The organism is uncultured Photobacterium sp. (genome assembly GCF_947502415.1).
Taxonomy (GTDB): domain Bacteria; phylum Pseudomonadota; class Gammaproteobacteria; order Enterobacterales; family Vibrionaceae; genus Photobacterium.
The window spans coordinates 1-57,671 of sequence record NZ_CANMZV010000018.1 but is presented as its reverse complement, the minus strand read 5'-3'; the positions used below and the strand labels follow the sequence as shown (position 1 = coordinate 57,671).

The window sequence follows — 57,671 nt, the reverse complement described above, 5'->3', positions numbered from 1 at the left end:
CGATACATGTTCTTCCTTTATCTTCTTATCAACGACGGAATACATTATGAAAAAGCGCTGGATAGCAGCGTCATTGACTGCTGTTTGCTTGGCCGGTGTAAGGTACTACTCGTACCCGGTAGCTGAGACTGATAACGTTTTGCCTGTAATCATGGCAACGACCGGTACGATCGAAAAGCAGGCGGTGGCAGTGGGGCAGATAGTCCCTGCACACTCGGTACAGATCAAATCGCAGATTGAAGGTATTGTCGGCGAGGTTTATCACAAGGTGGGTGATAACATAGAAGTTGGTATGCCGTTATTTAAAATCCGCCCGAACCCAACACCTGCTCGTCTTACACAGGCAATGACAGAACTGATGTCAAGTGAAGCCGAACTTGAATCCAGTCAAAGACAACTAGAGAATCTGAAGCGTCTTGTCGATCAGGAAATTGTGCCGGAAAACTATGGCCAATATATTGAAGCTAAAGCCAAAGTGAAGCGCGCGATGGCTGATCTACAGCAAAAGCAGCAAAACTTAGATTTGATCCGAAGTGGGGAATCATCAGTCGGTGAATCCAGGCTGACATCTACTATTTTTGCTCCGATCCGCGGCACCATTTTAAATCTGAAAGTGGAAGTCGGTGAGCCGATTATTTCCACAGAATCCAGCCAGTCCGCAACGGAGATGATGTCGCTGGCAGATATGAACGACATGATTTTCAAAGGTAGCGTCAGTGAACATGATGCCGCGCAATTGCATGTCGGTATGTCTGTAACTATCACCCTCGCACCATACCCTGAACAGGAATTAACAGGCACCTTAAGTAAGGTGGCTGTTCAGTCTGAAAAGCTTAATGCCACGTCAAGTAACAGCAACCAAAGCTTTGATAATGGTTTCGAAGTGGAAGTCGGTGATATTCAGTTCCCTGAAGGTATTACAGTCCGCTCCGGTTTTTCGGCAACAGCAAAAATCACCCTGAAAAAAGCAGAATCAGTGACCACCATTCCAGAGCGTGTATTGCAATTTGAAGGCGAAGAGCCAGGGGTACTGGTATCAGATGAATCTGAACAGGGTTTTCATACCAAGCCTGTTGTGCTCGGCCTTTCAGACGGCATTAATGTTGAAGTGTTATCTGGCCTGAAGGATGGGGATGAAGTAGTAGATTCAAGCATGATGGGGGCGCCGAATGCCTAGTCGATATTTTAATTACAAACGTCCAGCCTTTCCGAAAACGGTGTGCACTGGTTTGTCTCTGATATTGCTTAGTGCGAGTATGCAGAGCTACGCACTCACTATCGAGCAGGCTTGGGATGCGGCGAAAGCTTATGATCCTAACTATCAGAAGGCACAGATTAGCGAAAAAATCGGTGAGGCAAATGTGCGTAGCAGCCGCAGTGAATTGCTTCCCGAGTTGTCGCTTGGCGCTAGCAGCGATTGGGATTGGCACGAGCATGGACAATACAGTAATGGTTACAATGTCACTTTGAATCAGGTTCTGTGGGATAGCAGTAAATGGTCTAAATTGGATGCTGCTGAGGCGTCAGCGCTGGAGTCGCAATTAAGGGGCCAGCAAGCACATAATGACTTGGCTGAAAAACTGATTACGGCTTATCTTGATTTGGCTAAAACTCAGGGCGATTTGCGCCTGGCCGAGCAAAAGCGGAAAGAAAGTGCAAAGATGCTCAATGTCATTGAGCAGAACTATAAAGCCGGTAAGGTGATGTCCACTGAGTTCGAAGATACCCGGGCAAATCAGCTTGATATTGAAGCGACGCTACTGGCCCGGCATTCTGATCTTGAACAAAAGAAAGCAGATCTGGCAGCCTTAATTAGTCATTTTCCGCAGCAGGTCGATGAAATCAGTACAAAGAATCTGACACAGCCACAGATGGTAGTTGAGGACCAAGGTGAATGGCTAACACTGGCGAAGAATAATAGTCCCGAATTGCTTGCGGCGAAACAAAAGCTAAGATCAGTTGAATTTAAGCAGGAGCAGGCTCAATCCGGTTACTATCCGACGGTCACCGGACGGGTCATGTACAGTGATAACGACAAAGCACGTAATGATGACTTGAGCGCCAATATCTCTTTAAATTTGCCTCTTGATCTTAATGGCGCGACGCGTGCCAATGTTGATCTGGCGAAGCTGGATGTCATGCAAGCCAAACAGGATGTCCGTTTGGTTGAAATCAATATCAAACAATTGATTCAGAGCCGGTTTAATCAGATTGACCTTGACTGGCAGCGTGTTGAAATGGCTCAGCGACAAATTAGTTCGCGAGAAAAGGCACTTGAGAGCAAGCAAATGGTCTATAAAGCAGGTCTTGCTGAGGCCAGTGATGTGATCACTGCGCACAATAATCTGTTTGATAGTAGAAACCTTTTGCAATCATTGCTTTACCAATACTGGTTACATCGGGTTGAACTGCTTAAATCCGTTGGTCAGCTCAATGACGATGCCGTTAAGCAAATATCTCGGGCATTACAATCATGAGCGCAATGCTTCAACAGACGCTTCAGACTTTAATGGCACACCGGCTGCGTAGCTTGCTGGCGGTGATTGCTATTGTATGGGGGATTGTCTCTGTACTGGTGCTGGTGGCTCTTGGTGAAGGTTTTTATCAGGTGAACACTAAGTCATTTGCTGTTTTGATGAGCGATACCCAGTCTGTTTACCCGGAAATGACCAGTAAGCCCTGGCAGGGACTGCCTGCCAGGCGGATGGTGACTATTACTGAAGCTGAAATGCGACAATTGGAACACCAGCCTGCAATAAAAGGGCTTGCGGTGGTTTACGAAAACTGGGAAGCCACAGTCACTGATACGCAAGGTCGTAGTTTGCCCGGTTATGTCCGTGGTGTTGATGGCCGTTTTGTTACCTGGCGAAAGTTCAAGTTAACGAAGGGCTCTCGTAATATCACCCCGAGTGATATTAAAAACCATAATCGAGTGGTAGTTGTGGGCTGGCAACTAGCCAATATCGCTGGTTTGTCTTTGGGAGGGCAAGTCAAAGTGAATGCTGTTCCTTTTACTGTTATCGGTATAACCGAGCAAAGTGAAGGGGGATTCCGAATGGATAATGACGAGCAGCAGGTCATGATGCCAAGCCCGACATTTACTGACCTGTGGCAGAAGAACCCATCAATGTTGCTGGTTGATCCAGCAGAAGGCATCTCCGGTGTTGTGTTGAGAAAAAGCCTGATTTCTTTCTTTGCAAAACAGCAGCATTTTGACCCGACAGATAGTCGTGCGATGTATCTTCCTGATTTCAGCCAAAGTGCTAAATTTTTTACGGCTCTGTTTCGCGGTATTCAATTGTTTCTAGGTATCAGTGGTGCTATGACCTTGGCCGTGGGAGCGTTAGGGGTTGCCAATATTATGTTTTTATCGGTAACAGAACGCACCCGAGAAATTGGTATTCGCTTAGCTATTGGTGCGACGCCAACGTCAATATTACTTCAGTTTATTACCGAAGGTGGCTTGTTGGTGATAGCCGGTACCGGGATCGGATTAATGCTTTCCTGCGCCATTGTGACATTGATGGCGGTAATCGGTATGCCAGATTGGCTTGGTATCCCGCAAATTACTTTTGATGCGGTGATGATGGCCCTTAGTGTTACCGGTGTGCTGGCGCTGATGGCCGCCTATTTCCCGGCAAAAAGGGCATCAAGGTTAACGCCAGTGATTGCCTTGAACGCGAGGGCATAAGATGTTTGTAATACGTCAGATTTTTCAAGAGATGGCTGCTGAGAAGCTGCGTCTTGGCCTGACTATATTGGCTGTGGTATGGGCGACAGTTTGTATCACCGTGATGCTGGCGGCTGGCGAAGGGCTTCGCCAGGGGCTGATCAGAAGTTCAGAAAGCGGTAATGGTAAGCTGATTTATTTGACCGGTGGTTACGCAACTAAGGATTTCGGTCGTTTCTCTCAGGGGGAGCAGTTGAAGCTCAAGCCCGAGGACATCAAGCTTATTCGTGCGCTGCCGTCGGTGAAGAGAGCGGAGCCGAGTGCCCTTTGGAATGCGAATGTAACCCATGGAGATAAAGGAACCTGGCAGTCACCTTTGGCTGTTTATCCAAGCTACCGTGAACTGATGGGGTTTGATATGGCGCCCGGCGGACGTTGGTTTAATCCGATGGATATTAAAGATCAGCGGAAAGTGATAGTGCTTGGCCAGAGTGCGGCTTACCTGCTATTCAGTGACAATGATGATTTTAATTGGATTGATTCACCGAAACTGACGTCAAATCCGGTTGGTAAAACCGTTAAGGTCGGTAATGAAGAGTTCACTCTGATTGGTTTATTAAAGAGTGGTAGTTCTTATATTGAAAATGGTATCCCGCTGGATTATGCCGTATTTATCCCTTTTTCTACTTGGCAGCGTTTCAATCCCAATGCGGCAATGAATGCTATCAATATAGAACCGGGAAAAAATGTAGACCGCATTGTGGTTGCGCAGAAGGCAAAGCAGTTGGTCGCCAGAAAATATGGAGCCAGCATGGAAGACGATCAGCTTATTCAGACACAAGATCTGTTGTTGCGCCAGAAGACGATGGGTCGTTTCCTTATTGGCCTACAGAGTTTTCTTGGCATTATTGGGCTGGTGACGTTGGGGGTTGCAGGGATTGGGATCGCCAATGTTATGTATGCAACGGTGAAGCGGGCGACCCGTGACATCGGGATCCGAATGGCGATTGGTGCAACTCCGGGTGATATAAAACGCCATTATTTATTGCAAGCATTGCTGACCATGACAATTGGTGGTGTGTTCGGGCTCTTGCTGACCTTCGGTTTGGTAGAGCTGCTGCAAAGTTTGCCCTTCGATGGCAACGTGATTTATGACGAACTAGGAAAGCCGAAACCTGAGCTTTCTACCTCCATCGTATTAGTCGTCATTTTGGCTCTGGGTCTTGTGGGTATTGCTGCGGCATGGTTTCCGGCCAATCGCGCAGCGAGTATTATGCCACTAGAGGCATTGCAGAATGAGTGAACACAGGAATAAAACAAGTAGGACAAGCATGTCGACATCGACCTCATTAGTACAACTTCGAAATATTAGTAAGCATTACCAGAGTGGTGAGGAAACGGTTCGCGCGTTGGATCAAGTGTCGTTAGATATAAATCGTGGTGAATATCTTTCAATACTTGGGCCGTCAGGCTCAGGTAAATCTACCCTGATGAATGTTTTAGGCTGTCTCGATAAGCCCACATCCGGTGATTACAAACTGGATAGTGAAGATGTGTCAGTGTTGAGCAGTAAGCAACTGGCTATGATTCGTAACCGAAACATCGGCTTCGTTTTTCAGGGGTTTAATCTGCTGGAATATGCCAGTGCGCTGGACAACGTGGCATTGCCTTTGGTCTACCGGGGCATAAAAGCCAAAGAGAGGCGAGAGAAAGCAGCGGATTTGCTGGAACGTGTCGGGCTGGGGGATCGTATGGGCCATAAACCGAATCAGTTATCCGGCGGGCAAAAGCAACGAGTGGCCATTGCCCGGGCACTGGTCAACGATCCTCAGATTATTTTGGCAGATGAACCAACTGGTGCACTGGATTCACGATCCGGCGCTGAAATTGAAGCTTTGTTTAAACAACTACACCAGGAGGGCCGGACGTTGATTGTTGTTACTCATGATGTCGCATTGGCAAAACGTACACATCGGATAATCAATATTAAAGATGGTCAGGTGGTTAGTGATGAGCAGCTGGTGCAGTAGGGCAGGTTGGATTAATAAGCTGAAGGGTTAAATAAAGAAGTTTCAGATAAAGGCCCCGGAATGGTATTCCCATTGCCGGGGCTTTTCTTATCTTTTTTTAACATCTTGCGTCAGTACGCTGATTTAATGCAAGTGCATTAGTGTTGAGCAACGTGGCCTTCTGCAACACCGTCATCAGCTGTCATCATACGGTTTAGCATAGGTGCTGCAATTGCCATAACGATAGCAACGCCTAAAGTAACCAAGCCGATGTTCTGGAATACTTCAGTGTAAAGAGGCAGTGTTTTTAGTGGATCCGTTACGTTTTCCGGAACGGCACTGAACGATGCAACATAACCACCGATAATGAAAGATGCCGCTTGAGTCAGGAACCATGCTCCCATGGTAAAGCCCATCAGACGTTGAGGAACCAGGCTGGCAATCATCGCCAGGCCAAGGCCGCTGATAAGTAATTCACCTAAGCTTTGGAATAGATAAACCAGTACCATCCACCACACAGAAACCATACCGGTACTATCGGCAAACATCATGCCTGCGGCAGCAATTGACAAGAATCCAAAGGCACACATGAACATACCTACGGTGAACTTACCAGGCATAGATAAATCGCGGCCACGGCTTCCGTAATATGTGTACATGTAAGCCAGGATAGGGCTACATAGCACGACCCAGAATGGATTCAGCGCCTGCAGGCTTACCGGGTTGATATTGAAGCCAAACAGTTCGGTGCGAACGTTATAGATAGCAAAGAAGTTAAGAGACGTTGGCATTTGCGCATAAAGCACGTAGAACACAATTGCTTGAATCATCAGCACGAATGCAACAATCATTTTTTTACGTGCAGCACCCGTTGCCTTAAAGGTTTCTTTCATGAAAATAGTGACAACACCAATACCAATTAGTCCTAGCACCAGGTTTGCCATGAAGACGTTTTGAAGTAGCCATGCGCAGATTAGGGTAGAAATCAGAGTACCGCCCATGACCATGCCAAGATGAGACATTTTCATTGGTTTGGCATCGGGTTCAGAACCAATACCCTGAACAGTTTTGCGGAACATGACATAGCTCAACAGGCTGGCAATAAGGCCAAGGCCACAAATAACGAAAGCTGTTGCGTAACCGAAGCTTTCTGCAATCACAGGGCTTAGTGATAGTGAAACCAGTGAACCGATGTTGATTGACATGTAGTAAAGGGTGAAAGCACCATCCAGGCGATTGTCGCCTTCTTCATAACATTTTGCCAACAGGCTTGATGGGTTGGCTTTGAATAGACCATTACCAACAGCGATAGCACCCAGGGCGAAGAAGATGAAATTCGGATGAAGGATCGAAAAGCCCATCATGAAGTAGCCGATAGCCAATACGATGGCACCGAAGATCATAGTTCGCTTAGTACCCAGGATATGGTCACCGACATAACCACCAACAGATACGAGTCCGTATACCAGTGCAGCAAACGCACCAAAGGTTACAAATGAATCTTGTTGGCTGAATCCAAGTTGTTGTACGAAGAATACTGCGAGGATACCTTGCAGTCCGTAATAACCAAAACGCTCCCATAGTTCGATGAAGAAGATCATCTTAAATGGTTTTGGTTGATCGAAAATGCTTACCTTGTTATTCATGCTGGTGTTATTCTCTGCGAATATTGGGTTTGTGTGGTGATTAAAACTCTATTTAACACTAAATAAAGTGATATCATCGATCATTTCAAGATGTTACATGTGATATATGTCTCATAGCCTGAGAGGTTCAGGTAGAAATAGATCTCTGAGTAAGGAATCGCGTTCAGACTACTTATTTTGAGTGAATGAAATAGCGCAATGAATACGCATTATTTCATCAGCAGAAATGTTGGAAACTCGATCTTTTTGATGACGACATAAAGCCTCATGATGACAATTAGCGCCATACATAACGGTGAGGCGATGTTAGTAACAACGCCAACCTTAATCATCAAAATATATAAACAGCTGCCAAGGATCACCGGGGTTGCGTAGAGCTCTGTGTTGTTAAACATGGTTGGCCGGTTAACGATAATATCTCTGATCACTCCGCCAAATACTGCCGTGATCACGCCCATAAAAATGGCGACATAAGCGGCATAGCCAGCAGAATATAGATTCGACGTTACCAGAATCGAGAACAGGGAGACGCCAATTGTGTCGAACAGGATCACCAGTTTTTCGACTTTGGTTTTTCGAATTTGTAAAATCAGGAAAAAGCCACCGCAGGCGCTTCCCAAGGCAACCCAGAAATAGGTTTGATCGCGGATCCAGAAGACTTGATCAGTATTAATGATGATGTCACGAAGTGTACCGCCACCTAAAGCGGTTACCCAGCCAAGCAACATAATACTGATTATGTCTTTACCCCGGTTCGATTCTGCTATTACTCCACTCAGCGCAAATGCCACAATGCATAACATTTCAAGGATATAAACGAACATATCCACCCTCATTAAGATTTATAACAACTATTTTTGATGCCTTCATCATTACATTGTTATAAGTCCGCTTCATTCTTGCGTGTCACACAATTAATTATCTGTCTGGTGTTCCTGATATTTGCTTAGCTTTGTAATTCATAAGCTGTAGCTGATCGCCTGTCAGTTGATAATCGCTAACATACGTTATGAGTAACCATTATGTATAATGATAAAAATTACTTTAGTATGAGCTGTGTTTATAATGAAACTACCACCTTTGCGCGCGCTGCAATGCTTTGAAGCTGTAGCACGTTTGGGAAGCTTTTCCAAAGCGGCTGAACATTTACATGTTACTCAGAGTGCTGTTAGCCATCAGGTGAAATTGTTGGAAGAGTATCTGGGGGAAATTTTGTTTAACCGCCAGGGACGCTTATTGTCGCTGACTGATGTCGGGGCGCAGTATTTTGAAGATGTTAGTCAGTCGCTGACTAATTTGTCGAAAGCCAGTGAGCAGATCCGGGAGGGGAAATCAGGGCAAATTCGGTTAGCTTTATATAGCTCATTGGCTGTTAAATGGTTGATCCCGAGGCTTGATGATCTGCACCAAACATATCCGGAAATTGATTTAACATTGAATATGGTTGCCGATGAACCTGAGTGTACGGATGCGGTTGCCGACTGTTTTATTACAGTGAAACCGCCGGAAAAAAATTATGTCAGTGAATTTCTATATTCTGAGCGGTTGTATCCTGTTTGTGGCAACAAATTGTGGCGTGAGCTTAAAGATAAGCCATTTCCTGAGGCCTTGTGGCAGCATCCGCTGCTATCGGTACAGTATTCTTCGGAAGAAGGCCATGCACAGGATTGGAAGAGTTGGTGCCAGCAGGGTGGATTTGAATTGCCAGGCCACATTAGGGCCAGTCATTTTAGCCATGTGTTACTTGCGGCTGAAGCGGCACGCTATGATCAAGGGATCTGCCTGATTAATGACTATTTGATGACAACTCAGGAGCGTCAGAATAACTTTGTACGTATCCCTATGCATGAACTGCAAACAGGAGATAGTTTTTACTTTACCTATAAAGCCACGAGGGTAAAACAAGAAGATATAATCAAACTGGGTCGTTGGCTAAAACAGCAGTGCCATGAGTAAATTGTTTAAAGACAAATCTGATATATTCTTGCTGCTGAAGTGGGCAAGAATATATAAAGGGAAAATAGCATCAGGTTTGCCAGCGAGCAGAAATGATATATTATGCTGCCTGACAGACTTTTAGTCGATGGCAAGTAGGCCAGATGCTGTTTGTCCTTATTATTTTAAGCAGGAGGCCTTTATGGCTAAGAAACGAAAGCAGACTAAGCTTGAGCTAGTTGTAGATCAAACTAACCAGCTTATAGAAACAGAGCATGGTCGCGGAACAATTCGAGATAATGCATTAAAAGCGGTAGTGACCAGTAAGATGTTTTCTACTCGGGTAGTTAAAGCGAAGAAGGGGAAGGGAAGTTTTCAACGTAAGGGGAAACATGCAGGACGAGAGTCCTATTCAATGGCAGCTTAATATTAAGTGTTATTGAATAGGGCTTTAAATTTCGGCATAGAATTACGTTACAGGCCTTCCTTATCAGCACTATTATCAATAAAAACCTTTATTTTCAATGTCTTACTGTGTTATCAACCTGTGATGGCTATCACCGACTTAATATCTTATTGAATCTAAACTGATCTTTTTGCAGAAAGTGTCTGCTATTTTTCAGAATGGTCGAGTGAATTGTGAATATTAAACCTAAAATCATCGTTTCGGAAAGAGATGAGATGCGATTAGAAGCTTTGCTGGAAACCGTTCCTGATTCAGTGGTAACTAAGCAAAGGTTGGAAGATGAATTAGATCGAGCCGATGTGGTCGGTAGCGAAGAGATTCCACCGAATGTAGTGACAATGAACGCAACGGTACGCTTTGCTCTGTCGTCTTCTAAAGAGGAATGCTGTTTAACGCTTGTTTACCCGAAAGACATGGATGAATCAGGTGATAAAATATCAGTACTTGCGCCGGTAGGAAGTGCATTGCTTGGTTTATCCATTGGCGATGAAATTGAGTGGCCGAGTCCGAATGGTAATTCGTTGAAAGTAAAAATTCTTGACGTGATATACCAGCCTGAGCGGGCTGGCGATTATCATCTATAGCATCAATATTTCTTTATTAAAAACAGCATCGATACTCTCGATGCTGTTTTTTTATCTGAAGATGTATTTGTGTTTAGCTGCTGGAATGCGATGAAATGAATGTCGTGGTTAAGAAAGTCTTAACTCATCGCCTTATAGAGTCAAATTTCAGGGCTAGTCACAGCATTTAAATGCTTTAGATTGCACTATTTGTTTATAGAATCAGGATATGCAATTAGTTATTTTGACGGATGGAATCGTCTATGATTTGGGAACAGCTAAAATACAAGTTTCTTTTTGCCGCAGGAATCTTGAGCTTGCTTTGTCAGGTAGGGTGTTCTATTTCGCCACTACAAATACCAAATGAATCAGAAAATATCTATTCGCAGCTTCCGCCTTCTGATATTGAATTAAATATTGAAGGGCTGGGGCCGTGTAATGACGGAGCAGATAGAAAAATAAAGATTAACTCGCAATATCCGGTGACCGTATTAGTACATGGTTGTTTCAGTTCTGCAGGACGCTTTCGATCCCTTGCCGATGTACTTGCTTTTCATGGACAGCAGAGTGTTTGTTTCAGTTACGATGATCGGGACAGTTTGATGACAAGTTCGCATAAGCTGGCTCGAGCGTTAGAGCAATTGAGCAAGGAATCAGCGTCATCGCAAATTACGGTTATGGGGCATAGTCAGGGAGGTCTGATTGCCCGCAAGGCGCTGGTGTCTGAGCGGGAAGCGTCAATCGAAACCAGTGCTCAACTGGATCTTGTAACTGTTTCAGCACCACTGGCTGGTGTTGATGCGGCACGATACTGTGCCAACCCGGTGATTCGCTTTGCAACGCTTGGATTACATGATTTAGCTTGTTGGCTGGTTAGTGGCGACAAGTGGCATGAAATTACCTACGCATCAGATTTCATCCGGCAACCGGGGGCGCTGGACTCTTCGGTAGGCCGTTATTTGCAAATTGTGACTGATGAAAGAGATAGCTGCCGGAAATTCAATGAACAAGGTCAGTGCCTTGAAGATGACTATGTGTTTTCGCTAGAGGAACAAAGATTGTCGCCGATAGCAAGCGGTGCGACAGCAAAGACTGTTGAAATTCATGCCGGGCATGTAGAAATTGTGGGTGAGGCCGGTGTAATACCGGTTAAATTGATCCAGACCTTACAGCAAGAAGGCTATATAAGATCCACAGATAGCAGGCGGATAGAACACTTTAATTTATTGCTTGCGCGGTTATATCACAATCAGTGTCTTGTTGAATGTAAAGGTACTGAGACAACACTATAATACCGAGATAATTGAGATGAATAAAAGATGGCTTGTCCTGAGTTATGGTCAAGCCATTTTTTTGTTTCGGGTATACCAAACTGAATAATATATATGTAAATCAAGTAATTATTTATTTCGTTAGTGCGGCGTGTTTAACATCTGGTTCTCAAAACAGCAAAAAACTTAACTCTTCATATGCTATTGGTGTGATAATTCAACATCGGTCATAAAATAAAATTTTACATCGTGATAGCTTTTGTGCTGCATAATTTTGAAGGAGTGTGGTATGCAAGACGCAAACGCTAGATTTCCGTTAACGGCCAGGGTGTTAATCCTAAGGCAGTTCCTGTGGGGAGCCGCTTTTTACGGAACCTATGTATTATTAACTAAGTTCTTTTTATTCGAGCTAAATTATAGTGAAGCCGATACCATCATGATGATGGGTGCATTCGGTGCTGTGGGCCCTGTATTTTCGGCTGTCGGGGGCTTTGTTGCGGACCGGTATATCGGTTCATTTCGTGCGGTATATATTGGTTATACCACCTATACTATCGGCTTCTTTTTGTTGGGTTTTGGTGCAAGTACCCTGAATGTTTCGCTCAGTATTTTTTCTATTGCCTTGATTGGTTATGCCCGAGGTTTGTCTGCGACAAGCCCGACAGTTCTTTTGGGTAACTCTTACTCAGAAACGAACCGGGATTCTTTCCAGCAAGGTTTGACGGTTAACTACTCAATTAACAACCTTGGTTCATTTTCATCCCAGTACCTATTCCCATTCATGGTGGCTTTTCTTGCCTATCAAGGGAATTTCTATATTGCTTCTGGCTTGATGTCTATTACCCTTGTTCTGTTTGTCCTTTTCCGTAAACGCTTTGTTGAAGTCGGTAATGACATTGACCGTCAGGAAGTAAGCCTGAAGACATGGGCATGCTTTGTTGCAGGTTCGGCTGTCATGCTGGGGCTAGTTTATTGGGTATTTTCGAATTTGGATGCAGGTAAATACCTGTTATACGCCCTAGGTGTTGGTGCGATTTTGTACTTCATTTTCGAAACAACCCGCGCGACTGCAGCATATAAATATAAGATGTGCAGTGTATTGATCATGATTTTCATTATGATCTCTTTCTATTTCTATTATGGTCAGATGATGACCTCAATGAACATTTATGCGATTAATCTGATGGGGGATCAGATCTTCGGCTTTATTCCTATCCGTCCTGAATCCAATGCCGCATTTAACCCGCTATGGTGTTTCATTCTGGGTGCTCCGGTAATCTTTGTTTATGGCTGGCTTGAGCGTAATGGTTACTCCTCTTCAATTCCGACTAAATTTGCTGCGGCATTTGTGTTCAGTGCGGTAGCATTCGGACTACTTGGCCTGTCTACCAGTTTTGTCGGAGAAGACGGTAAGATTGCCGGAGATTGGATTTTATGGGTGAACTTCTTCCAGTCACTGGCTGAGCTGATTGTGGGGGCTCTTGGTGCTGGTTTTATTTTTGAAATGGTGCCGCGTTACTTGTCAGCATTCGCAATTGGCTTACGTTCCGTAGCGCTTTCTCTCAGTGGTATTCTTGCAGCGGTGATTTCCACCAGAATTGCCTTGCCAAAAGATCAGGTAATGACACCTGAAATTATCGAAGGGGTGTACGCAAACTACTTCTATGGTCTGGCGGCATTGGCGGTAGTGATGGCAGTTGCTACGCTGATGTTATCTAAGGTTATTGCTAAGTTGATCCGTAAGGGCGAAGAACTCGAAAAAGAGGCGGTTACGCAGAATACTGTTGCTGAACAGTAATATTATAATTTTACTTTTTAAGCGGTTTAGCCATATTTTTGGCTAAACCGTTTTTTGTTATTAAATGCATGATTCCTATTGAGAATATGGCATTAATTTGTTGTTGGAATGGTTTAGGTGAGATCGGTTTAATATCAAGATCTCATCTTTGTAAAAAAGTTTTCTCTCAATATGCTATTTGTTCAATAACTTATCATTGATCATAAAATGGTAATTTTCCGTATGCTAGTTTTTGCCATGCATTATATTGAAGGAGCATGATATGCAAGACGCAAACGCTAGATTTCCGTTTATAGCTAGGATTTTAATCCTAAGGCAGTTCCTGTGGGGAGCGGCCTTTTATGGGACATATGTCCTGCTTACCAAGTTCTTCCTGTTTGAGTTAAATTACAGCGAAGCTGATACCATCATGATGATGGGGGCATTCGGGGCTGTTGGTCCTGTTTTTTCTGCTGTCGGTGGTTTTGTTGCTGACCGTTATATCGGCTCTTTCAGGGCGGTATACATTGGCTACACCATCTATACCATAGGCTTCTTCTTGCTTGGTCTTGGTGCAAGCAGCCTGAACGTCCCATTAAGTATTTTTGCGATTGCGTTGATCGGCTATGCCCGCGGCTTGTCGGCCACGAGTCCGACAGTGTTACTTGGTAACTCTTATTCTGAAACCAACAGGGATTCATTCCAGCAGGGTTTGACCGTTAACTATTCGATCAATAATCTGGGTTCGTTTTCGTCTAAATACCTGTTCCCGTTTATGGTTGCTTATCTGGCTTACCAGGGTAACTTCTATATTGCATCAGGATTGATGTCGATTACCTTGGTTCTGTTTGTCGTCTTTCATAAGTACTTTGTTGCTGTCGGTAATGAGATTGACCGCCGAGCTGTCAGCATGAAAACCTGGGCATGTTTTGTCGCCGGTTCTGTCGTGATGCTTGGAATGGTTTACTGGGTATTCTCTAACCTGGATGCCGGTAAGTACCTGCTGTATGCACTGGGCGCTTGCGCAATTATGTATTTCATCTTTGAAATAACACGCGCTACCGCAGCATACAAATATAAGATGTGCGGCGTTCTTATTACCATTTTCATTTTGATCACTTTCTATTTCTACTATGGCCAGATGCTCACTTCTATGAACATCTACGCCATTAATCTGATGGGTGATCAGATCATGGGATTCATTCCTATTCGACCAGAATCGAATGCGGCATTTAACCCATTATGGTGTTTCATCCTTGGTGCTCCAGTGATTTATGTCTACGGATGGCTTGAGAGAAAAGGTTTCTCTCCATCTATTCCGACTAAATTTGCTGCGGCTTTTGTTTTCAGTGCTGTTGCATTTGGTTTGCTTGGCCTTTCAACCAGCTTTGTAGGCGAAGACGGTAAAATTGCAGCAGATTGGATTTTGTGGGTTCACTTCTTCCAGTCACTGGCTGAATTGATTGTCGGTGCATTGGGTGCAGGTTTCATTTTCGAAATGGTGCCACGTTATCTGTCAGCGTTTGCTATTGGCTTGCGTTCTGTGGCGTTATCACTCAGTGGCATTTTGGCTGCGGTAATTTCAACTAAAATTGCTTTGCCGAAAGATCAGGTGCTAACACCGGAAATCATCGAAGGTGTCTATGCCAGTTACTTCTACAATCTAGCCATGCTAGCTGTTGTAATGGCTGTTGTTACGCTCATGCTGTCTAAGGTTATCGCCAAGCTTATCCGCAAAGGCGAGGAGCTGGAGGAGCTGGAATCTGGTCAGGATGTAGCTGCCACCCACTAAATAACAAGCGCCAGCCAGGCTGGCGCTTTCCATTTTTTGTACATAAGTGAACATTTTTTGCTACTGATTTTGTTGCAATCTCTTCATGGCTAATGCCTTGTCCGCTTTTTCTTCCGAAACTGGTAGTTTGACTTTGGTTGAAGTCATGTTGACTATATCGACAGTCATTTTTCCTGCTCCAAGAAGTTCATCAACCAGTTTTTGCGAGAACGGCCAATAGTTCAAGGTTGCATCCAGAGTTACATTTCCAGAGATATCTTCAGGCACCAAGAAGGTGTAAACAACGATTGAATAGCCGTTTGGCAGGATCCGGGTATCCGAAAGTATTCTGTCGACCTCCCATACATTGAGATCAACCACATTACCGTTGGCATCTCCCAGCGTGACTTTAAAACTCTGGGTTCCTTTTTCGGTATGGCCGTCAACAATTGCGCCGGAACGGTAGATTGGCGTTTGTTCAGTTGAGTTAACCTTAAAGTCAATCCAGATCTCCCTTCCTTCGGGGAAGCCCGTAGGTAATTTGTGTCCGGCTCCAACGTTCGCAACCTTGATTTTGATTGTTGCTAATTCTCCGGCTACAAGGGTTTCGGGGAGCTCAATAAACTCCATTGTGGCAGCAGAGCGAAGCATTTCTCGCGCAAGTTCAGCACTGTCCGGATCATCGAAGTATTGATGAAGGGTGGAATTACCGCCGGTAAATTCATGGGAGTAAATGTGCTTACGTTCTTTACCCATAACAGCCGATTTACCCGGATTTATATTTCGACCAGGGCCGGGAGTCATGTGGCAATCCTGGCAATGGATCCCTTTCTCGTTGTAAGCACTTTCTTGCCATTCATCATAAGTGCGCTCAATTGGTGTACTGTTGAAGGGATGCGAGACATTATGGCAGACCGAACAGAACTCAGATTTGGTATGCAGATCAGAATATTCGGTTTTGTGGTAAGGGGAGTTGGCATCGGTTCGCGGGCCGAGCTTAACGTGTTTGTCTTTGTTCGGAGACAGGATATAGGCACCGTTATCACTGCCGGCAATACCGACAATGTTATGGCACACTTCGCAATTAACGCCGGGGATATGCTTATCTGTGTCGAATGAACTGGCGTTGGCATTCATGCTGGTCATGCCTATAGGGCTATGGCAGGCGGCACAGAAATTGTCGACTTTACCATCTGTTGCGGCACTTGCTCGTTTGTATAACGCTCTGTAGATCGGGTCTTCCCATGAATTTGCCATAACGGAGCGTTCCCACTGTTGGTAGATTTCGTTATGGCAACCTTGACAGATTTTGGAATCTTCGAACATATCGGGGGTTAGTTTGTGCCCATTAGTGGATGCTCTGGATGGATAGAAAGGTAGTTGTTTTTCAATTTGCTCCTTGTTTAAGAGTTTATGCGGTTTGAGCCATTTCTCATTGTTTGCGTTTGCATGAACATCAGGTGTCATGATTGTTGCCAGACTGATAATCGCTATTGTGAAAGTAATAGTGAATGTTCTGTAGAGTAATGATGACTTAAAGTGACGGCTAAGTTCCGATGGGATGGTAAATCTAGCCGTTGAGATATTATTGTTCATAGACTTATCCGTTGAACTAGTTAGTGTTACGTCAATGTCTAATTTATAAGTCAAAAGATTGTAGATGGGATTGGTCGCGGTAATTGTCGCGTTTATGAAATATACGAGCGAAATTTTTGGTAAAACCAGTTAATAGAATTCTACTTTTAGCAAGAGTTAACAGAAAAAACCTTCTAAAAACAAGATGCTTGCTATGGTTCCTTGGTTAAGCCAAAAGAAGGGGATTCTGTTTAGAAGTTAGCGCATAGAGGGCTTGAGCTCGGAATTGTCTGCTATTTGCTGTATTGAACTCGCTGTATTAAAAAGGAGACTGCTTGTGTTGCGAATACTGAGCAATAAGATATTGCTGGTCGGTGCTGTTCTGATGTTACTACCAGGTTGCGGTGAGGAGTTTCAACTGACAGCAACCCCGGTGAAAAACGTTGAAAAGATTGTTGTGAGTGAACCAGGCCAAGTGGATGTGTATTGTCCGACAGGTATTTGCCAGTTTGAACTTGCCGCAAACAAAGAAGCGAGTGTTACGGTAAATATGCATTACGACATATCCCGGCGTTTTAGCAAAATCGAAGGAGTGAGCGTTGCTGGTGAGCTATCTTCATCGGTAACAATGAAAGGTGAGAATAGCTTTAGCTTGGATGTGCCGGGCAACGTGGAACCATCAAAAGTGCAAGTTGTGGATTATTACCGTAATTGAATCGGTTATTAGCTCGTTAGCTTTTAGAAGCAAGTGCTTTTCGTTTGTGGCGGTTAGATGCACCTGCGGCAGGTTTTTCCGGGATCGGACGTCTTTCTGCAAGCAAGTGGCGAACGGCTAGAATGGGATGCTTGAACAACATCTTTGGTCCTGAATAGCGCATAATTTGCCGGGACCGTTCTTTGCAATCTGCTTTGTAACAGTGGATAGGGCAAACTCGACAAGTCGGTTTTGCCTCGCCATAGGGACAGCGGTCTAACCGGGTAAACGCATACTCGAGGAAATCAGAACACTGCTTACAGAGAGTCGGGGTTTTATGATGATCTTTGCAATAGATTTCTATCATCGCCTCGATAGTCCGAAATTCGGTGTTGAGGCTGCCGAATAGAATAATTGTCTTATCTGAATGGGTCATAATGGTTTCTCTACAGCACAATTCATACTGAAACTGCTCAAACGTACATTTAAAATATAGCTATAAAAAAGACGTCAAAACATGATCTAAATCGTGATTTATATGACAAAATTGCAGAAAGTTGTTATGAATATGAAAAAATAACCACTTTTATCTCAATAAATCCCCCATCATGGGTTGATTTCATTGGGTATGAGCAGTAGTATCCGCACCTCTTTTTTTGTGGTGGTGTATATGAGCAGATTTGAGTGCCTAGAAAGAATTGTCGACGAATACCGTAAAAAAGTTCGTGACGCGGAGTTTAATAAACAGAATGACAGTGAAGTCGCCAAAGTCCTAGTTCTGCTTGTTGGAAACTCTATGTTCAGCTTGGCAGATGAATTTGCAGATTGGGTAAATCGTGGTGGTGATCGTAGCTACGGCGGTAAGTTTTTTGTTTCTAAGCAGCTAATGACGTTGCTGGAACCTGTTACTTTCCGCGGTGTAACTGTACGCCGTGATTCGATTAAACTGTTCCGCATTTCATAAGGACTGTTTATATCGTTTGTTCAATTACTCTCATAAAGAAAAATTGAAGAACATATTTTTAACCTAGCTTTATTTTGATAAAGCGGGGTTGTTAGACTAAGGATGCTTCGGCATCCTTTTTTGCGTTTATAGATTAGATCTGGATCAGCGCTCTAAACTATGGTCAGATATCCGGACTATAAAAACAGACCTTTCTGGATAGGTTGATCAAACATTTATTCAGTTTGGTAGGAATAAAGTCAGAAAAGAGATTTAAGATAATGGATGCAGAATTTTGGCATAGCCGTTGGGCCGAAAACCGTATTGGTTTTCATCTCAATGATATTAATCCTATGCTGACCAAGCACTGGCCAGCTGTGCATGCTGCGCGCGAAGATACCGTATTGGTTCCTATGTGTGGCAAGTCACTTGATATGACTTGGCTTGCCGAGAAACATAACAAAATCATCGGCATCGAGCTGAGTGATATTGCGGTCAGGGCATTTTTCTCCGAGATGTTCTATATTCCGACAGTAATATCATTGGGGAATGGTCAGGCGATTTATGAACTGGATGAAATTACAATTCATTGTGGTGACTTTTTTGCCGTGCAAATTGAACCTGTTGATGTTGTGTATGATCGCGCTGCACTGATTGCGATGCCAGAATCCATGCGTCAGATGTATGCTGATCGCTTATTGTCTTTGGTTAAGGCTGGTGGCCGTATTTTGCTGATCACCCTGGATTATCCGCAGGCTGAAATGGATGGTCCTCCGTTTAGTGTATCCAAAGAAGAAGTTGAGCAACTGTTTGAAGGCTGTAAGATCACCGCCCTGGAGCGTGATGATGCAGATGAATCACACCCTCGTCGTCAGCGTGGGTTATCTCGATTTGCTGAAGAAGCCTGGTTGATTGAGCTTGCTAGCTCATAGTATTTGCTTAACGAGTGGTAAATAAACGTCATAAAGAAAAGGAGCCAGCGTAGGCTCCTTTTTGTTTGATGTCGTATTGTTTTACTTTAAGTTGGGTGACACTGTCACGTTTGAGTGTGACGGGTGCAATGTGTTGGCAGGTGTAATGTGTCAAAGCATCACTTTTACATCTGATGCGGTATCAATGGCATCACTGATTGCTTCAACGATATTATCGCGGCGGGCAAGGGCAACACCAAGGCGACGGCGACCGTTGATTTCTGGCTTGGCAAAGAGACGAAGTTGAGTTTGCGGACGCGCCAGCGCAACAGCAAGGTGATCGAAACGCACATTATCTGAAATACCGTCCGGCAGGATAACCGCCGATGCCGAAGGGCCATACTGGGTAATAGAGTGAATGGGTAAGCCAAGGAATGCACGTACATGGAGTGCAAACTCAGACTGGTCCTGTGATATCAGAGTGACCATCCCGGTATCATGAGGACGTGGTGAAACCTCACTGAATAATACCTCGTCGCCTTTAACAAACAGCTCGACCCCAAACAGACCGTAGCCGCCGAGGGCATTCACAACTTTCTCTGCAACGCTCTGAGCTTCTTTTAGTGCGGCTTCTGACATTGCCTGAGGTTGCCATGATTCACGATAGTCGCCGTCTTGCTGGCGATGACCAATTGGTGCGCAGAAGTGAACACCGTCAATAGCCCTGACAGTCAAAAGCGTGATTTCATAATCGAACTCTACAAATCCTTCAATAATAACCCGGCCAGCGCCGGCGCGACCACCTTCTTGCGCATACTGCCATGCAGATTCAATATCTGCTGGTGATTTGATAACACTCTGACCTTTACCCGAGGAGCTCATAATAGGTTTAACGACACACGGTGTACCGATTCTCTCTACAGAGGCCGCGAAATCATCATATTGGTCTGAAAATTCGTAAGGGGAGGTTGGTATTCTCAAAGTTTCGGCTGCCAGCCGGCGGATACCCTCGCGATTCATCGTCAGTTTGGCGGCATTGGCTGTAGGTATAACATTCACCCCTTCAGCTTCAAGCTCGACGAGTGTATCAGTGGCAATGGCTTCAATCTCCGGGACTACATAGTGTGGCTGTTCTTGCTTGATAACTTGTTTCAAGGCTTCAGGATCAAGCATGTTAATAACATGACTACGGTGTGCTACCTGCATGGCAGGTGCATTTGCGTAGCGATCAACAGCGATTACTTCAAGACCTAAGCGTTGGCACTCTATCGCGACTTCTTTTCCTAGCTCTCCGGAGCCGAGTAATAGAATACGGGTTGCATCTGGGCGAGTAGCTGAACCTATCATCGAGTTTCCTTACGGTGAGTGTTGATTACTGATGCGGATCATACAGGATTCAGATGCTCGAGCAAACGTTTGCCTTTTGTTGTTCAAAGACTATTGTAAGACTTAGGACAGAGGTATCGGAAAACGTTATATCGAAGTGTTGTTAGTTTGCAGCTTAGGATTTGTCAAAGTTATGTCATGATTGACTTACGACTATCGAGCCTGGCGTTTTTTCCAGTTAAATTATGGCTATTACTTGTTATCAGCAGTATCACTATGATGAAAAAAACACTATTTGGATTAGCTCTAACTCTGACAGTTTCAATGGTGGCACAAGCCTCGCAGAGCGCAGGTGTCTTTTTTGGTAGTCCAATGAGCGGAATTCAATATAAGCAAAATGATTTGCGTTTCTCTCTGGGTATTGATGAATTCGGCGTCGCTGTCGATAAGACATTCAATTTGGGAACACTGGTTAGCAAACCTGAGCTTGATAGCATGTACACTTTTGTAGGTGCGCAGTATGTCGATGATAAAGACGATAAATTGGGTGTGCGCTCAGGTGTTGGTTTTCAGGTACCATTAGACAAGGTAGAACTATATGGTGAAGTTGGGCCGACACTTTATGTCGTTGAAGATGTCGATTTAGAGCTTGAAGGTGCGGTGGGTGTCCGTTACCGATTCTAACGATTAGTTTATAGATATAGAAAAGGCGAGGAGTGAGTGTTATACACATCGTTCCTCGCCTTTTTCATCCCCGAGACACTGTTTACAGCGGTGGAAATCGTAAAGTTGTCAGATTCTTTCTAACTTCTAGCTTTTATTTAAGCAGTTGCCTTTTTTCGGTTTTCCCATTGGGTAATGAAAGCAACTGAGGTGATGATAATTGCCGCTCCAAGCCAAAGGCGACCTGGTGGAACCCAACCAAACACCAACCAGCCAGCCAATACGTTCAAAGGCAGTTTTGCATGGTCGAAAGGCTGGACGAATGAGGCATCTGCAACAGCATAGGCCTTGGCAATAGCCCATTGTGCCAGTGCTGTCAGTAAACCAGCACCAAGCAGTAGCAACCAGGTTAGTCCCTGATTAGGAATCGTCAATTCAGGTGCAGCCAGGAAGATGTTGAACGGCGTGATCAGCAGCAACAGGTATACCACCATCGTTGTTGGTGAATCGTGAACCGACATCTTCTTCACCATCAGTGAATAACATGCCCAGAAGAAAGCGGCACCCACCGGTAGCAATGTTGCCCAGGTAAATCCGTCAGCCCACGGCTCCAGAATGATCATCGCCCCGATAAAGCCTGCGAGTGTAGCAATCCAGCGGGCCGCACCTACTTTTTCTTTCAAAAACAGACCAGAACCAATGGTTGCAAATAAAGGAGAGGTCATCAGTAGCGCGATACCCTGCCAGATTGGCACAGGATAGGCGAGAGCCCATAGCCAGAGCTGAATACCAATAACAGACAAAAATACCCGCAGGCAGTGCATACCAAAATGCTTTGTTTGTAATGCATGGCGCAGCCCAAGCGTTTTAAGCCACGGGAATATAGCAATCAGGGCGATAAAGTATTGGAACAGAGCAACTGTCGTCGATGGCAAATGAAGCATTACGCTTAGGTATTGGGCAAGGCTGTTCACAATGGCAAATGCAAGGCCTGCGGTGAGCATCCAGCTGGCACCCTGGATTGGATTATGTTGATGGGACATGAATAATTGACAAACTAAATACTGAGACAAACTTACAGCATCATACTCTTGCCGGAATAAGGATGAAACTGATTTAAAAAGAAAAACCGCCCTCAGGCGGTTTTCAATTCAATATTGTTGAAGTAGAGCCGTTATGCAGCTACATACGTTAGCGGTACATCCGGGTTAAGGGCTTCAAGCGTATTTTGCGTATCAGCAAGATGGCTGATTGTGCTGTTTGAACATTCAACCAGTGCAGCTTCTTCAATTTCAGATAGCGCGTAACCAGACATGTTCATGTTGATTAGTGCAACCTGAAGCGGTGGAAGGCTAGGGTTGAATGCAGCATTTTCTGCATACATACCAACGAAGGTTTTACCGTCTTTAGCTTTCAGTGCAACACCGCTGAAGTTCTTGGTATAAGGAGCGTGAGCTGTATTAGCTGCTTGGCAGGCAACCTGAACCAGTTTTTCAGCTGCCTCTGTTTTAAGGCCGTGGTTAACCTTGGTAAGAAGAGCATCAGTGATATTCAGATCGGCCGGGCCGAATGATTCAGGAAGGTATTCTTGAAGCTTTTTGGCTGCACGTTCCGGTAACTGGACGACTAGCTCTTTTGCCGTTGTCAGTTCATTCATAAACTGACGACAGTGGCCGCAAGGGCTGTAGTTGATGGTGATGTCTTTAATACCGGTTTCGCCTTTCACCCAAGCATGGCTGATGGCCGATTGTTCTGCGTGAACGGTTTGAGATAGCGAAGCGCCGACAAATTCCATGTTAGCACCAAAATATAGACGACCCGTTTCACCCCGGACAATTGCACCAACATAGAAATTAGAAATCGGAGCAACGGAATAAGCTGCGGCAACTGGGAGAAGAGCAACACGTAACTCACTGTCTGTCATATGCGTTTTAGCGAGTAATTGGTTGAAAACTTCAGGGCTCAATGTTGCATCAAAGTTCGCATCTTCCAGAACAGGCTTAAGTGCAGTTGCCAGATCAGATGGTAAAGCGCCTAAAGCATCCATTACTTTAGTATGCATGAGTTGTCACTCCGTATTGTGTATGGAGAAACATTGTAGGCTTAGAGATGAATTTCATGTGTGATATTGATCACACTTACGTAATAGCTGTTGCAGCTATTACATAAATGAGAGTGGTGTCACACAGATTTTGAAATTCACCTCTTTATTTATCAATAAGTTAACATTGTATTCGATTACCGGCACAGACGGTGTTTTCGAGCACTTAGCTAAATACCATTAAAATTACTGGAAACAGCACCGGAGCCAGAATCGAAGTCATTACGCCGCAGATCACAAGTGCCAATGAGCTGAATGCTCCTTCCTGTAAATCTTCTTCCGCGGCTTTAGCCGTTCCAAGGGCGTGAGAGACGGTACCTATCGTTAATCCTTTAGCAATAGAAGCTTCAATGCCCAAGGCGCGAAACAGCGGATAGCCTAATACGGCACCGAATAACCCGGCAATGATTACCATAATGGCCGCAATAGCCGGTACCCCGCCAATTTGCTCAGATACAGCCATCGCAATCGGTGTCGTTACTGATTTTGGCAAGATACTGGCGGTTAGTTGTGGATCAGCACCCAGCATTAACGCAATAGATGAGCCTGTGATCATCGACAGCACACTTCCGGTGAGACAAGTAGTGAAGATGATTTTCCATTTCTGACGGATTTGGGTCAGCTGTTCATAAAGTGGGAAGGCAAGTGCAACTACCGCAGGTTCAAGCAGGCTGTTCAGCCATTTATTTTGTTCAAAATAGGTCTCATATGGAACATGCAGCCACATCAGCAAAGGGATAATAACCAGCAGGCAGATTAATAATGGATTGATAATTGGGTGCTGTAAGCGTTTTGAAACTAATCGGGATACATAGAAGACGACTAGGGTGGTAACCAGCCAGATCATTGTTTTTCCTTGTAATGTGTAGCTAAACCGATAACGATGAATACGACCAGACTGCTGCCGATAGTGCTGAATAAAATTGGTAAGGTGTTGGCAGAGATTAAATCGAGATAATTGATAAGGCCGACGCCGACAGGTACAAAGAGCAAAGCCATGTGACGGATAAGCAGGTTGCAGCCTTCTTTAGCCCAGCGAGGAGGTACAGCTCCGATAGCGAGAGTGAAAAACAGAAGTAGCATACCGATGATACTGCCGGGTATTGCTATGCCGGTAAGATGTTGGAAAGCCTTACCTGCAAGCAGGCAAAGAAAGATGATAGAAAAGGAACGTAGATACGCCATGAGCCTGTATTCCTAGTGAAGAGACTCATTCATCATACAAAATAGTTTCTGTGTGATCCAGTCCACAAAATTTGTTTTCAAATTTGCAGTGTTAGAGGTTTGATACGATCAGTATTCCAATGCCGGCTGCGGCCAGTAACAGTACAGAAAATTTGTGCATCAGGCTGTGTTTAACAATGTGTTCGGCAACAGAACGTTTATAGGGTTTGCGTGTGGTTTGGTTGCTGAGCTTGGGTTGCTTGTCAGAGTCATGTACTAATCGGCATGTTTTTTCAGGTAACGGTACCCGAAAACCGTACCGACTGATCACTTCAATGGGAATCGCCATATCGCCGTTGCCACATTCGAGCTTGCGACTGAGAGATCTGAGTAGGATATTGAGATCACAATTATTGCCACTCTCTTCGCATGATTCCAATTGGATGAAAGTCTTGTCATAGAGTGACTGGGGGCTAATAACCTCTCCGGCAGAGTAGCAGAGGATTTCTAATAAGCGAGATTCATGGACTGTCAGTGTCGTTTCGGTATTGTCCCGCCATACCAGCAAGTGTAGATCGGGCTCGAAGTCCACATTTTCAAAGCGATAGCAACGTGTTAATGCTTTAGTCGTCATATCAACCACTTAAATTCTAACAGGCATACAACATGATTTCTTTTGCTTATGGAGTCTGTTTGCCAAGCTGAATTGAATAAAATCTGATACTTGATTTATCACCACAGTTATAAGTGTTGTTGGCAATAACGCTAAGTTCAAACCGTTACGGGAGGATAATGTCTCAAAAGAAAGCCCCCTGGTAGTGAGTGCCAGAGGGCTTGAAAAATACATCAATATTTACTGATGCTTATCAGACACTGAAACAGGAATGATAAGCCGGCTAAATTTCCAGTTTTCTATACAAGGTTGTTGACGTAATCGAACACTGCCTTAAGGATTTTCATCTTGTTTTCATCAGATTGATGAAGCAGCGCAGTAGATTCTAAGTTTTCCATATAAGCTGGCAGGTTAGATTCGAAGTAATCCTGGCAGTGGTATTTCCATTGCTGCTGCTCTTTGAAATCCAGCGTCATCGGGAAATTGCGCGCGCGATAGCGGAACAATAGTGGCTTGATACGCTTATCATCAACGTTCAGTTCCAGCTTTGGTAGCTCGTCTGCTGAGGTTTCACGAATGATATCAATCGTTGAACGATCGGCATTAGAGAAGAAGCCATCGTATAGCATGGCATCGACATTGTTATGCGGCTCAAATTCACGATCGACGTTGTACAGCGCAAGCAGTTTCTCTCTGACCTCCGGATGGGATTTCAGGATTTGCAGGTGCTTGAGGCATTGTTCGCGGTCGATTCCAATACGTTCGGCATCTTCTGCCTTCAGTGTTTTCGCCGGAGCCAGTACCGGACACTTGTTTAGGTGCACCAGTTTAACCGGAACAGGCAGTTCGTCCGGAGCCAGATCAGCACGTTTGGTGTAAAGCCTTTCGCGTAGTTCGTCGGCATCAAGCTCAAGAAGCGGTGTCGGGTCCATCGCCAGGTTTACGGTGATAACGGCGTTCTTGTTGCTCGGGTGCCACGCCATCGGCACAATCCAGCTGGTGTTACCACATTCAACACCAAACATCCCTGATACGTGTACAAGCGGTGTTAGCTCGACAATATCAATCAGCTCCTGCAACTTGCGTTTGTGACGCAGGCTGAACAGGTAGTTGAACAGCTTAGGTTGATTTTGTTTAAGCAGTTTTGCCAACTCGATAGTTGCGTAAACATCAGCCATCGCATCGTGCGCATTGGCGTGTTCAATACCGTTGGCAACAGAGAGGTGCTCAAGTTTGAAGCTTGGCAGCCCCTCTTCGTTATTTGGCCAGTTGATTCCCTCTGGGCGCAATGCATAGCAGGTACGCATAATATCCAGCAAGTCCCAACGCGAGTTACTGTTCTGCCAGCTCCATGCATACGGGTCATAGAAGTTACGGTATAGGGTGTTACGGGTAACTTCATCATCGAAGCGAACATTGTTATAGCCAATCACGCAAGTATTCGGCTTAGACAGCTCTTCGTGAATGCGGGCAATAAACTCCGGTTCAGATAAACCTTTCTCGTGGGCTTCCTGCGGGGTAATCCCCGTAATTAAACAGGCTTCCGGTGAAGGCAGGTAGTCAATCGGCGGCTTACAGTAGATGACCAGAGGCTCACCGATGATGTTTAAATCCATATCAGTACGCACGCCCGCAAACTGACAAGGGCGGTCAGTCGCCGGATTGGCACCAAAGGTTTCGTAGTCTAACCAGAAAAGTGTTGGCTGGTTTTGGTTGTTACTCATTTTTATATTCACACAGGGGAAAACTGTTATCTGACATCATGATAACAAAGAATGGGGAGGACGGGGGATCAGAATCTTAACTGTTGATACTCAGCAGCCGCTTGGTAAATCTGGGGGGGCTGTCTTTTAAGTATGGTGCTCGCCAGTGTGAGAAAGATGGCCGACAATTTACCGATCTAAATGAAGAACGCTATGAAGAGCTACTTCAAAACGTACAGAGAAATGTCTGAATGCCATTTTGGAAAAATTAGTTATGGATTTACAATCAGTGACCATTGCCTGATGGTTGCGGATTATTTTTTTCCAGCAACCTAAATCCGCACTGTACCCTAGGAACTAAGCAGACCTCCGCCGATCAAAGTTCGGGCTATTTTAGAAGGTGTAATGGAAACCTATGACGGTGTCTTATTTCCTTGGCAAGACCTCATTAAACCAATCAGCATTGCAGCAGCCAACCGTTATATCCAGCTTTCCTCTAGAACACTGGCGTACTCACGATTTCAGGCGCTCATTCTCAACGAGAGCTTCAGAACTTGGGTAATGCCACACGTAGTAGAGAAAATTAGGCCACGAGTGATGGGGTACTGACTGTGTACAACAAGCACGATTGATTGGAAGAGAAGAGGGAAGGGTATGAGTTGCATGCAAAAAAATGACAGGATATTTAGGCACAGATCACGGTTTAGCTGTTTACAGAGTGAATATCATATGTTTTCATATCGGCGCTGAAGATGCGCAATAAGTCAGTCGATGACAATAACAATGGACATGGTGCGTTAATCTTCTTTGTATTTTCGGTTATAAAGGAAATATGCTAACTTTCTTAGCTGAATAGAATGTTGTTGGATTGAAGAGTGATTTAATTGTGAGAAAAGTGTTACTAGTTATTCTAAGCGTTATTAGCTTTCAAGTCTTAGCGTATGATGGTTGGAGTGCAGGAAAAGTTGAGAAAATTAGAATTCAGTCAAATAGAATATTAATAACACAGCAAGATGCTAGCAATCCTGGTAATTGCCCTAACACGGATTATATATACTTGTCACAAGGTGAAACTGCATATCATAAAAACATGATATCAGCTTTGTTAACTGCTTATGCTACAGGTAATAAAGTTCGATTGGCTCTTTTGGGTTGTAGTGGAGGGTATCCGAATATTTCTGAAGTTTGGGTGGAGTAATAAATAATTAATCATGGGTCAACCCCCGACTATGCCGGGGAGACTCGCATAGGTTTACCTTTACTGCGGTAAAGGTACTTTCTGAACTCGACCAAGAGTAAGAAGGAATAACCTATGCGAGATTATAAAAGTTTGTCTCATACGCGATGGGTTTGTAAATACCATATTGTATTTATTCCCAAGAAAAGACAGAAAGTAATATTTTGTGCGATTAGAAAGCATCTTGGTGATGTCTTTCATGAGCTAGCACTACGGCAAGGGATAGTTATCGAAGAGGGGCATTTGTGTACATATGTGCCTCAGTATTCCTCCCAAGTTGTCATTTTCACATGTAGTTGGTTACATGAAAGGAAAAAATGCTATATCGATAGCCAGAAACTTCACAGGTGAGGCGTTTGGGGCAAGAGGTTACTTTGTTTCTACCGTTGGTCTTGATGAGGAAATGATACGAGCTTATATCCGAGATCAAGAAGAGCAGGATTGCCACCGTGACCAGTTGAAGTTTGGAGTTTAATGCGCCTTGGGCGCTTACTTAAGCCCTTTGAGAGCGTCATCTAATAAGCCTCCGGCTTTGCCGGAGGTAATTTAACTAAACTATAGTTCAAATCACCAAGTTGGCATCACGACCTGAGATTGGCGGGCTTTAACTGCATACACGATTTTCTCGAGTTATGTACCTATTGGAAATGTCGAATTATTAGTCACATGAAATGTTAAAATCACTTAATTTAGTCGGTGGTTATGATGTTGAGTTCGTGAGTTTTGTTGATTCAGTAAGTCTCATTTTATTTTAAGTGCTATATTTAACGGAGTAAAAAATGAAGTATTTCATGTTCTTTTTGCTTTTATCAGTATCAAGTGTTGCAAACGCAACAAATTTATACTGCGCAGGAAAGATAAAAAATGTATATATTGACCAAGAGGGTTCTGTGAATATTAAAGGGGAATGGCATAATAGTTGGACTAGAATATGTAACACAAAAGGTGAAGACACCGTTACTTGCTCACTTTGGGCATCGTATGCGGCAACAGCTGTCAAAAACAATCTTAATGTGACTGTGCACTACCAAGTTGAGGATGGAAGTACTTGCGCTTCCTTGCCTACATACTATAAAGCACCAAAACCTCATTACTTTATGATTCATAATCCAGGTTTGTAACTTAACTAAGTCATCCAACCCACTCTGCAGCCTCGAGCTATATTTGAAAAGTGACTTGCAAATATAGGCTTCATTGCTTGCGGCAAAAATGTCAGAAAAAAGTATATTTTGATATTATGGACTGTATGGACCATATATAAAATTAATTAATCATGGGTAAACCCCCGGCTATGCCGGGGAGACTCGCATAGGTTTTACCTTTACCGCGGTAAAGGTACTTTCTGAACTCGACCAAGAGTAAGAAGGAATAACCTATGCGAGATTATAAAAGTTTGTCTCATACGCGATGGGATTGTAAATACCATATTGTCTTTATTCCCAAGAAAAGACAGAAAGTGGTATTTGGTGCGGTTAGAAAGCACCTTGGTGATGTTTTCCATTAGTTAGCACGACGGCAAGGGGTAGTTATTGAAGAGGGGCATTTGATGAAAGATCATGTACATATGTGCCTCAGTATCCCACCCAAGTTGTCAGTGTCACATGTGGTAGGCTACATGAAAGGGAAAAGTGCTATTTCGATAGCTAGAAATTTCAAAGGGAAACAGAGGAATTTCACGGGTGAAGCGTTTTGGGCGAGAGGCTATTTTGTCTCAACCGTTGGTCTTGATGAGGAAATGGTACGAGCGTACATCCGAAATCAAGAAGAGCAGGACTGCCACCGTGATCAGTTGAAGTTTGGAGTTTGATGCGCCTTGGGCGCTTACTTTAGCCCTTTGAGTGCGTCATCTAATAAGCCTCCGGCTTTGCCGGAGGTCATTTAACTAGAGTTGGTATTAAATAACATAAATAATGTCTATCAGGGTGTTAGTTCTGATGGTGGCGATATGTCTTAAATGTAGGTAATGTGGCGCTTGTTTTCCGTTTCATTGTTCAAGTTTAACTTTTTAGAATACTTTTGATGTATAAGGAACTGTGAAATTGCTACTTGCCTTAGAAGAATCTTATTTTATATAATAACTTGTTATATTGCAAAATTAGGAGGAAAAATATTTTGAAAATAGTGAAGGTTATATCAGTGTTATTTTTAATAATGACATCTTCAAGTATAAGTGCGGCCATATGGAGTGGCGGTACTGAGGTGTTGGAGATCTATCCACACACCAATAATAATGTTGACGGAACAATCTATTTCCGCTTTGGAAAGATGGTGAATCCAAGCAATTGCCAACGCTCTGATATGATAGCCTTAAAAAAGTCAAACAAGGTTTCTTCTGAACTATATTCGCTTATCCTTACAGCATTCACCACTGGAAAAAGAGTGAACTACTACGTTGAAACATGTGATCAGCATGGTTATCCAGAATTAATCCATGCAAAGGTTTCAAAGTTGCCTGTAATCTAAATAAACTATTGGATATGTAGGTCTACTTATCTAATGGTTTTTCACCGAGCTGCTTCGGGAAGGTGAGTTGGATTATTTAAATATAAATTTAATTACCCCTAATACTTAGCTCTTTAAAATATACTTAATGTAAGTGATTTCATGAGGCTGAGAGCATGGCTAAAAATCAAGACTAATTTCAAAAAGGTATTTCTATTCATCAATTTATGATAATGTATGGAATTGAGGTTTAATGCCAAAAAAGATTGTTCGAGATGCGTTGGCCGACGGGGTATCGTTGCCCAAATATTTGGAGTCTTTAATGGTAAAAAAAATAAGTCATTGCTTAAGTATAATGTTGTTCTTTATATCTGGGTATTGTCAATCTGAAGTCTATACAGTTAATGACATGATTCAACATTTCAATCTGGTTGAATCAGAAGTACAACAATTTAACGTAGAAGATTGTAGTAAAATACCATGGCTACAAAAAGGCCTTTGTTATGAAATAAAGAAAAAGGTGATATCGAAGCTAGCAGAGGTATCTCCATATATTGGTGATAATGCCTTAATTAAACGGGATTATTGGTCAGGTAAAAAACAATTTGGCAGTAAAACATTTGTTACTAAAACTGATGTTCTTTTACGTGTAAATGGCGACACATCAATAAGCGTTAATAACGATGGTTTAGCTGTTGATGATATTTTTTACCCTTATATTGGACGATTTTATCTAAATGCAGGTGCTAGCGGTGATGGTGATGGATATATAAAAAATAGAGGGATATGCTTAGCACATAATCCATTGAAGCCTTGGAAGTGCGCTAAGTATGCAACATACAAAGACCATTTTGATATGGATTTCTTCGGAAGTGTTCAGTTTGATATAATTGCAGGGCTAACAACAAATGCCAAAGTAATTGAAACACCTAATGAATATATTCTAGTTTTACAACCTGTTTTCAGACTTGTAGCAAGAGATTCTAATGTTAAGATTGGTTATGATGTAAGTGATATTGGGCTAATTACCTCTATTTCTAATATTATTGACATGAATAACTCTGCGTTTGATATGAGTATTAACCTAGCAGCTTTTCACTTTGACCGTGCGATTGAGGACTTTATTTTTATGAATGAAAGTGCTTTGATTTCATTAGCTGCGTCAACGGTATTGACAGATGACCTCACTAATGACGCTATATTCAAAGTATTATCAGAAATTACAACATACTTCTTAGACTCTGAACTAGATAAAAAAACCGATCGTGTTTTATATCAACAAGAGAAGGCTATTAATGATGCAATTAAAGATAAGTTGAATCTTGATAAAGATGGACTAGTTGCTTACCATTTCTCTAAGTCCAAAATTCATGGAACTGCCATTGCAGAGCTGATTCCTGTGTTAACATTATACTTGTGATGTGAACATAATAATCGTATAAATCGATGTGTTGATACTCGGCGGTTTTGATATGAAGCTCGGTATGCTCCACTAGTCAGTGGAGCATAGTTTGTTGTAGGTGTTATATTTTGTTATGTGGTTAATTGTCACGCAAATATAACATGCGGTTTGAGAGTGATTTTCAACGATTAGGTGTTACAAAAGCGGCCCAACGGCCGCTTCCCTCGATCACTTCCCACACCCACCGATCCCTTCTTTCCATTCTTCAACCGTAGATCTCAACCACCGAAGCGGCATCAGTGTGACTGGGTTGGGAAAGCTGCGGGTTTGGTGTCATTTGTAAATGGTGGCTTTACTTATGATCAGGAACATATTCAGTACTTCCTTATGGCTGATCAGTTGAGGTGATGACTGCTCATCTAAGGCTGGTACTGGTTGTGATTCTTCGGATGATTACTCATGTTTATCTTTAGATTTTAAGTGTGACGGTGTTACGTTAACCTGATTTCAGATAAAAACTAAAATCCACGTCCTGTGGGCGTGGTAATCAGCTCCAGGCTAGGCCTGGAGTATCCACTCATGTTATGACTTTTCTTGTTGTCCCCACAACAGAGAAAGGAACAATAACATGAGTAGATTTGAGAAATTATCGTACGTTTTGTGGCATTGCCAATACCATATTGTTTGGGTGCCCAAATATCGTTATTGCGTACTAACTGAAGCAGTTGCAAGTGAAGTGTACAATTGCATTCAGATATATTGCGGTAGGTTAGATTGTCAAATAGTCGAGCTGAATGTTCAGTCTGATCACGTTCATCTATTGGTAAAAGTACCACCGAAGAGATCGATATCTGATTTATTAGGAGTGGTTAAAGGTCGTACAGTCATTCGGATTTTCAAGCAGTTTCCATATTTACGGAAGAAGCCTTATTGGGGCAATCATTTTGGGGCAAAGGGCTATAGTTGGAGTCGACTCAGAAATGACAAGGAAATACGTGAAGTATCCGGAAAAGCTTGAAAAGCAGCAAGAAGAGCTGGAATTTTAATGGTGTGAAATTGGGGATAGCTGCTTGCCTTCTAAGAGGGCAAGCCATCGCCGAATTCTGAGCCTAGGCTGAATTTTTTGCAACAAGCCCACAAAACCATAAATCATTAATTAAAAGAATGTTTCTTACCAAGAATATTATTAATATTGATTTTAAACAAACGTGGATGCCGTACTCTAAGGCATTATATCCCTGTGCTGTCTGTGACCCAAGGGCAGCACAAGGATATAGTTCTAATAACGATATTGGTAATTGCGAGTCATGGGATTCAAGTGATAGCGTTTATAGAAGAGTCACAAAGCTTCGGTAAGGTGCCAGCTAGTAAGGCGCTCAAGCGGACAAAAAGCACTCGAATTTTCAAGTCTAATTAATCATGGGTAAACCCCCGGCTATGCCGGGGAGACTCGCATAGGTTTTACCTTTACCGCGGTAAAGGTACTTTCTGAACTCGACCAAGAGTAAGAAGGAATAACCTATGCGAGATTATAAAAGTTTGTCTCATACGCGATGGGATTGTAAATACCATATTGTCTTTATTCCCAAGAAAAGACAGAAAGTGGTATTTGGTGCGGTTAGAAAGCACCTTGGTGATGTTTTCCATTAGTTAGCACGACGGGAAGGGGTAGTTATCGAAGAGGGGCATTTGATGAAAGATTATGTACATATGTGCCTCAGTATCCCACCCAAGTTGTCAGCGTCACATGTAGTTGGCTACATGAAAGGGAAAAGTGCTATTTCGATAGCTAGAAACTTCAAAGGGAAACAGAGGAATTTCACGGGTGAAGCGTTTTGGGCGAGAGGCTATTTTGTCTCAACCGTTGGTCTTGATGAGAAAATGGTACGAGCGTACATCCGAAATCAAGAAGAGCAGGACTGCCACCGTGATCAGTTGAAGTTTGGAGTTTGATGCGCCTTGGGCGCTTACTTTAGCCCTTTGAGGGCGTCATCTAATAAGCCTCCGGCTTTGCCGGAGGTCATTTAACTTACTGTCCGGAAATGGTTGACCACTACAATGTCTACCTGTCGCAAGTGCTTACGGGGCAAGCGGCTTCGTAATCTTGCCCTGAAAGTGATCTCCATTGATGTTATTCGGTAATCTGATTGAGTGTTATTAGGCGATCTTGATAGATGAAAGTACGTAAACGGCGTTAGCCCAATATTTATCACAAATTTAAGAAATGTAAGGAATCGATGTGTTTAGAAAATTATTTATAATAGTTGTTATACCTATATTATATCTGATGTCATCAAGAGCATATGCATTTAAAGTAGATACTCACGTTTGGGTTGGCCAGCAGGTTATCAATGATCTTGAAGACGATGGAAAATTGAGTTTTAAGCTCGATAACAAAGAGGTACAAATAGCAATCAATGATAATGTAAAAAACGCTATTTTAAAGAATAAATCAGACTTCCTCATGGGGAATATTGGACCTGATGCTCTGCCTGATGTGGTTGTTGGTCAGACTGTTATACATCCAGGTGTAAAAGATGAGAATGGTAATAATATAGGTTGGCAAACGAATGACTGGCTAGAATATTTATTATCAAAATCCTCGTATAATGACAGTGCAAAAGCTTTTGTCTATGGTTATTTGGGACATGCTGCAGCAGATGTATTTGCTCACACCTATGTCAATCAATATGCCGGTGGCATATTTGACCTTAAAGATGAAACTCTGGTAGAGCAAAGACATTTTGTGTTAGAAAGCTATATTGGTAAATACACGCCTCCATTAAAAAATTATCTTGGGCAGGCAATTGGTGCGCCGTGGCAGCAAATAACCCTTGATGATCAATATGCCACTTTCGTAAGAGATTCGTTAATATATAATGATTCGGTTCAACGTGAATACTGGAAGGTGCCAACTGCGTCACATTTGGCGGCGTATTATGAGTTCAGAAAAGGGGTTGATCGTTTAGCTGAAGATGGCATTTGGCATGATATTGATGTTGCTGTTACCAAGGTTGTAGCAGCTTATTTTGATATTCAATTGTCAACAGATGAGGCAAGCCAGGTTGTTAACGAAACCCAAAAAGTGATAGATGAGCTAAATCGAGGTACTGATGATGTGCAGGAGTTTTCTAACAAAGTATACAGCCGATTAAATAAATATGACGATCAAGTGTTTTCTCATTTGTCATCAGCCGTTGATAAAATGCAAAAAGCAGAGAAAAGCTGGTTGAATAAGCATCAGGAATGGCGTAGGAAATTGTTAGAGGTAACGACTGTAGTTCCTAAATCAATTTGTCAGCATACGATACTTGTTATAGGGTGGAATGGGCTACCTAAAAAGAAAAAAGTTACTGACTTTCTTTGTGAAGCTTCACGGAAATTAGTGATTAAATCCAATAATGCAATTTTATCAGCTGCTGAAAGTTTAGAAAACCAAGCTCTAAATTTAAAAAATGATTTAATCGAAAAAACGAAAGAAGTTAGAGTTGAGGTAAAAAGATCCGTCGATTCAGTTCATAATATCGCAAATGCTTTGCTTGATTTACAACAGGTTATAGGTGCCGACGTGTCACCAATTCAGAGTATCTTACGTGGTTGGAGAAGTGATGTTGATTTGGCAATGACAGCCTATGTGAAAGCTGCGAGTCAATCCATAGTTAATACTATGAACCCAAAAGAAAGTGCGCTAGAACCCATAACGACTTGGTTTGACTGCTACCATATGCAAATCATCGGTGTGCCTAGTGTAATTTCTAGCTGTGAGTTTAGATATTCTCAGGCTGAGCTGAAAAAATCTATAGAAAATATTATCCTAATTATTGATGAAGCAACATCACTTGGCGCAACGGTTGGATTGCCTAGCACCGCAGATTTAATTGAATTACAAAATAAGTTGATTGATAAGCTTGTCAATAAATTAAAGGATGAGGTGGCTGAAGAGATTGTTGATATTCTTCCCGCAGAAGTACAGGAAATTATTGAATTACTTGATGAAGGTGTAAATGATGCGTCGTTAAATCAGTATTTTACAAAGCAAGAGAACTCTAGTACGGCTAAAGGCTTAGTGATGATTCCGGACATGGCAGAAAGAGTTAAGGCTGAAATGCACTTAACTTCATCCGGTACATTTGATCCTTCGAAATATGCTGTAGCTCATAATGCAGTGGTGCTCGCAAAGCTCGCTTTGTTAGATAAGTATGATTTTGAAGAATTAGCTATAGCATCTGGCTCAACCGATTACTCTCAATATATGGGCGACATATATAACTTGGTTGCACAGGCATTTGGTAATATTGATGGAAATCACCAGTGGATGACGACACCCCCACCGATTCCAAATTCTTTGAATATTTACCCTGCTGTAGATTACTCTTATTCGTCAGAATTGGGTTTTATTCCATGGAAAGGCGATATGAGAGATAAGTTATTTAAAAAATTGTTTATTGGTCCGTTGTCACCAGGGATTGATTCTCCGTCTTCAATAGGTAAGTCACAACTAATAGGTTCGGAATACCCTTATGAAGTATGTGTTGCGTATCCATACCCAGATAACATTCAGAATAAAACCTGTACTGTTATTCTACTTATTCCTATTCTTTCAAATTTGTTGAACTAGCGAATATTGATATCAAACAATGGCTAACAAAGGTTCTGTCCCATCTTGGTGTTAAATAAATAGCCATTCTTAGCATTATCACCCGTTTTGACGAACGATGACAAACTAACAGGTCTATCAGTGATGATAGACCTGTTGTTTTGTCGCAAAGTTATAAATAAGCGTAAGCGCTCCATGAACACCACATTCAAATAACCTTTCAACACGCTTATCATCATATTTCCCTTAATGAACCGGAGATATGGTGAATGTCGAAACGTCGAACTGACAAGGAATGGCAAATGCTGATCCTCGAGTATTAAAACAGCACACAGACCCTGAAAGAGTTTTGCAAACAACATCAGTTAGCTTGCTCAACGTATTCTGCAAAAAGAAGCCTGATAAAGCGTTCAAGTGAGAATGTCGAAAGCAGCTTTGTTCGGGCGCAAGTCGTTGAGAGCATCACCAAGTATCACTTAGCCAGACCGGTACCAGCTAACATGACACTGTCGTTCAACGAGGTTGAGCTGAGTATCCCTCAGGGCACGCCGCCAGTGTACCTGGCAAACCTAATGAGGGCGCTGAATTCATGAAAGGCCTGATAAACCCGCCAGCCATTTATCTCTACCGCCACTTTGTCGACTTCCGCAAATCCATTAACGGGCTGGCAGCGCTGGTTGAAAGCGAAACGACATTGGCATTGGACTCCGGTGCACTGTTCCTCTTTACCAACAAACAACGCGACAAAATCAAAATACTGTACTGGGACACCACTGGCTTTGCCCTGTGGTATAAAAGGCTCGAAAAAGACAAATTCAAATGGCCAGTACGCGAGAAAAATTAGGTCATAACGCTGACACAATCCGAGCTAGACCGGTTGCTATCAGGCTTCACAATAGTCGGCCACAAGTCTGTATAAATACACGATTTTACAATCAATTAGGTGACATAAATGGTGCTTGTGATGGGTGTTTTTTTTCGCCATTTTGGGTGCAATACTTCCATGAAGAAAGCCGCCGATTTTGACCCATCAACCCAGGATATCAGCCAGCTTCAGGCCATGGTGCAGAAGCTATTGGCTGAGCGTGAGGAGTGGGAAAAGGAAAGGCAATCTCTGAGTGCACAATACCTATCCCTGCTTGTGCAATTTAAGCTCGCTATCGACCGTCAGTTTGCCAAACGGGCGGAATCCCTGAAACCTTATAACGATGCTCAGGGCGAACTCTTTAATGAAGTAGAGTGTGAAGCTGATACACCAATAGTGGGTGTTTCTTCTGCCTCTGAGCCGACGGTAAAACGCCGCGGCAAACGCAAACCGTTACCGAAAGACCTGCGACGTGAACGTATTGTCCTTGACCTGGAAGCTGATGAAAAAGTCTGCTCTTGTTGTCAGGGCGAGTTACATAAAATCGGTGACGATGTCAGTGAAAAGCTTGAGTTCATCCCCGCTCAATTGAAAGTGCTGGAATATGTGCGGCCGAAATACGGCTGCCGCCAGTGCGAAAAAACGGCTGAGCAGGTCAGCATAGTACAGAGGCCCGCACCGGATAGCCTCATCCCCAAAAGTTTTGCCACTGAAAGCCTGCTGGCCAATATCATTCTGGGTAAATACCAATACGCCTTGCCGCTGTATCGACAGGAAACTCTCTTCGAGCAAGCCGGTATCGCGTTGATCCGCACGACCATGGCACGCTGGACAATGCTGGTCAGTGATGCCTTTACGCCGTTATACCAAGCCATCAGGCAAACGCTGCTACAGCAAGTTGTTATCCAGGTTGACGAGACTCCCCTTAATGTACTCAAGGAAGATAAGCAGTGTTATATGTGGGTCTACTGCTCAGGGGTCGACTCTCCGGGAGCCTCACCGCCAGTGAGCAGAAATATCGTGTTGTTCGACTATCAAAATAGTCGGGCTGGCACGTGCCCGGCTAACTATCTGGGGGGCTTTACCGGCTATCTGCAAACCGATGGCTATCAGGCTTATGACACCTTAAAGACGATTGAGCATCTGGGGTGCATGGCACATGTCCGCCGTAAGTTCATGGATGCCAAGAAAGTCCAAGGGAAAGGTAAAATCGGTAAAGCGGATGTGGTACTGGCAAAAATCCAGAAGCTCTATGCGCTGGAGACGAATCTGAAAGGATGCACGGTTGAAGAACGCTTGGCCGAGAGACAACTGCGAGCCAAACCGGCACTGGATGACCTCTACCAATGGCTGACCAAGCAAAAAGTCATTGGCTCAGGGCAGTTAGGCAAAGCGATTAAGTACACGTTAGGACAATGGCCAAAGTTAATACGCTATGTAGAAGATGGCCACCTGTCTATCGACAACAATCGCGCCGAACGTGCAATAAAATCACTGGTTATTGACAGGAAAAACTGGCTGTTCGCTGATACGCCAAGCGGTGCTGATGCCAGTGCTGTCCTCTACAGCATCATTGAAACGGTGAAAGCCAATGGCCTGGTTGTGTATGACTATCTGGTACATTGCATGAAGGCGTTGGCCAAGCCAGAGTCGGATATCAATGCATTGTTCCCCTGGAACTTTTCACATTAATAACCGCCCCGTGGTTTTATGGGGCGCATACGATACAGTTAGGCTGCAAGCGCGTAGAATTCATCCCAAGCAGAAAAACCATCAGGGTTGTCGAGCTGTTCACTTTTGAACATCGACCACAGCTCCACGCCAGCGAGTGTGGCCCTTGCTCCTTCCTCTGATTTCCATTCCAGGCACTGATGCATCTTGCCTTTCACTTTCCGGTGGCTTTGCTCGACTATGTTGTTCAAATATTTAACTTGAAGCACTTCAACCAGGTTGAGCATTTTCCCCATCAACCAGAGATTGACGTTGATATTGTGTAGCGCTAACGCGTTCGCACCACTCTTATCTATCACCACCTTTTCAGGTAATCCGTTATGACCTATCGCCTTATTGAAAAAGGCGCGAGCTGCTTTCTCGTCACGGTTATCACAGAGTAAAAAAATCAATGACATTGCCATATTTATCAACGGCCCGGTAGTAATACTTTCATTATCCTTTGACGTTAATGTAGGTCTCATCCATCCGCCACGAAGACGCGACAGGCTTTTTTACATTGAGTGGAAAACTTCGGTAATGACGTCAAAGCGTGGATGATGGATCTATAATGTAAATTTAGGTCCTTTCTCTATGGTTAAAACTGACGTTCAATGCCGCTTCTGTAAGAAAACCTTCCAACCCTTCCAACTCGACTACATCTACACAGCCCATAAAGAAGGCATCAAAGAACAGGTTGTAACGATGGAGATGAACGGTTCAGGTGTAAGGGATATCAGTAGAGTACTAAACATTGGACTTAATACCGTACTTCGCACTTTAAAAAACTCAAACCAAAGTAAGTGACAAATATTCCCTTTTATTCCAGACACATTCAGCTTATCTGTGAAGTAGATAAGCAATGGTCATTCGTGGGGAAAAAGAGTAATCAACGTTGGTTATGGTATGCATGGGAGCCAAGATTCAAACGAGTTGTCGCGTATGTATTTGGTCGGCGCACATCAGCTTCATTGTTAAAACTATTGGTATTACTGAAACCCTTCAAAATTCGTTTTTTCTGTAATGATAATTAATCATGGGTAAACCCCCGGCTATGCCGGGGAGACTCGCATAGGTTTTACCTTTACCGCGGTAAAGGTACTTTCTGAACTCGACCAAGAGTAAGAAGGAATAACCTATGCGAGATTATAAAAGTTTGTCTCATACGCGATGGGATTGTAAATACCATATTGTCTTTATTCCCAAGAAAAGACAGAAAGTGGTATTTGGTGCGGTTAGAAAGCACCTTGGTGATGTTTTCCATTAGTTAGCACGACGGGAAGGGGTAGTTATCGAAGAGGGGCATTTGATGAAAGATTATGTACATATGTGCCTCAGTATCCCACCCAAGTTGTCAGCGTCACATGTAGTTGGCTACATGAAAGGGAAAAGTGCTATTTCGATAGCTAGAAATTTCAAAGGGAAACAGAGGAATTTCACGGGTGAAGCGTTTTGGGCGAGAGGCTATTTTGTCTCAACCGTTGGTCTTGATGAGAAAATGGTACGAGCGTACATCCGAAATCAAGAAGAGCAGGACTGCCACCGTGATCAGTTGAAGTTTGGAGTTTGATGCGCCTTGGGCGCTTACTTTAGCCCTTTGAGTGCGTCATCTAATAAGCCTCCGGCTTTGCCGGAGGTCATTTAACTTTTCGCCTTATGAGTCTTACTTGCCAGAGTCTAAACACATTACAGGAAAGTCTTATACGCAATGGATAGAGCGACAAAATCTCACACTAAGAACACGTCTCAAACGATTAATGCGTAAAACAATTTGCTTTTCAAAATCAGAAGAAATTCATGACAAAGTCATTGGTACTTTTCTTGTAAGATACTATTTCAACGCTTTGGTGTCATGACCCATTTAAGGAGTGATTCTCAACGCTTGGCATTTCCAGTTCATGGTTGGGTTGCGTCGATCACACAAGCTGAGTTTACCAAAAAGCGTCCCTATGACCGCTTCCCTCCCACCAACACTATCTTTCCAGTATTCAACTGCGGAACGTAACCACCTTAGTGGCATTAGTGTAACCGGGTTGGGGAGGCCGCGGGTTTGGCGCCATTTGTAAAGGGTGGCTTTACTGGTGATCTGGAACATATCCAGTTCTTCCAGATGACTGATAAGTGTTCAGATGATTGATCGTTTAGCTAAGGTAAAGGCCAAAACCAATGCTTTGGTTCTTCATCAGATTTTAATTGTGACGGTGTCGCATTGGTGTCTGATTTCATGCTATATGAGATATCGACAGTAGGGTAGTTAGTGTAATTGTACACCTTTCTGCTCCTTATCCGCTTGAAACTACGCGGTGTCACCATCTGCTTCAATAATTGTGGTTGCACCGGACTCAAACATTTGGCCGGGTTACTGGAGTAAAGCCATTCGTCATTACTGTTCTGTGATCAGGTTCCCTCTGTTGCATATCATCTTGACTATCCTTTATTTCTAATGAAATGAGTTCATTTCTAACTGAGAAAATATTTTTTGAAGGATCTAATAAATCAACGGAGTGAAAATATGTCAAAGTTTGTTCTGTCAATTGATGGTGGTGGCATTCGCGGAGCTGCAAGTGCGCAATTCTTGAATCACATAGAAAATGTGTTAAATAAAGATCACAATACATCAATTCGTAATTGTGTGGATTTCTATGCTGGCACGAGCACAGGTGGTTTAATTGCTTTAGCTTTAGCTACCACCGATTTATCTGTGAGCGATATCAGTAAGCTTTATAGTTATAAGAATGCCAAGCAGATATTTTCAGAGAATCTAGGTTTGTTTGAGGTGGATGGGATTAATGCCCCGAAATACGAAGCGAGTGGCAAAACGAAGGTTATTAAGTCCAACCTGAAAGATGCAAGAGTCGGCGATGTGCCAGATAATAAACATGTCCTTGTAGTTACTTATGGAATTGAGAAACGTAAACCTGTAGTTATCAAATCAACAGAGCCTCTTCACCGTAAATTGAAATGTTCCGAAGTTGCAGATGCGTCTAGTGCTGCTCCTACTTACTTCCCCACAAAGAATATGGATATTGGTGGTAAGAATGAAGAGTTTTGGTTAGTCGATGGTGGTGTAACAGCTAATAATCCTACTATGTGTGCAATAGCTGAGGCAATGAGGACTTGGAATGATTTGTCAATGGAGCAAATGCGTGTCCTATCACTAGGTACAGGATATCGAACTCGAAAAATAAATGGTCCCGAATCACGTAAATGGGGAGCGCTGCAGTGGTTTACAAAGGGGAGCATTTTAGATGTTCTTACAGATGAGCGGGTAGTTTCTTATCAGGCTATGAGTATAACTCGTCCTGGTAATTATATTCGAGTAAATGCGGAGTTAAAACCGCAGCCAGGTTTGCCAAATGCACCAGATGACGCAATGGATGATATTAGCCCCAAAAATATTAAGCGCTTAAAAGAGCTGGGTGATTTTTGGTTCGATAAGTACGGTGAGCAAACTGTAGCTCTTCTTTTAGGTGGTTACCAAGGGCCATCAATGGATCGGATCGATGCGATGTCGGGTAATCCTATTGTTTGAGAATAGTCAGTTTTACTATTGATGCACTGTGCAAGGCAGTGCATCCATGTCGTGTTCTCTTAGCACCGGCATCATGATAACAAAGAGCTATCCCAAAATTCCTCATCACTATTTCATCCGTTAACTGTTACATAAGAAGAATTCAAACTTATTCATATGGTTAGTTAGCCAGTAACGTTATGCCGGATATAAAAGTGAAATTAAATGAACCTTTTCGGGTCTTTTTAGTGGTGTGTTGAATTAAAGGTGAAGTCAAATGAAAGTATTTGAATTTCTTGCTTTAAATTTAGTTGTTATATCGTTGAGTGCTTGTGGTGGTGGCAGCTCATCAGGTTCAACTGAATCAACAGTTTCATACGAGTTGGAATTTAAGACAAATTGGTCAGTCACTAATTTTAGTACGAACTTTCCGAGTAATAGGCACTTTTCCGGCTTAATTGGGTTAACTCATAACAGTACAGTCAAAATATTTGAAGTGGGAGCTTTAGCTTCGAATGGAATAGTTAGTATGGCTGAGACCGGATCAAAAGGATTATTAAAATCAGACATTGAAGATATGCAGAACCAAGGGAATTCAGGTTCAACCATTGATGGGCAAGGGATACCTGCAGGTTTGACATCGGTATCTGTCATATTTGATATCTCGCAAGATCACCCTTTAGTTTCAGTTGTTACCATGATTGCTCCGAGCCCAGACTGGTTTACTGGGGTAAGTAACATACCTTTATTTGTTGATGGTCAATGGGTTGAAGAAATAGAGATTCAACTTACATCTTATGATGCAGGGAGTGACAGCGGGGTTACTTTTACTTCAGCTAATTTAGCGACAAACCCTCGAAGTCCGATCACTAAGCTAACAACAGCAAGAGCTGATGCTGACTTTGAAAGTGGATTTCACTTTTTAACATCATTGTCTATTGGCACTTTTAAATTGAAAAAAATCAATTGAGATATAGGAAATAGCTTCTGGTTCTTGAACGTAACTGAGCCCGAACTTTCAATTAATCCTTAACTAATTCATCAAGCAGTTTTAACTATTTTGAAGGGAGTTACCTTGGCTGCTTGATGAATTAAACGGACTGGATATTGTAACGATCTTGCCTGTGAATCTGCGAAATACACCGTAAAATAGAAAATTAAAATAGTAAAAACCACTGTTTTTACTATGCTTTTAGCACTCTTTAGGAACGTGAAAGTCCTCGGGCGTTCTGTGAATATTCAAGCTTACATCGAAGGCCTTATTCAAATTAGTAGCTCGGTAATTACAAGAAAATACGAAATTGGCACTGCTGGAAATACTAATAATTTGGTATGAAAAGAATGATAAACATAAATAGATTCATGACCACGGTATTGTTGGTCTTTATTACGTTTTCTACTTATGCGCAGGTCGATCCGGCTCCTCAGCAACTCAATGAGTGGCGTGATTGGGTGCTTCGTAATTCCAACGTCGATTGTGTGCCGCCGGTGGCTCAGGAAGGTAAGCGTGAGTGTTATTTTACCGGTGACTTAGCGATTACTATTACGGGTCAGCAGGGTACATTTGAGCTGCCTGTTACTGTCTATAAGATGGAAACGGCTGTCTCTATTCTCGGTGGTCGGGTTTGGCCTTCAGATGTCACTGCAGGTGGGAATCCTGTACCTGTGGTACAGGTTCGCAATAAGCCAGTTGTGTATTTGGAACCCGGTAACCATGTTCTGCGAGGGACATTTGAGCTGCCGCCGGCGTTGAGTGATATTCAGCTGCCAGATCGCTATGGGTTGCTTCGTGTTACCGTTGATGGTCAAAAGGTAGAGAGGATAGAGATTGACCATCAGGGTCGGTTCCGTTTTCGTCAATTGGCCGAAAGGGAGACGGGCGAGGCTGATACTATAACTGCCACGGTGTTTAGAAAACTAAACGACAGCATTCCCTTTGAAGTTGAGACACAAATTAAACTCCATATCGGTGGTAATGCAAGAGAGGTGGCACTTGGCCCCATTGTTTTTCAAGATCATCAACCGCTATTTCTAAGCTCCAATCGGCCTGCACGGTTAGAACCAGATGGTACACTGCGATTGCAGGTCGAACGTGGAACCTGGATTGTTAATATCCGCACTCGAGCTTCGGGTCCTGTAAACGAACTTACTTTGCTGGCTGGTGACAAAATGCCTCTTGAAGAGCTTTGGGTTATCGAGCAGCATTCCGACCTAAGGAAGATCGAATGGTCAGGCCTGCCTCAGATTGATCCACAACAGACCGAGCTTCCTGAATCATGGCGGAAGTTTCCAGCATTTGTGGCAAAAGCAGGGCAGACGTTAACGCTCAAGGAGCTACAGCGTGGTGATCCTACCCCAGTGAGCAATCGTCTGACTCTTAGCCGCGAACTATGGCGTGACTTTGAGAATGAGGGATACTCGGTCAAAGACACTATTGAGGGCGAGATGCGCCGAGACTGGCGGCTTTCCTTGGAAAGTCCGTTTGAACTTGGCCGGGCTTTGATCAGTGATGAACCACAATTTATTACGCGCCTTTCTAATGGTGCGCGTGGTGTCGAGGTGCGTCAGTCTTCGCTTAACTTTATTGGTGAAAGCCGTATTCCAGCGGGTGATGGCCAGTTGCCCGTATCCGGATGGGATACAAATTTTGAGAGTGTATCCGCGCAATTGTATTTGCCTCCAGGCTGGCGGGCGATTCACATTAGTGGCCCCGATTTTGTTTCGGCAACCTGGGTTTCAAAGTGGAATTTACTCAATGTCTTTCTCGCTGGATTAATAGCGCTTGCTTTTGGGCGCATTTTTAGCTGGCTGTGGGGAACTGTTGCCGCTGTCACTTTACTGGCGACCTTTCATGCGCCTCTGGCGCCGATATGGACGTGGGTGCTGCCATTACTCGCAATAGGGCTTTTAAGGTACTTTAAGGAAGGCCGGGCGAAGCGAATCCTGGAATTTTTTCAGCGCATCAGCCTGATGGGGTTGGGGCTGGTGGTTATATTTTTTGCCGTGGATCAGGTTCGTTCTGGGCTCTACCCGCAGCTCAAAGAGACGGCAAGCGTAAGGCCATATGTCTCTCTTGCTAAGGCTCCAAAGGTTATGAGCGAAGCCGTAATCGAAGAACTGAATCAGGAAGGCATGCCAGCCGAATTAGATCAAAGAAACATATACAAGTCCAAGCAAGCACTTTATAGCTTGTCCAGTGATGAGCCGCGCAAGCAACGATTTCAGCATGATCCGGATGCTAAGATCCAAACAGGGGCGGGGTTGCCTACCTGGAGTGGACGTCCTGTTCAGTTGAAATGGAGTGGGCCGGTTCGCCAGGATGAAACTTTCTCACTAGTCGTGGCAGGTCCGTTTGTTAATTTGACCTGGGCGATCACCAATGTCGTCTTAGTTGTTTTATTGTTTGTAAGGCTAGGGGGCGTTTTCGATTGGAAGGTTCACCTTGGAGGCTGGAAGATGACCGCGACTGCATTGGTTATAGGCTTGCTTGTGAACGCCGGTGTCTCGCCTTCTGCCGAGGCTTCCCCTTTCCCTCCCGAAGAGTTGCTCGGGGAGTACCAAAAATACTTAGAAACACCACCAGCCTGCTCACCGCAATGCGCTACGATCAATCGGGTAGCAGTAAGGATAACTGAGCGTCAGCTTCGTCTGGATCTTGTTTATCATGCCGAGGATCAGGTTGCTGTACCGATACCGCTCACCTTTAACGGATGGCAACCGAATGTCGTAATTGTGAATGGAAAATCGGCAGAGCAACTGTGGCGGCAACAGGCGGATCAGTTGTGGCTGCCGCTCAAAAAAGGTGAGACGGACGTTCAGGTTATTGCTGATGTCAGTGCGCAAAAAAGCATTACATTATCCCTTTCAAACTATGCTCATAATATCTCTTTAAAGGCCACTGGCTGGCAGGTGAGCGGCTATGAAAATGGTCAAGTGCTGGGCGGTAATTTACAGTTTGCGCGACAGCAGCATGCAGCCAAGCAGGCGTTGGCGCCTACTGAAATTCCGGCTTTTGCGATGGTTAATCGTCGTCTATCCCTAGGCCTTACCTGGAACATGCAAACATCTGTGATGCGTTACTCGCATAATCAGGCGTCCATGCTGATTGAATATCCGTTATTGCCTGGCGAGGAGGTGCTATCGCAAAACGTGCAGGTAAAGGATGGCATTGCGTGGATAAGAATCCCGGCCGGTGTTTCTTCGGTTAACTTTGTATCCCGTGTGGCAGTAATGCCCGACTTAGTGCTCAAGGCCAGTGAGGGCGATTACGCGGAGATTTGGAGTGTATCCCCTGGCTCGATATGGCATATGGAGCAGACGAGCGGGATTGCTCCTGTTCTGGTGGAGAATCGTACCTGGGAACCGACTTGGCGGCCCTGGTCTGGTGAGAGTGTTGCGTTGGCGATCAGTCGGCCGGTAGGCGTATCAGGGCCAACGCATACGGCACGTCAGGTCAACTATCAAGTAAAGGCGGGAAATAAGCAGCAGACTCATAAGCTGACTCTTTCTATTATCAGCTCCCAGGGGGCACGCCATAAGATAGTTCTGCCCGAGAACAGTATTCCCTTGAAGATTCAAGTTGATGGTCGGGCGATCCCATTGGATGAATCAAAGTCTGATATGAACTTCCCGCTTACACCGGGAGAGCAGGAGATCATACTGGAATGGCGTCGGGCGGAGGGAGGTGATACCTGGTTTAATACACCGGTAATTGATATTGGCATGCCTGTGGCTAATGTTCATGTTGGCGCCACCGTGCCCAGAGATCGTTGGGTGTTATATCTTACAGGGCCTCGTCTTGGCCCTGTGATCCTGTTCTGGGGGGTATTTCTGCTGTTGTTGACACTCAGTGCTGGCCTTGGATGGCTTAAGGTCCGTCCGTTAAAAACATGGCAATGGGCGTTGTTGGTCATTGGGTTAGTGCCAGTGTCCATTATAGGGCTTGCCGTGGTGGCGACTTGGTTCTTCCTGTTTGCTCTGCGAGAGAGGTTAGATATCGATAAGGCTCGCCCGCTATTTTTTAATACAGGGCAAATTGTCTTGATTTTAGCTACGTTGGCCGCGGCGAGTGTTCTTTTTATTGCGGTACAAACAGGTTTGCTTGGCTATCCGGATATGATGGTGGAGGGCAGTAGTAGTAGTCGCTGGGGGCTCCAGTGGTACGAAGACCGTACAGAGGGAATGCTTCCGGTGGTTTCTGTACTCTCCTTACCAATTTGGGTTTACCGTGCAGTAATGCTGCTCTGGGCGCTATGGCTCGCAAACTCTGTTCTGCGCTGGGCTAAGTGGTCGTGGGAGAGTTTTACAGCGGGAACCTCTTGGAAACGAGCACCGAAAAAAGAGGAGGAGAATGCTCCAAATCATAAGAACATTAATCCACATTGATTGTTCTATACTTTTATATGCGCCTGGTTGAGTTATTTGCTATGGATTAAGTGGATGACTAGGTGTTCTAGATGGAAGAGCGAAGATTATTGCTGTTATGAAAGGGAATATTCATATGAGAAAGGCATTAATAAAAAACCAATCAGGATATAACGAAATTTGCTTTGAAATACCCCAAGAAGGGTTAACTGCTGAGGAAAGAAAAAGTCACCTAGAAGCTTTCAAGAGTTATATCGATGTTCAGAAAGCTCATTGTCTCGGGTACCAAGTGAATCAACAAATGGATTATAAGGAAGATATGGAACACTTCCTTAATTGTCATCTGAATAATGTCGGTGATCCGTTTGTAGATAGTAACTATAGCCTTAGTAGTAAGCAGATGGAAAAAGCGGTGCTAAATTATTATGCCAGGCTATGGAATGCGAAAGTACCTCATGATCCACAGGACATAGAGAGTTTCTGGGGCTATGTTTTATCAATGGGGAGTACTGAAGGCAATTTTTACGGGTTATGGAACGCGAGAGACTATCTTGCCGGAAGAAAACTTGTTGCGGATGAATTGCAAAAAAAGCTCCGTGATACTAACTATCTTCACCCGAAGCATATTGTAGATAAGCCACACGCATACACACCGATTGCATTTTTCTCGCAGGACACGCACTACTCAATAATTAAAGCAATGCGAGTGCTGAGTATATCGACCTTCAGTGAAGTTGGACATGCAGTTTATCCCGGTCAGAATCCACTTGATCCAAGTGGTAATTGGCTGAAGACTAAAGATGTGCCTTCTATGGATGGAAACACCGGGCCTGGCTCTATTGATGTTGATAAACTGGCAATTCTTGTTGAATTCTTCACTGAAAAAAACTATCCGATAATTATTTGTTGCAACTATGGCTCTACTTTTAAAGGGGCATATGATGATGTTGAAGAAATTCAAAATAAATTAATGCCAATTTTTGAAAAGTATGGGCTGGTAAACCGAGATGTTCATTATCACGATCTTGATGAAGAAGGGAACGAGATAGTTAAAGTTGATACTCGTAATGGTTACTGGATACATGTGGATGGCGCACTAGGGGCATCGTACATGCCATTTGTTGAAATGGCATACAATAAGAAATTAATTGGACACAAGGGACCAAATTTTGATTTTAGGCTTCCAATTGTAAACTCAATCGTAATGAGTGGACATAAATGGCCTGGCTCACCCTGCCCATGTGGAATCTTCATGACAAAAGTTAAGTATCAATTATCTCCACCATCTGATCCTGAATACATAGCTTCACCGGATTCGACTTTTGCTGGCTCTCGTAATGGTTTTTCTCCGGTTATTATGTGGAACTACCTAGCAAAGCATAGTTATGAAATACAGATGCAACGAGCTCTGTATTGTGAAGAGCTTTCAAAGTATGCAGAAGATCAACTTAGCATTTTGAAAAATTATCACCCTGAAACTGAACTGTTTATAGGGCGAACACCATTGGCGCTTACCGTTCGGTTTCGTAAGCCGATTAAACCGATTATTGATAAATACTCACTTTCGTGTGAATCACTTAAGGTCGACGGTAATGTACGACATTATGCGCATATTTACATAATGCCATCGACCAGAAAGGAAATTATCGATCAATTGGTTGACGATCTTAAAGAAAGAGAGGCATTCAAAGACTGTGGAGATAAAATACTCTTTGTTAATAAAATCAATTACGGGGAGATTCTGATCAAGTAAGAGAGATACTTCAGTTAGTTCTCTCTCAATATGATCAGTGTAAGCCTTCAAGTTCATCTGGTTGGTACAACTTGCCGTTAAACGCAACATAGATACCAGGGGAAGCAAGCTGGGCGGCTATAAAAGCAGAACCTAAGTTAAAACCTGCATCATTGGGCGAAAAGCCTACTAATGGCCACATTGCGCCTGTAAAAACAATAACCTGATTATGCTCTTTGGGTAGCAGTGTTTGTAGGCGACGAGCGCTGTCGAACAGGCTAAAGCTACCATGAGTGATAATGTGACGGCAGCAGTTGCTGAGGCGAATTGCGGCACTTATCTCCTCAATATTTTGCAGATTGATCTCACGGCTGTCTTTCATACAGATCTCGGTCAGCTCGAATTCGTTCTTTGGGATTTGGCCGAATTTGGTGATGAATTCGGGAATTACGGTTTTTTGATGGCATAGAGTCGTACAGGCATCGATATCATAGTATGAATCGATGGTGCCGCCAGTTACGATAATTTGAATTTTCGTCTCAATGTATTCTTTGCTCATATCAGTCTCCTAAGGAACAAAAGGTAGGCGAAGTTGGCTACAGATTACCGTTGTGTTTTATTCTTTATTGCACCGCTTGGCTGCATTATTTTAATGTTTGCTTTTGCCACATTATAGTCACTACGTTTGTTCCAAGTTATCAATTTACCTATAACCACATATATAAGAAGCGAAATGCAATCGTTTGCTGTTGAGTGTGAAGAGTGACAATTAAGATAAGATAGAAGTGTAAAATTATTGTTGTTACTTAAGGGGAGGAGTTTAAATTGAAAAATCCAATCAGGTTGATTTGCTTCTGGTGACAAAATCAATAACGCAAATGTATTTAACTAGTTGAATATGTTAGCATCAGCTGTTTATTTGTTTATCAATACTAAATGTTGCGTTAGGAAACAGGTATGTTGCTCTCACTTTCGTTAACGAGGTTCATCAATTTTTTTCTGGTGATTGGATTCTGTTTTGGGGGGATATTTTCTTCACAAGCTTCCTTGTTGAATGAATACTTTTTCGAAACGTGGAGTAGCCGAGATGGCTTGCCGCATAACAGCATTAATGCTATAAGCCAAACACAAGATGGTTATTTGTGGTTTGCAACCTGGGAAGGAATTGCCCGGTTCAATGGCAAGGAGTTTAAGCTATTTACCCGAGGGCCAGAAAGTGCACTGAGTGATTCAGGGGTGCAAGCACTTTATGCTGATTCTGATGGCGGGCTACTCGCAGGCGATGCAAGAGGTGGCCTGACCTACCGAAAACCATACAATTGGCAACCTCTTCCTCCGAATAAAAGCCTTGTTAATGCTGTCTTGCGCCAATCTGACGGTGGAATTTGGATTGGTTTACGGGGAGAAGGCCTTATTTTTCGTGCTTATGATCGAGCTGAAAACCAGGTTATTTTACCTGCAGTCACGGTATATAACCTTTCATTACGAAAAAATGGTGATGTACTTGTATCAACAAGTCAGGGGTTGTACCTCATTTCGTCAGATAAGATTGAAAATATTAGCCAGTTAAATGGGTTAAAAAACACGCCTGTTCATTCAAGTATGGAAGATGCGCAAGGGCGTATTATCTTTGGTGGAGAGAATGGTGTCTGGTGCTATCAAAACGGCAAACTTTCTCGCATTCATGACAAGTTAAATAACATTTTCGTTTCCAATATTTTAATCGATAACAAGGGAAGTTACTGGTTTGGCACGTTTAATCAGGGCATTTATCGTTATTCCGATAAAAAAGTTTCTTCGTTAACTGAGCTTAATGGGGAGCCATATAACCAGATCTTATCTATCTTTCAGGATCGTGAAAATTCGATTTGGGTGGGCACACACACCGGACTTATCCGTTTGCGTCATACTCCCTTTACGACATGGGATCAAGCCAGAGGATTGGCCGGTGACTATATCCGAACTGTCCTTGCATTGGATTCAGACGAAATCATCGTGGGAAGTAGCAAAGGAATGAGTGTTATAAAGAACAAACAGATCCGTAATTATTCCCCCACAACGTCAGATGATTTTGCACCTGAAGCCCTCTCGGTAATAAGTTTGGCTCCTCGATACAAAGGGGGAGTATGGGTCGGCTCTTTTAACCGTGGCCTGTTCAGTTTCGACAACCAATTGCTAAAGCATGTTGATCTTCAAGGATTACCTTCTAATGCAATTCGTGCAATTCTTGATGATAAGCAAGGGAATGTGTGGCTTGGCACAAATGCCGGGCTGATCAAATATTCTGATGATGGTACTCACCAATTGTTTACCACAAAAGATGGCCTTCCTGGTGATTATGTTATGGCATTAACATTTGATAAGCAGGGGCAGCTTTGGGTTGGAACCAGTGCGGGCGTCGGGATAATAAATCAAAATCAGATCCGTAACCTGAATTTGCAGCCACTTGAGCAAGCAGAATATGTATTCGGATTTTATTCCCAGAATGATTACATGTGGATGACAACTGATCGGGGGCTTATCCGTTACCGTTTTTCAGATCAAAAACTGAGTATTATTGGTAAAAAACATGGCCTTCCGGTTGATAAGATATTCCAGGTTATCTCTGATCGTAATGGCTCTTTTTGGCTCACTTCTAATCGCGGTATCTGGCGGGTTTCGGAAGATGACGCCAATGCAGTTGCCGATGGCGCAAGTTCTCGTATTAATTTCGAGCGTTATAATGAGTTGGATGGAATGGCTACGGCTCAGCTTAATGGTAGTTCGAATCCTACTGCAGCTATCGACTCTTCCGGCCAGTTATGGTTCGCGACAGCAAAAGGTGTTGCATCGACGCATCCGGATCGATTCCAGCAATTTGTGTCACCGAATTTCCCTACTGTTATAGAAAGCGTGCAGGGTGAACAAAGATGGTTAAATTTAGCGGATAAACAACCTTCTGTTTTATCGGCAGGAAGTCAGCGAATGACATTTGATTTCGTGGGGCTTGGTTATATTTCTTCTCAGCACATACGCTATCGCACTAAGTTAGAGGGGCTCGATTCAGGTTGGATTGAAAGAGGTACGCAAGGGTTTGCCGAGTATACAAACCTTGCTCCTGGGCATTATCGCTTTGTTGTTAACGCGTATTATCCTTATCACCCTAATGAAATTAACCAAGCAAGTTTTGCATTTCGTATCCTTCCCCACTGGTGGCAAAGAAAGAGTATCCAAATTGGATTGGCCTTATTGGCCTTTTTTTCTCTTTCGCTGTCTGTCAGATGGAGACTTCACCGCCTCAGAAAGTCTGAATTAAAACTTAAATATGAGGTTGAGCAAAAAACTCAAGCGCTACAAATGCAAGCATCAGCTTTTGAAAAACAGGCAAGAGAAGATCAATTAACCGGTTTACACAACCGTCGCGCATTTAATGAATGGGTCAATCACGTCATTTCAACATCGGAGCAAAATGAGGCGCTATCGGTCGTGATGTTAGATATTGATCACTTTAAGAAAATAAATGATACCTATACGCATCTGACGGGTGATCAAGTTTTACGAATCGTTGGAAAGATGCTTATGCAGTTCAGTCAGAAAGACTGTTTTATTGCTCGTTGGGGAGGGGAAGAGTTCGTCATGGGGGTTATTGGTTGGCAGCCACATGAAGTGCAATCTTTATGTGAGACGATCAACTTATTAGTTAAAGGACAGGACTACAGCCCAGTTGCAGAGAATCTATCGGTGACTGTAAGTATCGGTATCGTCAATGCTGATACGTCATATGATTTTGGCCACTTGCTGCGCTGTGCCGATAAAGCTTTGTATAAGGTTAAAGAATCAGGGCGAGATGGGCTTTTGGTGTATTCATCGAACCTTACTAAATGTTTTTAAAGCTGTTAGTTCATGTTGTTTTTATAAGAGCGGTTAATTAAATTATGACCGCTCTTATATCCCTGCATTGTGATTACCACATATCCCACATTACAGCTTCAACTTCATTTTCTACGCTATCTGGCAGTACGCTGAAAAAATTCAGGTTGGTAAGCTGTTCAACATCGTCAACGGTTACGATGAAAGAGGGTAATTCGCTTGCTGAAACTTTACGGTGCGGCATGATGAAGGCAATGGTGTCATTGTTGGCTGGATCTAGAATGACTTTGTAGAATTGGTTTGGAATATAAACGCCGTTGCCAATGTAAGTTTCGTTGCCATCCCAGATTGGGCCAGATACCACGTAAAGCTCATTGTAGGTGTTAGCCCATTCACGCACTTTCTTTTCAAGCGCTTTCCATCCGCCACGGTTAAAACCTGGCAGTTGAGGTGCCATGTTTGTCATCAAAAAGCTTTGTTGCATTGATTGCTGGGTAAAGTCCATAGCACCTGATGGTGCTAGATGTCCTCTGTCGTAGCCTGTTTTGGAGTAATCGCGGCTGGTTACGCGGAATGATGATGGCACTTCTGTATCACTGCGGAAGCGGTTAGACCGTTCATAAAAGGCGTTCACACTCTCTTTGGTGATATGGTAAGCCACCCAGTCAGAAACCTTATTCTGATAGTTGTAGCCAGCGGCATAACCATCGCGGCAAAGTATCTGGTCACTTGCACTCGGTGTACCTTGTTCCAGATGCTGATGACAAACGGCGGCAGAAGCCGTAGCAGATAGAGTAAGCCCCAGTATAGCGATAAGAATTTTTTTCATAGTCCTTTGTCCCGGTTATTTTTGTTGTTTAGGACGCAGATGATATTCCGATGATTAACGGGAAGGTATTGATAAAAAAGTAAATTGTGATAAGAGTGTTTTTTTACTTGTTAATTGTGGGATTAAACGCACTTTATCAACAAAATTAGATATTTAGATTAGTCCGCAGGGGGCATTCGACAGAGGTAGGGATTGAGCCTAGACTGAACATCATAACTTGTTTCTGGTATAACAAGGTTACGTAATCAATCATCCCGTTCGGCTAATTAACTTGCCAGCGGTTCGATTTTAAATAGCTACAAACAGGTTAACTAGCCGCCACCTTTACAGATACGCGCAGGTATCACCTTATGGCACAGAATCCCCTAGGTATCCCCAGCGAAGAAGAGCTCCAAAAACTACCGGCTAATGGTGGTGGATATTGGAATCGGCTGGTGTTTCAGCTAAGTCCTTATTTATTGCAGCATGCGGCCAACCCTGTCGATTGGTTTCCGTGGGGGGATGAGGCATTTGATAAAGCGAAGGAGGAAGATAAGCCTGTCTTCCTTTCTATCGGTTATGCAACTTGCCATTGGTGCCATGTAATGGAGCGGGAGTCATTTGAGGATGTAGAAGTGGCGGCGCAGCTGAACCGACACTTTGTTGCCATAAAAGTAGACAGGGAAGAGCGGCCTGATATTGATCAGCTCCATATGGCTGCTTGCCAATCAATGACAGGTAGCGGCGGTTGGCCTTTGAGTTGCTTTCTGACACCGGAAGGTCACGTATTTTATGCTACGACTTATCTGCCTAAACGCGGCCAGTACGGAAGACCTGGAATGATGGAGTTATTGCCCAGTATTGCTCAAGCTTGGCTGAAGCAGCGTGATGTACTGCTTAATGGTGCTACACAGCTGAATAGTCAGTTACAGGCAATGAGCGGGATTGCGGCAACGGGCGAGTTATCAAAAGATATCGAACATCAGGCATTCTTGTCGTTTGAACAAAGCTTTGATCAAAAGCTGGGCGGTTTTGGTAATGCGCCTAAGTTTCCTTTACCGCATCAGTTTTTGTTTTTACTGCGTTACTGGTATCGCTATGGCAACCAACAAGCTCTGGCTATGGTGGAAAAATCATTGCAGGCCATGAGGTTGGGGGGGATGTACGATCATATTGGTTTTGGCTTCCACCGCTACAGTACAGACAATCGCTGGTTAGTACCTCACTTTGAAAAGGTGCTTTATGACCAAGCATTGTTATTGATGGCGTATAGCGAAGCGTATGTGGCCACTGGTGATACTTTCTATAAACAAACCGCAAGCGAAGTTGTGCAATACCTGAAAGACAGGATGCTGCACCCTGATGGTGGTTTCTACAGTGCAGAAGATGCCGACAGCGAAGGTGAAGAAGGTAAGTTTTATATCTGGCGGCATGATGAACTGGCGGAGATCCTAGAACCGGAAGAATTGGATTGGTTATCGCGATATTTTCATATATGTCCGCAAGGCAATTATATCGACGAAGCTACTGGTCGAATGACTGGCGCCAATATTCTTCATCTGTCAGATTTTCCTGCTCAGCTATCACATCTGAGTTGGCAAACTCAGTGGCAGGCGATTCGTCAGAAACTGTGCACACACCGAGAAAGGCGTGTTCATCCGTTGCTTGATGATAAGATCCTGTCTGATTGGAACGGTTTGGTGATCGCGGCTCTTGCCAGGAGCTCATTTTTGCTGGATGACGATGACTATCTTCAAACGGCTGCGAAGGGATTTGATTTTATAAGGCGAAATCTGGTTGATGAGCGTGGCTATTTAGTTAAACGATATAGAAACGGCAAAGCCGGCTTGCCTGCTCATCTGGATGATTACGCAAGTATGATCTGGGCTGCATTGGAGTTATACCAGGCTAGTTTAAATATTGATTATCTGCAGCAAGGATTAGACTGGACTGAGAACGCTATTGAGAAGTTCTGGGATAGTCAAAACGGAGGGTTTTACTTCACCGAGGATAATACCGATCTTGCTGTACGCGCCAAAGAAGCTTATGACGGTGCCATACCTTCCGGTAACGCTGTTATGGCTCGTAATCTGGCATTCCTGTATCAACTGACGGGTCAGAGTAGATGGCAAACGCTTTTTGATAAATTGATTTTGGCTTTTGCACCTCAAATTAATCACTATCCATCCGGTTATGCTTTATTTTTGACTGCATTGGATTTAATGGGCAGTCCCGGCCAGCACCTGTTATTGTCGGGCCCCAAAATTTCTGCAGATCTCCTCAGTCCGCTCAAAGGACATTACTTACCTAATGCTGTGTGGTTGGCGGTTAATTGTGGCGATGATCCTGCAGAAAACCAGCTGGCCAAAACTATTGCGCCTTTCAGTTGCGAATTTTCCAGTGGCGATTTGACCCTTTGTTTGTGCCGTACTTCTGCCTGCGAGTTACCAATAAAAGGGAGCGACAAGATAGCTTTAAGGCTGAAGACTCTGGTTGAAGAAAACCGTGCAGCGGGTGCAAGCGATGAGCGCTAAAAAAACATCAGATAAGCTGAAAGTTAATAGGCCGAGCATACAGGATATAAAGCAGGATAGAGAGGGAGGTTGCTGTATGAGATACTTGATCAAAAAGAGCGTCCGTAGACGCTCTTTTACTTAACGTAAAAAATCTAAATTAGATTTTTTCAACGTTAGCAGCTTGAGGACCTTTCTGACCTTGCTCGACGTCGAAAGATACTTTCTGGCCTTCAGCTAGAGATTTGAAGCCGTCACCAGCGATTGCACGGAAATGAACGAATACGTCAGCACCGCCGTTGTCTTGAGTGATGAAACCAAAACCTTTCTCGTCGTTAAACCACTTAACGATACCTGTTGCTTTAGACATGTGATGTCTCCTGAATAAAAATAAATCTTACGCAAAAATGCGTACTTAAGCCATGATAATGAATCTCTTATGGACAAAAGAATTGAAGCTCTTCAGGACAACGACACTTTAGGTAAAGTGGTGTAACGAAGTTTTCTCTTACAATTTGTGGCATAAATAGGTCTGCATTACAGGCCGAGGACTATTAGGCCACAAGGGGGAGGGGAGAGCAAGTAAATATGAGCAATTTTAATTGTTTATGTGGGAAAGTGTGAGGTTTGTGGTAATTGGTCAAAGAATAATCTATGTCTGTAACAATGAGTTAGTGACAGATCTGAGGTCGTGATGCCAACTTGGTGATTTGAACTATAGTTTAGTTATTTGTCGAGTTATCGGGTGATCTTATGGCGACACTAGAAGTCCCTTGCCGTTACTGTTCTCAGACCAAATCAGTTCGTAAACATGGGACTGGAGCGAATAAAGCTCAACGC

General features: G+C 43.5%; 42 protein-coding genes and 8 pseudogenes. 35 read left to right on the top strand and 15 right to left on the bottom strand.

Annotated features, from left to right (window positions below; translation table 11 throughout):
• Positions 1–46 precede the first annotated feature (46 nt).
• From Q0852_RS17405 to Q0852_RS17385, 5 genes are all read left to right on the top strand, one after another.
• Positions 47–1,177, top strand: a complete 1,131-nt coding sequence (locus tag Q0852_RS17405) for an efflux RND transporter periplasmic adaptor subunit (protein ID WP_299020077.1) — start codon at positions 47–49, stop codon at positions 1,175–1,177.
• A gap of 79 nt (positions 1,178–1,256) precedes the next feature.
• On the top strand, positions 1,257–2,477 hold the full coding sequence (locus Q0852_RS17400; protein WP_299020143.1) for a TolC family protein: 1,221 nt from the start codon (positions 1,257–1,259) through the stop codon (positions 2,475–2,477).
• A complete protein-coding gene (locus Q0852_RS17395; RefSeq protein ID WP_299020075.1) occupies positions 2,474–3,691 on the top strand; it encodes an ABC transporter permease in 1,218 nt (405 codons plus the stop codon). Before Q0852_RS17400 ends, Q0852_RS17395 begins: the two co-directional genes overlap by 4 nt.
• A gap of 1 nt (position 3,692) precedes the next feature.
• Positions 3,693–4,973 (top strand): ABC transporter permease, encoded by a 1,281-nt coding sequence (locus tag Q0852_RS17390; RefSeq protein ID WP_299020073.1) that lies wholly within the window; start codon positions 3,693–3,695, stop codon positions 4,971–4,973.
• Positions 4,974–5,001: 28 nt separating this feature from the next.
• Positions 5,002–5,700: an ABC transporter ATP-binding protein gene (locus tag Q0852_RS17385; RefSeq protein WP_299020071.1), complete on the top strand. Its 699-nt coding sequence runs from the start codon at positions 5,002–5,004 to the stop codon at positions 5,698–5,700.
• 137 nt (positions 5,701–5,837) lie between these two features.
• Here Q0852_RS17385 and Q0852_RS17380 read toward each other — a convergent pair whose 3' ends face one another.
• On the bottom strand, positions 5,838–7,325 hold the full coding sequence (locus tag Q0852_RS17380) for an oligopeptide:H+ symporter (RefSeq protein ID WP_299020069.1): 1,488 nt from the start codon (positions 7,323–7,325) through the stop codon (positions 5,838–5,840).
• A gap of 209 nt (positions 7,326–7,534) precedes the next feature.
• A complete protein-coding gene (locus Q0852_RS17375) occupies positions 7,535–8,149 on the bottom strand; it encodes a trimeric intracellular cation channel family protein (RefSeq protein ID WP_299020067.1) in 615 nt (204 codons plus the stop codon).
• A 241-nt stretch (positions 8,150–8,390) separates the two neighbouring features.
• Here Q0852_RS17375 and Q0852_RS17370 point away from each other — a divergent pair, with 241 nt between their 5' ends.
• From Q0852_RS17370 to Q0852_RS17345, 6 genes are all read left to right on the top strand, one after another.
• Positions 8,391–9,281 (top strand): LysR family transcriptional regulator, encoded by an 891-nt coding sequence (locus Q0852_RS17370; protein ID WP_299020065.1) that lies wholly within the window; start codon positions 8,391–8,393, stop codon positions 9,279–9,281.
• Between the two features lie 181 nt (positions 9,282–9,462).
• Positions 9,463–9,687: an alternative ribosome-rescue factor A gene (locus Q0852_RS17365; RefSeq protein WP_299020063.1), complete on the top strand. Its 225-nt coding sequence runs from the start codon at positions 9,463–9,465 to the stop codon at positions 9,685–9,687.
• A gap of 212 nt (positions 9,688–9,899) precedes the next feature.
• Entirely contained in the window at positions 9,900–10,310 is a 411-nt protein-coding gene (rnk, locus tag Q0852_RS17360; RefSeq protein ID WP_299020061.1) for a nucleoside diphosphate kinase regulator, read from the top strand.
• Between the two features lie 242 nt (positions 10,311–10,552).
• Positions 10,553–11,581 carry an alpha/beta hydrolase gene (locus tag Q0852_RS17355; RefSeq protein WP_299020059.1) on the top strand — a complete coding sequence of 343 codons (1,029 nt, stop codon included), beginning with the start codon at positions 10,553–10,555 and terminating at the stop codon, positions 11,579–11,581.
• A gap of 268 nt (positions 11,582–11,849) precedes the next feature.
• Complete coding sequence (locus Q0852_RS17350) at positions 11,850–13,358, top strand: peptide MFS transporter (RefSeq protein WP_299020057.1); 1,509 nt, start codon at positions 11,850–11,852, stop codon at positions 13,356–13,358.
• Between the two features lie 262 nt (positions 13,359–13,620).
• Positions 13,621–15,129, top strand: a complete 1,509-nt coding sequence (locus Q0852_RS17345; RefSeq protein WP_299020055.1) for a peptide MFS transporter — start codon at positions 13,621–13,623, stop codon at positions 15,127–15,129.
• Positions 15,130–15,189: 60 nt separating this feature from the next.
• Here Q0852_RS17345 and Q0852_RS17340 read toward each other — a convergent pair whose 3' ends face one another.
• On the bottom strand, positions 15,190–16,704 hold the full coding sequence (locus Q0852_RS17340; protein ID WP_299020053.1) for a multiheme c-type cytochrome: 1,515 nt from the start codon (positions 16,702–16,704) through the stop codon (positions 15,190–15,192).
• A 316-nt stretch (positions 16,705–17,020) separates the two neighbouring features.
• Between Q0852_RS17340 and Q0852_RS17335 the strand changes: the two genes are divergently transcribed.
• Positions 17,021–17,398: a spore gernimation protein gene (locus tag Q0852_RS17335; protein WP_299020052.1), complete on the top strand. Its 378-nt coding sequence runs from the start codon at positions 17,021–17,023 to the stop codon at positions 17,396–17,398.
• A gap of 16 nt (positions 17,399–17,414) precedes the next feature.
• Here the strand turns inward: Q0852_RS17335 and Q0852_RS17330 are convergent, their stop codons facing one another.
• Entirely contained in the window at positions 17,415–17,813 is a 399-nt protein-coding gene (locus Q0852_RS17330; protein ID WP_299020050.1) for a nitrous oxide-stimulated promoter family protein, read from the bottom strand.
• A 234-nt stretch (positions 17,814–18,047) separates the two neighbouring features.
• Between Q0852_RS17330 and Q0852_RS17325 the strand changes: the two genes are divergently transcribed.
• Together Q0852_RS17325 and Q0852_RS17320 are read left to right on the top strand one after the other, a co-directional pair.
• Positions 18,048–18,341: a hypothetical protein gene (locus tag Q0852_RS17325; protein WP_007461536.1), complete on the top strand. Its 294-nt coding sequence runs from the start codon at positions 18,048–18,050 to the stop codon at positions 18,339–18,341.
• A 260-nt stretch (positions 18,342–18,601) separates the two neighbouring features.
• Entirely contained in the window at positions 18,602–19,252 is a 651-nt protein-coding gene (locus tag Q0852_RS17320; protein ID WP_299020039.1) for a thiopurine S-methyltransferase, read from the top strand.
• 150 nt (positions 19,253–19,402) lie between these two features.
• Here Q0852_RS17320 and purT read toward each other — a convergent pair whose 3' ends face one another.
• Positions 19,403–20,578, bottom strand: coding sequence for a formate-dependent phosphoribosylglycinamide formyltransferase (gene purT, locus Q0852_RS17315; protein ID WP_299020037.1), 1,176 nt, complete (start codon positions 20,576–20,578; stop codon positions 19,403–19,405).
• Positions 20,579–20,833: 255 nt separating this feature from the next.
• On the opposite strand from purT, the gene Q0852_RS17310 reads away from it, so the two are divergent.
• On the top strand, positions 20,834–21,241 hold the full coding sequence (locus Q0852_RS17310) for a hypothetical protein (protein WP_299020035.1): 408 nt from the start codon (positions 20,834–20,836) through the stop codon (positions 21,239–21,241).
• Between the two features lie 137 nt (positions 21,242–21,378).
• On the opposite strand, the gene Q0852_RS17305 is transcribed toward Q0852_RS17310, so the two are convergent.
• The 6 genes from Q0852_RS17305 to sbcB form a co-directional block, all read right to left on the bottom strand.
• Entirely contained in the window at positions 21,379–22,263 is an 885-nt protein-coding gene (locus tag Q0852_RS17305) for a DMT family transporter (RefSeq protein ID WP_299020033.1), read from the bottom strand.
• A gap of 131 nt (positions 22,264–22,394) precedes the next feature.
• Positions 22,395–23,282 carry a cytidine deaminase gene (cdd, locus tag Q0852_RS17300; protein ID WP_299020031.1) on the bottom strand — a complete coding sequence of 296 codons (888 nt, stop codon included), beginning with the start codon at positions 23,280–23,282 and terminating at the stop codon, positions 22,395–22,397.
• Positions 23,283–23,487: 205 nt separating this feature from the next.
• A complete protein-coding gene (locus Q0852_RS17295; protein ID WP_299020141.1) occupies positions 23,488–24,165 on the bottom strand; it encodes a CidB/LrgB family autolysis modulator in 678 nt (225 codons plus the stop codon).
• Complete coding sequence (locus Q0852_RS17290) at positions 24,165–24,506, bottom strand: CidA/LrgA family protein (protein ID WP_299020029.1); 342 nt, start codon at positions 24,504–24,506, stop codon at positions 24,165–24,167. Before Q0852_RS17290 ends, Q0852_RS17295 begins: the two co-directional genes overlap by 1 nt.
• 91 nt (positions 24,507–24,597) lie before the next feature.
• Positions 24,598–25,119 carry a hypothetical protein gene (locus Q0852_RS17285; protein ID WP_299020027.1) on the bottom strand — a complete coding sequence of 174 codons (522 nt, stop codon included), beginning with the start codon at positions 25,117–25,119 and terminating at the stop codon, positions 24,598–24,600.
• Positions 25,120–25,397: 278 nt separating this feature from the next.
• The gene (gene sbcB, locus Q0852_RS17280; RefSeq protein ID WP_299020026.1) at positions 25,398–26,822 is read right to left on the bottom strand and encodes an exodeoxyribonuclease I; all 1,425 of its coding nucleotides are present in this window, start codon (positions 26,820–26,822) and stop codon (positions 25,398–25,400) included.
• 865 nt (positions 26,823–27,687) lie between these two features.
• Between sbcB and Q0852_RS17275 the strand changes: the two genes are divergently transcribed.
• From Q0852_RS17275 to Q0852_RS17225, 11 genes and pseudogenes are all read left to right on the top strand, one after another.
• Complete coding sequence (locus Q0852_RS17275; protein WP_299020024.1) at positions 27,688–27,999, top strand: hypothetical protein; 312 nt, start codon at positions 27,688–27,690, stop codon at positions 27,997–27,999.
• A 114-nt stretch (positions 28,000–28,113) separates the two neighbouring features.
• Positions 28,114–28,513: pseudogene (gene tnpA, locus Q0852_RS17270) on the top strand (IS200/IS605 family transposase).
• A gap of 304 nt (positions 28,514–28,817) precedes the next feature.
• The gene (locus Q0852_RS17265; protein ID WP_299020022.1) at positions 28,818–29,159 is read left to right on the top strand and encodes a hypothetical protein; all 342 of its coding nucleotides are present in this window, start codon (positions 28,818–28,820) and stop codon (positions 29,157–29,159) included.
• Between the two features lie 254 nt (positions 29,160–29,413).
• Positions 29,414–29,845, top strand: a pseudogene (gene tnpA / locus Q0852_RS17260) (IS200/IS605 family transposase).
• 305 nt (positions 29,846–30,150) lie between these two features.
• Positions 30,151–30,501 (top strand): hypothetical protein, encoded by a 351-nt coding sequence (locus Q0852_RS17255; RefSeq protein ID WP_299020020.1) that lies wholly within the window; start codon positions 30,151–30,153, stop codon positions 30,499–30,501.
• 301 nt (positions 30,502–30,802) lie between these two features.
• Positions 30,803–31,900 carry a hypothetical protein gene (locus Q0852_RS17250; protein WP_299020018.1) on the top strand — a complete coding sequence of 366 codons (1,098 nt, stop codon included), beginning with the start codon at positions 30,803–30,805 and terminating at the stop codon, positions 31,898–31,900.
• A gap of 610 nt (positions 31,901–32,510) precedes the next feature.
• Positions 32,511–32,928, top strand: a pseudogene (tnpA, locus tag Q0852_RS17245) (IS200/IS605 family transposase).
• Positions 32,929–33,403: 475 nt separating this feature from the next.
• Positions 33,404–33,835, top strand: a pseudogene (gene tnpA / locus Q0852_RS17240) (IS200/IS605 family transposase).
• 286 nt (positions 33,836–34,121) lie between these two features.
• The gene (locus tag Q0852_RS17235; protein ID WP_299020016.1) at positions 34,122–36,500 is read left to right on the top strand and encodes a zinc dependent phospholipase C family protein; all 2,379 of its coding nucleotides are present in this window, start codon (positions 34,122–34,124) and stop codon (positions 36,498–36,500) included.
• A gap of 568 nt (positions 36,501–37,068) precedes the next feature.
• On the top strand, positions 37,069–37,323 hold the full coding sequence (gene tnpB, locus Q0852_RS17230) for an IS66 family insertion sequence element accessory protein TnpB (RefSeq protein ID WP_299020014.1): 255 nt from the start codon (positions 37,069–37,071) through the stop codon (positions 37,321–37,323).
• Between the two features lie 159 nt (positions 37,324–37,482).
• Positions 37,483–39,036: an IS66 family transposase gene (locus Q0852_RS17225; RefSeq protein ID WP_299020011.1), complete on the top strand. Its 1,554-nt coding sequence runs from the start codon at positions 37,483–37,485 to the stop codon at positions 39,034–39,036.
• Positions 39,037–39,074: 38 nt separating this feature from the next.
• Here the strand turns inward: Q0852_RS17225 and Q0852_RS17220 are convergent.
• A pseudogene (locus tag Q0852_RS17220) lies at positions 39,075–39,570 on the bottom strand (IS6 family transposase); the annotation flags it as partial.
• A 78-nt stretch (positions 39,571–39,648) separates the two neighbouring features.
• Here Q0852_RS17220 and Q0852_RS17215 point away from each other — a divergent pair.
• The 7 genes and pseudogenes from Q0852_RS17215 to Q0852_RS17185 all read left to right on the top strand — a co-directional run.
• Positions 39,649–40,085, top strand: a pseudogene (locus Q0852_RS17215) (IS1 family transposase); the annotation flags it as partial.
• 107 nt (positions 40,086–40,192) lie between these two features.
• Positions 40,193–40,624: pseudogene (tnpA, locus tag Q0852_RS17210) on the top strand (IS200/IS605 family transposase).
• A 73-nt stretch (positions 40,625–40,697) separates the two neighbouring features.
• Positions 40,698–40,910: pseudogene (locus Q0852_RS17205) on the top strand (IS1 family transposase); the annotation flags it as partial.
• Positions 40,911–41,566: 656 nt separating this feature from the next.
• The gene (locus Q0852_RS17200; protein WP_299020009.1) at positions 41,567–42,586 is read left to right on the top strand and encodes a patatin-like phospholipase family protein; all 1,020 of its coding nucleotides are present in this window, start codon (positions 41,567–41,569) and stop codon (positions 42,584–42,586) included.
• Between the two features lie 256 nt (positions 42,587–42,842).
• Complete coding sequence (locus Q0852_RS17195) at positions 42,843–43,535, top strand: spondin domain-containing protein (RefSeq protein ID WP_299020007.1); 693 nt, start codon at positions 42,843–42,845, stop codon at positions 43,533–43,535.
• Between the two features lie 371 nt (positions 43,536–43,906).
• Positions 43,907–47,950 carry a hypothetical protein gene (locus Q0852_RS17190; protein ID WP_299020005.1) on the top strand — a complete coding sequence of 1,348 codons (4,044 nt, stop codon included), beginning with the start codon at positions 43,907–43,909 and terminating at the stop codon, positions 47,948–47,950.
• Positions 47,951–48,065: 115 nt separating this feature from the next.
• Complete coding sequence (locus Q0852_RS17185) at positions 48,066–49,682, top strand: pyridoxal-dependent decarboxylase (RefSeq protein ID WP_299020003.1); 1,617 nt, start codon at positions 48,066–48,068, stop codon at positions 49,680–49,682.
• Between the two features lie 34 nt (positions 49,683–49,716).
• Here the strand turns inward: Q0852_RS17185 and Q0852_RS17180 are convergent, their stop codons facing one another.
• Entirely contained in the window at positions 49,717–50,220 is a 504-nt protein-coding gene (locus Q0852_RS17180; protein ID WP_299020000.1) for an asparaginase domain-containing protein, read from the bottom strand.
• A gap of 398 nt (positions 50,221–50,618) precedes the next feature.
• Here Q0852_RS17180 and Q0852_RS17175 point away from each other — a divergent pair, with 398 nt between their 5' ends.
• Positions 50,619–53,531, top strand: a complete 2,913-nt coding sequence (locus Q0852_RS17175; protein WP_299019999.1) for a ligand-binding sensor domain-containing diguanylate cyclase — start codon at positions 50,619–50,621, stop codon at positions 53,529–53,531.
• A gap of 73 nt (positions 53,532–53,604) precedes the next feature.
• Here Q0852_RS17175 and Q0852_RS17170 read toward each other — a convergent pair whose 3' ends face one another.
• Positions 53,605–54,339, bottom strand: coding sequence for a DNA/RNA non-specific endonuclease (locus Q0852_RS17170; protein ID WP_299019997.1), 735 nt, complete (start codon positions 54,337–54,339; stop codon positions 53,605–53,607).
• Between the two features lie 350 nt (positions 54,340–54,689).
• Here Q0852_RS17170 and Q0852_RS17165 point away from each other — a divergent pair, with 350 nt between their 5' ends.
• Complete coding sequence (locus tag Q0852_RS17165) at positions 54,690–56,852, top strand: thioredoxin domain-containing protein (protein ID WP_299019995.1); 2,163 nt, start codon at positions 54,690–54,692, stop codon at positions 56,850–56,852.
• A 139-nt stretch (positions 56,853–56,991) separates the two neighbouring features.
• On the opposite strand, the gene Q0852_RS17160 is transcribed toward Q0852_RS17165, so the two are convergent.
• A complete protein-coding gene (locus Q0852_RS17160) occupies positions 56,992–57,201 on the bottom strand; it encodes a cold-shock protein (protein ID WP_299019993.1) in 210 nt (69 codons plus the stop codon).
• Positions 57,202–57,671 lie beyond the last annotated feature (470 nt).

What these genes read in the sequence shown, in the direction of transcription:
- Q0852_RS17395 (WP_299020075.1), top strand. Translation starts at nt 2,474, where the DNA reads ATGAGCGCAATGCTTCAACAGACGCTTCAGACTTTAATGGCACACCGG.
- Q0852_RS17390 (WP_299020073.1), top strand. Translation starts at nt 3,693, where the DNA reads ATGTTTGTAATACGTCAGATTTTTCAAGAGATGGCTGCTGAGAAGCTG.
- sbcB (WP_299020026.1), bottom strand. Translation starts at nt 26,822, where the DNA reads ATGAGTAACAACCAAAACCAGCCAACACTTTTCTGGTTAGACTACGAA.
- Q0852_RS17185 (WP_299020003.1), top strand. Translation starts at nt 48,066, where the DNA reads ATGAGAAAGGCATTAATAAAAAACCAATCAGGATATAACGAAATTTGC.
- Q0852_RS17190 (WP_299020005.1), top strand. Translation starts at nt 43,907, where the DNA reads ATGATAAACATAAATAGATTCATGACCACGGTATTGTTGGTCTTTATT.
- Q0852_RS17170 (WP_299019997.1), bottom strand. Translation starts at nt 54,339, where the DNA reads ATGAAAAAAATTCTTATCGCTATACTGGGGCTTACTCTATCTGCTACG.
- Q0852_RS17370 (WP_299020065.1), top strand. Translation starts at nt 8,391, where the DNA reads ATGAAACTACCACCTTTGCGCGCGCTGCAATGCTTTGAAGCTGTAGCA.
- Q0852_RS17175 (WP_299019999.1), top strand. Translation starts at nt 50,619, where the DNA reads ATGTTGCTCTCACTTTCGTTAACGAGGTTCATCAATTTTTTTCTGGTG.
- Q0852_RS17385 (WP_299020071.1), top strand. Translation starts at nt 5,002, where the DNA reads ATGTCGACATCGACCTCATTAGTACAACTTCGAAATATTAGTAAGCAT.
- purT (WP_299020037.1), bottom strand. Translation starts at nt 20,578, where the DNA reads ATGATAGGTTCAGCTACTCGCCCAGATGCAACCCGTATTCTATTACTC.
- Q0852_RS17345 (WP_299020055.1), top strand. Translation starts at nt 13,621, where the DNA reads ATGCAAGACGCAAACGCTAGATTTCCGTTTATAGCTAGGATTTTAATC.
- Q0852_RS17325 (WP_007461536.1), top strand. Translation starts at nt 18,048, where the DNA reads ATGAGCAGATTTGAGTGCCTAGAAAGAATTGTCGACGAATACCGTAAA.
- Q0852_RS17195 (WP_299020007.1), top strand. Translation starts at nt 42,843, where the DNA reads ATGAAAGTATTTGAATTTCTTGCTTTAAATTTAGTTGTTATATCGTTG.
- Q0852_RS17400 (WP_299020143.1), top strand. Translation starts at nt 1,257, where the DNA reads ATGCAGAGCTACGCACTCACTATCGAGCAGGCTTGGGATGCGGCGAAA.
- Q0852_RS17355 (WP_299020059.1), top strand. Translation starts at nt 10,553, where the DNA reads ATGATTTGGGAACAGCTAAAATACAAGTTTCTTTTTGCCGCAGGAATC.
- Q0852_RS17375 (WP_299020067.1), bottom strand. Translation starts at nt 8,149, where the DNA reads ATGTTCGTTTATATCCTTGAAATGTTATGCATTGTGGCATTTGCGCTG.
- Q0852_RS17160 (WP_299019993.1), bottom strand. Translation starts at nt 57,201, where the DNA reads ATGTCTAAAGCAACAGGTATCGTTAAGTGGTTTAACGACGAGAAAGGT.
- Q0852_RS17225 (WP_299020011.1), top strand. Translation starts at nt 37,483, where the DNA reads ATGAAGAAAGCCGCCGATTTTGACCCATCAACCCAGGATATCAGCCAG.
- Q0852_RS17310 (WP_299020035.1), top strand. Translation starts at nt 20,834, where the DNA reads ATGATGAAAAAAACACTATTTGGATTAGCTCTAACTCTGACAGTTTCA.
- Q0852_RS17405 (WP_299020077.1), top strand. Translation starts at nt 47, where the DNA reads ATGAAAAAGCGCTGGATAGCAGCGTCATTGACTGCTGTTTGCTTGGCC.
- Q0852_RS17290 (WP_299020029.1), bottom strand. Translation starts at nt 24,506, where the DNA reads ATGGCGTATCTACGTTCCTTTTCTATCATCTTTCTTTGCCTGCTTGCA.
- Q0852_RS17180 (WP_299020000.1), bottom strand. Translation starts at nt 50,220, where the DNA reads ATGAGCAAAGAATACATTGAGACGAAAATTCAAATTATCGTAACTGGC.
- Q0852_RS17200 (WP_299020009.1), top strand. Translation starts at nt 41,567, where the DNA reads ATGTCAAAGTTTGTTCTGTCAATTGATGGTGGTGGCATTCGCGGAGCT.
- cdd (WP_299020031.1), bottom strand. Translation starts at nt 23,282, where the DNA reads ATGCATACTAAAGTAATGGATGCTTTAGGCGCTTTACCATCTGATCTG.
- Q0852_RS17265 (WP_299020022.1), top strand. Translation starts at nt 28,818, where the DNA reads ATGAAGTATTTCATGTTCTTTTTGCTTTTATCAGTATCAAGTGTTGCA.
- Q0852_RS17350 (WP_299020057.1), top strand. Translation starts at nt 11,850, where the DNA reads ATGCAAGACGCAAACGCTAGATTTCCGTTAACGGCCAGGGTGTTAATC.
- Q0852_RS17380 (WP_299020069.1), bottom strand. Translation starts at nt 7,325, where the DNA reads ATGAATAACAAGGTAAGCATTTTCGATCAACCAAAACCATTTAAGATG.
- Q0852_RS17320 (WP_299020039.1), top strand. Translation starts at nt 18,602, where the DNA reads ATGGATGCAGAATTTTGGCATAGCCGTTGGGCCGAAAACCGTATTGGT.
- Q0852_RS17365 (WP_299020063.1), top strand. Translation starts at nt 9,463, where the DNA reads ATGGCTAAGAAACGAAAGCAGACTAAGCTTGAGCTAGTTGTAGATCAA.
- Q0852_RS17340 (WP_299020053.1), bottom strand. Translation starts at nt 16,704, where the DNA reads ATGAACAATAATATCTCAACGGCTAGATTTACCATCCCATCGGAACTT.
- Q0852_RS17285 (WP_299020027.1), bottom strand. Translation starts at nt 25,119, where the DNA reads ATGACGACTAAAGCATTAACACGTTGCTATCGCTTTGAAAATGTGGAC.
- tnpB (WP_299020014.1), top strand. Translation starts at nt 37,069, where the DNA reads ATGAAAGGCCTGATAAACCCGCCAGCCATTTATCTCTACCGCCACTTT.
- Q0852_RS17165 (WP_299019995.1), top strand. Translation starts at nt 54,690, where the DNA reads ATGGCACAGAATCCCCTAGGTATCCCCAGCGAAGAAGAGCTCCAAAAA.
- Q0852_RS17250 (WP_299020018.1), top strand. Translation starts at nt 30,803, where the DNA reads ATGGTAAAAAAAATAAGTCATTGCTTAAGTATAATGTTGTTCTTTATA.
- Q0852_RS17330 (WP_299020050.1), bottom strand. Translation starts at nt 17,813, where the DNA reads ATGACCCATTCAGATAAGACAATTATTCTATTCGGCAGCCTCAACACC.
- Q0852_RS17305 (WP_299020033.1), bottom strand. Translation starts at nt 22,263, where the DNA reads ATGTCCCATCAACATAATCCAATCCAGGGTGCCAGCTGGATGCTCACC.